48 protein-coding genes and 1 pseudogene (1 of these 49 running past the window's edge) are annotated in these 57,671 nt (G+C 61.8%); 28 read left to right on the top strand and 21 right to left on the bottom strand.

The features are described from left to right. Positions 1–305: the 5' portion of an MFS transporter gene (locus NCR40_RS27305; RefSeq protein ID WP_502801035.1), read on the bottom strand. Its footprint begins 1,021 nt before the window's first position; 305 of the gene's 1,326 nt are visible here — the first part of the coding sequence; its start codon is at positions 303–305; its stop codon lies beyond the left edge, outside the window. A 277-nt stretch (positions 306–582) separates the two neighbouring features. Between NCR40_RS27305 and NCR40_RS27300 the strand changes: the two genes are divergently transcribed. From NCR40_RS27300 to NCR40_RS27285, 4 genes are all read left to right on the top strand, one after another. After that, positions 583–1,503: a LysR family transcriptional regulator gene (locus NCR40_RS27300; protein WP_250511286.1), complete on the top strand. Its 921-nt coding sequence runs from the start codon at positions 583–585 to the stop codon at positions 1,501–1,503. Between the two features lie 230 nt (positions 1,504–1,733). Next, entirely contained in the window at positions 1,734–2,837 is a 1,104-nt protein-coding gene (locus NCR40_RS27295) for a tartrate dehydrogenase (RefSeq protein ID WP_250511285.1), read from the top strand. Positions 2,838–2,840: 3 nt separating this feature from the next. Beyond that, positions 2,841–4,289 carry an aldehyde dehydrogenase family protein gene (locus NCR40_RS27290; protein WP_250469564.1) on the top strand — a complete coding sequence of 483 codons (1,449 nt, stop codon included), beginning with the start codon at positions 2,841–2,843 and terminating at the stop codon, positions 4,287–4,289. Positions 4,290–4,309: 20 nt separating this feature from the next. Continuing rightward, entirely contained in the window at positions 4,310–5,143 is an 834-nt protein-coding gene (locus NCR40_RS27285) for a Rossmann-like and DUF2520 domain-containing protein (protein WP_250511284.1), read from the top strand. Positions 5,144–5,160: 17 nt separating this feature from the next. Here NCR40_RS27285 and NCR40_RS27280 read toward each other — a convergent pair whose 3' ends face one another. After that, positions 5,161–5,553: a RidA family protein gene (locus NCR40_RS27280; RefSeq protein WP_244831489.1), complete on the bottom strand. Its 393-nt coding sequence runs from the start codon at positions 5,551–5,553 to the stop codon at positions 5,161–5,163. Positions 5,554–6,000: 447 nt separating this feature from the next. Between NCR40_RS27280 and NCR40_RS27275 the strand changes: the two genes are divergently transcribed. Beyond that, on the top strand, positions 6,001–7,488 hold the full coding sequence (locus NCR40_RS27275) for a SulP family inorganic anion transporter (protein ID WP_250511283.1): 1,488 nt from the start codon (positions 6,001–6,003) through the stop codon (positions 7,486–7,488). A gap of 78 nt (positions 7,489–7,566) precedes the next feature. Here NCR40_RS27275 and NCR40_RS27270 read toward each other — a convergent pair whose 3' ends face one another. After that, the gene (locus NCR40_RS27270) at positions 7,567–8,919 is read right to left on the bottom strand and encodes a glycosyl hydrolase (protein WP_250494804.1); all 1,353 of its coding nucleotides are present in this window, start codon (positions 8,917–8,919) and stop codon (positions 7,567–7,569) included. A gap of 913 nt (positions 8,920–9,832) precedes the next feature. Between NCR40_RS27270 and NCR40_RS27265 the strand changes: the two genes are divergently transcribed. From NCR40_RS27265 to NCR40_RS27250, 4 genes are all read left to right on the top strand, one after another. After that, positions 9,833–11,194, top strand: a complete 1,362-nt coding sequence (locus NCR40_RS27265; protein ID WP_250511282.1) for a hypothetical protein — start codon at positions 9,833–9,835, stop codon at positions 11,192–11,194. After that, entirely contained in the window at positions 11,191–12,525 is a 1,335-nt protein-coding gene (locus NCR40_RS27260; protein WP_250469559.1) for a glycosyl hydrolase family 5, read from the top strand. The genes NCR40_RS27265 and NCR40_RS27260 overlap by 4 nt, the downstream gene beginning before the upstream one ends. Positions 12,526–12,653: 128 nt before the next feature. Further along, positions 12,654–15,047, top strand: a complete 2,394-nt coding sequence (locus NCR40_RS27255) for a polysaccharide biosynthesis tyrosine autokinase (protein WP_244831469.1) — start codon at positions 12,654–12,656, stop codon at positions 15,045–15,047. 213 nt (positions 15,048–15,260) lie between these two features. Beyond that, a complete protein-coding gene (locus NCR40_RS27250) occupies positions 15,261–16,439 on the top strand; it encodes a YbfB/YjiJ family MFS transporter (RefSeq protein WP_250494883.1) in 1,179 nt (392 codons plus the stop codon). 2 nt (positions 16,440–16,441) lie between these two features. Here NCR40_RS27250 and NCR40_RS27245 read toward each other — a convergent pair whose 3' ends face one another. Then, positions 16,442–17,386, bottom strand: coding sequence for an oxidoreductase (locus NCR40_RS27245; RefSeq protein ID WP_250511281.1), 945 nt, complete (start codon positions 17,384–17,386; stop codon positions 16,442–16,444). A gap of 242 nt (positions 17,387–17,628) precedes the next feature. Here NCR40_RS27245 and argG point away from each other — a divergent pair, with 242 nt between their 5' ends. After that, the gene (gene argG / locus NCR40_RS27240; protein ID WP_250511280.1) at positions 17,629–18,978 is read left to right on the top strand and encodes an argininosuccinate synthase; all 1,350 of its coding nucleotides are present in this window, start codon (positions 17,629–17,631) and stop codon (positions 18,976–18,978) included. Positions 18,979–19,406: 428 nt separating this feature from the next. After that, positions 19,407–19,841: a response regulator gene (locus NCR40_RS27235; RefSeq protein WP_250511279.1), complete on the top strand. Its 435-nt coding sequence runs from the start codon at positions 19,407–19,409 to the stop codon at positions 19,839–19,841. Between the two features lie 12 nt (positions 19,842–19,853). On the opposite strand, the gene NCR40_RS27230 is transcribed toward NCR40_RS27235, so the two are convergent. Together NCR40_RS27230 and NCR40_RS27225 are read right to left on the bottom strand one after the other, a co-directional pair. Continuing rightward, the gene (locus tag NCR40_RS27230) at positions 19,854–20,387 is read right to left on the bottom strand and encodes an ureidoglycolate lyase (protein ID WP_250511278.1); all 534 of its coding nucleotides are present in this window, start codon (positions 20,385–20,387) and stop codon (positions 19,854–19,856) included. 14 nt (positions 20,388–20,401) lie between these two features. Continuing rightward, a complete protein-coding gene (locus tag NCR40_RS27225) occupies positions 20,402–21,364 on the bottom strand; it encodes a LysR family transcriptional regulator (protein ID WP_244831457.1) in 963 nt (320 codons plus the stop codon). Positions 21,365–21,525: 161 nt separating this feature from the next. On the opposite strand from NCR40_RS27225, the gene NCR40_RS27220 reads away from it, so the two are divergent. From NCR40_RS27220 to NCR40_RS27210, 3 genes are all read left to right on the top strand, one after another. After that, the gene (locus NCR40_RS27220; protein WP_250469554.1) at positions 21,526–22,209 is read left to right on the top strand and encodes a DUF2848 domain-containing protein; all 684 of its coding nucleotides are present in this window, start codon (positions 21,526–21,528) and stop codon (positions 22,207–22,209) included. Between the two features lie 5 nt (positions 22,210–22,214). Further along, positions 22,215–23,564, top strand: a complete 1,350-nt coding sequence (locus tag NCR40_RS27215) for an amidase (RefSeq protein WP_250511277.1) — start codon at positions 22,215–22,217, stop codon at positions 23,562–23,564. Between the two features lie 141 nt (positions 23,565–23,705). Next, positions 23,706–24,836: a branched-chain amino acid ABC transporter substrate-binding protein gene (locus NCR40_RS27210; protein WP_250469689.1), complete on the top strand. Its 1,131-nt coding sequence runs from the start codon at positions 23,706–23,708 to the stop codon at positions 24,834–24,836. Between the two features lie 27 nt (positions 24,837–24,863). On the opposite strand, the gene NCR40_RS27205 is transcribed toward NCR40_RS27210, so the two are convergent. The 3 genes from NCR40_RS27205 to NCR40_RS27195 all read right to left on the bottom strand — a co-directional run bounded on the left by NCR40_RS27205 (position 24,864) and on the right by NCR40_RS27195 (position 27,590). Further along, positions 24,864–25,001, bottom strand: coding sequence for a hypothetical protein (locus NCR40_RS27205; RefSeq protein WP_250469552.1), 138 nt, complete (start codon positions 24,999–25,001; stop codon positions 24,864–24,866). A 121-nt stretch (positions 25,002–25,122) separates the two neighbouring features. Continuing rightward, entirely contained in the window at positions 25,123–26,580 is a 1,458-nt protein-coding gene (locus tag NCR40_RS27200) for an amino acid permease (RefSeq protein ID WP_244831453.1), read from the bottom strand. Between the two features lie 215 nt (positions 26,581–26,795). Next, positions 26,796–27,590, bottom strand: a complete 795-nt coding sequence (locus NCR40_RS27195) for an ABC transporter substrate-binding protein (RefSeq protein WP_244831452.1) — start codon at positions 27,588–27,590, stop codon at positions 26,796–26,798. Between the two features lie 324 nt (positions 27,591–27,914). Between NCR40_RS27195 and NCR40_RS27190 the strand changes: the two genes are divergently transcribed. Further along, a complete protein-coding gene (locus NCR40_RS27190; RefSeq protein ID WP_250511276.1) occupies positions 27,915–28,538 on the top strand; it encodes an FMN-dependent NADH-azoreductase in 624 nt (207 codons plus the stop codon). A 162-nt stretch (positions 28,539–28,700) separates the two neighbouring features. Here NCR40_RS27190 and NCR40_RS27185 read toward each other — a convergent pair whose 3' ends face one another. Then, entirely contained in the window at positions 28,701–30,206 is a 1,506-nt protein-coding gene (locus NCR40_RS27185; RefSeq protein ID WP_250511275.1) for an esterase-like activity of phytase family protein, read from the bottom strand. Positions 30,207–30,481: 275 nt separating this feature from the next. Here NCR40_RS27185 and NCR40_RS27180 point away from each other — a divergent pair, with 275 nt between their 5' ends. After that, positions 30,482–31,774 (top strand): sugar efflux transporter, encoded by a 1,293-nt coding sequence (locus tag NCR40_RS27180; protein ID WP_250511274.1) that lies wholly within the window; start codon positions 30,482–30,484, stop codon positions 31,772–31,774. A gap of 11 nt (positions 31,775–31,785) precedes the next feature. Here the strand turns inward: NCR40_RS27180 and NCR40_RS27175 are convergent, their stop codons facing one another. Next, positions 31,786–32,412: a dihydrofolate reductase family protein gene (locus tag NCR40_RS27175; protein WP_250469548.1), complete on the bottom strand. Its 627-nt coding sequence runs from the start codon at positions 32,410–32,412 to the stop codon at positions 31,786–31,788. Between the two features lie 172 nt (positions 32,413–32,584). On the opposite strand from NCR40_RS27175, the pseudogene NCR40_RS27170 reads away from it, so the two are divergent. Both NCR40_RS27170 and NCR40_RS27165 read left to right on the top strand, forming a co-directional pair. Beyond that, positions 32,585–33,032, top strand: a pseudogene (locus NCR40_RS27170) (SRPBCC family protein). Between the two features lie 61 nt (positions 33,033–33,093). Further along, positions 33,094–34,923 (top strand): ABC transporter transmembrane domain-containing protein, encoded by a 1,830-nt coding sequence (locus tag NCR40_RS27165; protein WP_250511273.1) that lies wholly within the window; start codon positions 33,094–33,096, stop codon positions 34,921–34,923. Between the two features lie 231 nt (positions 34,924–35,154). Here NCR40_RS27165 and dld read toward each other — a convergent pair whose 3' ends face one another. Next, the gene (gene dld, locus NCR40_RS27160) at positions 35,155–36,894 is read right to left on the bottom strand and encodes a D-lactate dehydrogenase (protein ID WP_250511272.1); all 1,740 of its coding nucleotides are present in this window, start codon (positions 36,892–36,894) and stop codon (positions 35,155–35,157) included. Between the two features lie 878 nt (positions 36,895–37,772). On the opposite strand from dld, the gene NCR40_RS27155 reads away from it, so the two are divergent. Further along, a complete protein-coding gene (locus tag NCR40_RS27155; RefSeq protein WP_250494793.1) occupies positions 37,773–39,449 on the top strand; it encodes an ABC-F family ATP-binding cassette domain-containing protein in 1,677 nt (558 codons plus the stop codon). Positions 39,450–39,451: 2 nt separating this feature from the next. Here NCR40_RS27155 and argC read toward each other — a convergent pair whose 3' ends face one another. Then, positions 39,452–40,390, bottom strand: a complete 939-nt coding sequence (gene argC, locus NCR40_RS27150; protein WP_250494792.1) for an N-acetyl-gamma-glutamyl-phosphate reductase — start codon at positions 40,388–40,390, stop codon at positions 39,452–39,454. A gap of 123 nt (positions 40,391–40,513) precedes the next feature. Here argC and NCR40_RS27145 point away from each other — a divergent pair, with 123 nt between their 5' ends. Then, positions 40,514–41,398: a LysR family transcriptional regulator gene (locus tag NCR40_RS27145; RefSeq protein ID WP_250511271.1), complete on the top strand. Its 885-nt coding sequence runs from the start codon at positions 40,514–40,516 to the stop codon at positions 41,396–41,398. Positions 41,399–41,448: 50 nt separating this feature from the next. On the opposite strand, the gene NCR40_RS27140 is transcribed toward NCR40_RS27145, so the two are convergent. Next, positions 41,449–41,622: a Flp family type IVb pilin gene (locus tag NCR40_RS27140; protein WP_244831949.1), complete on the bottom strand. Its 174-nt coding sequence runs from the start codon at positions 41,620–41,622 to the stop codon at positions 41,449–41,451. Positions 41,623–42,285: 663 nt separating this feature from the next. Here NCR40_RS27140 and NCR40_RS27135 point away from each other — a divergent pair. Both NCR40_RS27135 and NCR40_RS27130 read left to right on the top strand, forming a co-directional pair. After that, positions 42,286–43,071: an SDR family oxidoreductase gene (locus NCR40_RS27135; RefSeq protein WP_250511270.1), complete on the top strand. Its 786-nt coding sequence runs from the start codon at positions 42,286–42,288 to the stop codon at positions 43,069–43,071. Between the two features lie 84 nt (positions 43,072–43,155). Beyond that, positions 43,156–44,490, top strand: coding sequence for an MFS transporter (locus tag NCR40_RS27130; RefSeq protein ID WP_250511269.1), 1,335 nt, complete (start codon positions 43,156–43,158; stop codon positions 44,488–44,490). Positions 44,491–44,657: 167 nt separating this feature from the next. On the opposite strand, the gene NCR40_RS27125 is transcribed toward NCR40_RS27130, so the two are convergent. Then, positions 44,658–45,041 carry a LysR family transcriptional regulator gene (locus tag NCR40_RS27125; RefSeq protein ID WP_350029330.1) on the bottom strand — a complete coding sequence of 128 codons (384 nt, stop codon included), beginning with the start codon at positions 45,039–45,041 and terminating at the stop codon, positions 44,658–44,660. Positions 45,042–45,303: 262 nt separating this feature from the next. Here NCR40_RS27125 and NCR40_RS27120 point away from each other — a divergent pair, with 262 nt between their 5' ends. The 6 genes from NCR40_RS27120 (at position 45,304) to NCR40_RS27095 (ending at position 52,560) form a co-directional block, all read left to right on the top strand. Next, on the top strand, positions 45,304–46,065 hold the full coding sequence (locus tag NCR40_RS27120; protein ID WP_250469541.1) for an enoyl-CoA hydratase/isomerase family protein: 762 nt from the start codon (positions 45,304–45,306) through the stop codon (positions 46,063–46,065). A 54-nt stretch (positions 46,066–46,119) separates the two neighbouring features. Continuing rightward, positions 46,120–47,181, top strand: coding sequence for an ABC transporter substrate-binding protein (locus NCR40_RS27115; protein ID WP_250469540.1), 1,062 nt, complete (start codon positions 46,120–46,122; stop codon positions 47,179–47,181). A 10-nt stretch (positions 47,182–47,191) separates the two neighbouring features. Continuing rightward, positions 47,192–48,253 carry an ABC transporter ATP-binding protein gene (locus NCR40_RS27110; protein ID WP_250511268.1) on the top strand — a complete coding sequence of 354 codons (1,062 nt, stop codon included), beginning with the start codon at positions 47,192–47,194 and terminating at the stop codon, positions 48,251–48,253. Positions 48,254–48,263: 10 nt separating this feature from the next. Further along, positions 48,264–50,045, top strand: a complete 1,782-nt coding sequence (locus NCR40_RS27105) for an ABC transporter permease subunit (protein ID WP_250469538.1) — start codon at positions 48,264–48,266, stop codon at positions 50,043–50,045. Between the two features lie 57 nt (positions 50,046–50,102). Then, positions 50,103–51,644: an AMP-binding protein gene (locus NCR40_RS27100; RefSeq protein ID WP_250469537.1), complete on the top strand. Its 1,542-nt coding sequence runs from the start codon at positions 50,103–50,105 to the stop codon at positions 51,642–51,644. A gap of 73 nt (positions 51,645–51,717) precedes the next feature. Next, a complete protein-coding gene (locus NCR40_RS27095; protein WP_250511267.1) occupies positions 51,718–52,560 on the top strand; it encodes an IclR family transcriptional regulator in 843 nt (280 codons plus the stop codon). Between the two features lie 86 nt (positions 52,561–52,646). Here NCR40_RS27095 and NCR40_RS27090 read toward each other — a convergent pair whose 3' ends face one another. The 6 genes from NCR40_RS27090 to NCR40_RS27065 all read right to left on the bottom strand — a co-directional run. Further along, the gene (locus NCR40_RS27090; protein WP_250511266.1) at positions 52,647–54,047 is read right to left on the bottom strand and encodes a formimidoylglutamate deiminase; all 1,401 of its coding nucleotides are present in this window, start codon (positions 54,045–54,047) and stop codon (positions 52,647–52,649) included. A 36-nt stretch (positions 54,048–54,083) separates the two neighbouring features. After that, positions 54,084–54,848: an amino acid ABC transporter ATP-binding protein gene (locus NCR40_RS27085; protein ID WP_244831437.1), complete on the bottom strand. Its 765-nt coding sequence runs from the start codon at positions 54,846–54,848 to the stop codon at positions 54,084–54,086. Beyond that, positions 54,845–55,513: an amino acid ABC transporter permease gene (locus tag NCR40_RS27080; protein WP_250469534.1), complete on the bottom strand. Its 669-nt coding sequence runs from the start codon at positions 55,511–55,513 to the stop codon at positions 54,845–54,847. Before NCR40_RS27080 ends, NCR40_RS27085 begins: the two co-directional genes overlap by 4 nt. 17 nt (positions 55,514–55,530) lie before the next feature. After that, a complete protein-coding gene (locus NCR40_RS27075; protein WP_244831435.1) occupies positions 55,531–56,304 on the bottom strand; it encodes a transporter substrate-binding domain-containing protein in 774 nt (257 codons plus the stop codon). A gap of 40 nt (positions 56,305–56,344) precedes the next feature. Continuing rightward, complete coding sequence (locus NCR40_RS27070; RefSeq protein WP_250511265.1) at positions 56,345–57,094, bottom strand: IclR family transcriptional regulator; 750 nt, start codon at positions 57,092–57,094, stop codon at positions 56,345–56,347. A 169-nt stretch (positions 57,095–57,263) separates the two neighbouring features. After that, positions 57,264–57,671, bottom strand: a 408-nt coding sequence (locus NCR40_RS27065) for an electron transfer flavoprotein subunit alpha/FixB family protein (protein WP_250511264.1), incomplete at its 5' end; no start/stop codon positions are given.

Raw genomic sequence — 57,671 nt, 5'->3', positions numbered from 1 at the left:
ATCCAGCGGCGTGCGCCGACGCGCTGCAAAATCATGTTGCTCGGCACTTCGAAGACCACATAGCCGAGAAAGAAGATGCCCGCGCCGAAACCGAAGACGGCATCTGAGAAGCCGAGTTGCTGGGCCATCTGCAGCTTGGCGAAGCTCACGTTCACCCGGTCGATATACGAGGTGATGTACGCGAACATCAGAATGGGCAGGATCTGTAGCGCGAGGCGCCGGAAAATCCGGTCCTCGGCGGCCGCGTCACGCGCGGGTGCGGACGGCAGAGCGCCGCCCGGCATGCTGGTCGCATCGATTTCCACGTCTGTCTCCGTCATATATGTACTGATTTTTTTAAAGCCCTGTCAGTGTCGCCGGATTCGTGGCAAACGGCGGACGCAGCAGGACATGAGAAATTTAGCCTGTGCCGCGCGCCGTCGATATGCGAATTCCTTGAAGCGGGCTTTCGAATTGTTCGAACGCCCGATGCGAGCGGCCACGCGCGTGCATCGCTCAGGGTAATCCTGTAGGGCGCGGAGACTGAGGGCCGCCGCGAGGGTGCCATACTGCGCGGCATGATCCATTCACGGAGCGTCTGGTTTGTTCGATCTCACCTCACTGGCTCTCTTTCTGCGCGCAGTCGAGACGGGGAGTCTGTCGAAGGCGGCGCAGCATTCGCATATGTCCTTGTCGACGGCCAGCCGGCGCATTGCGCTGCTCGAGCATCATTTCCGGGTGGCGCTGCTCAACCGAACTTCGGCGGGCGTCGAGCCCACGCCCGCCGGAGAAGCGCTCGCGCGCCACGGCACCGAGCTGCTGCTCAAGACCGACGCCATCTATAGCGAGCTGTCCGACTACACGAAAGGCTCGGTGGGCCGGGTGCGCGTCTTCGCCAACATCTCCGCGATCAGCCAGGAGTTGCCCGAGCATCTGCGAGCGTTCTCGCAGAAGTATCGCGACATCAAGCTGCATATCAGCGAATTGCGCAGCGCCGATATCTTGCAGGCATTGCGCGATGGCCGGGCGGATATCGGCGTCGTGACGTCGCAAACGGGCATGGAGGGCATTCGCCTCGCGCCTTATTGCAGCGACCGGATCAGCGTGGTCGTGCCGGAAGATCATGTATTGCAGGGAGACGAGATCGAGTTCGCCGCGCTGCTCGAACACGATATTGTCGCGCTCGACGACAAAGCCGAAGTCACGCGCATGCTGGTCAAGGAAGCGGCGCTGGCGGGCAAGACCATCCGCTTTCGCGTGCAGGTACAGAGCTTCGAGGCCATGTGCCGGTTGATCGCCGTGGGGCAGGGTATCGGCGTGTTGCCCGAGGGCGCCGTGAAGCTGTTTCTTCAGCCGATGCGCTTGCGCTTCATTCGCCTGACCAATTCCTGGGCCGAACGGATGATGTCGGTTGGCATGCGCGAAGGCGCGGCGGCCTTGCCCACGCGCAGGCTGTTCGACTTTCTGAGTGAGATCGGACCCGCGAGCACGGCGCAACTCGATACCGAGCGCCCCGCGAGCTGAGCCCTTGCGGATTTTCGAAGCCACCGTTCCTCGATTCGCACTTCCGTCGTTCGAATGCGTCCGCTAGATTGGCATTCGACATAGTCCGATGCCCGGGCGCGGCCGCGCTCGCGAGCAAAAGAGACGCAGGAGACAACGCAATTTCCATAGAGGCGCGCCTTGGGTGCGCCCGCCTCCTGTGCCGTCTCGCCGGGCATTCCCGCGTCGCACTCTCGGAGGCTTTGCAGATCATGGCAACAACTCATAACATCGCCGTCATTCCCGGCGACGGCATCGGCAAGGAAGTGATGGTCGAAGGCCTGCGCGTGCTGAAGGCCGTGGCCGCGCGTTACGACATTGCGCTCAATTTCGACGAATTCGGCTCGTGGTGCACGGAGCATTACCTGCAACACGGCACGATGATGCCCGCGAATTGGGACCAGCAGATCGGCAAGCACGACGCCATTTTCTTCGGCGCGGTCGGCACGCCCGACGTCGTGCCGGATCACACCGCCGTGTGGGAATCGATCATCAAGATTCGCCGTGAATTCGACCAGTATGTGAACCTGCGCCCCGTGCGATTGATGCCCGGCGTGCCGTCGCCGCTCGCGAACCGCAAGCCCGGCGAGATCGACTTTCTGGTGGTGCGCGAGAACACCGAAGGCGAGTATTCGTCGGTGGGCGGGCGCATGTTCGAAGGCACCGAGCGCGAATTCGCCACGCAGCAGGCCGTGTTCACGCGCACGGGCGTGGACCGCATTCTCAAGTTCGCGTTCGAACTGGCGCAAAGCCGGCCACGCAAGCAACTCACGGCCGCGACCAAGTCCAACGGCATCTCCATCACCATGCCTTACTGGGACGAGCGTCTGGCCGAAGCCGCGAAGCGCTATCCGGACATCGAAACGCGCAAGTACCATATCGACATTCTGTGCGCGCACTTCGTGCAGAACCCGGACCGTTTCGATGTGGTCGTCGCATCCAATCTGTTCGGCGACATCCTGTCCGACCTCGGGCCGGCTTGCACGGGCACCATCGGCATCGCGCCTTCCGCGAACCTGAATCCGGAGCGGCGCTTTCCGTCGCTGTTCGAGCCGGTGCATGGTTCCGCGCCTGACATTGCCGGGCGCGGCATCGCCAATCCGATCGGGCAGATCTGGTCGGCGGCGCTGATGCTTCAGCATCTCGGACGCGGCGAGGCGCGCTACGAAGCGGCCGCCAAAACCATCGTCGCGGCGATCGAAACCGTCCTCGACAAAGGTCCGCGCACGCCGGACATGGGTGGCGGCGCCAACACCGTCGAAGTCGGCACGGCGATCGCCGATGCCGTCACGGAACACGCACTGATCACGGAGTAAGACATGGAATATCGACACTTCATCGGCAACGCATGGAAGGCGCCGGATAGCGGCGCGACGCTCGATGTCATCGATCCGAGCACGGGCGAGCCGTTCGCTCACATCTCGCGCGGCAACGCCGCCGATATCGATGCAGCGGTCGCTGCCGCGCGCGGCGCGATGGGCGAAGCGCTCGATGGAGCGTGGGCCAAACTCTCGCCGGCCGAGCGCTCGAATCTGTTGTTCGCGTATGCCGCCGCCGTGCTCGAACACGGCGACGAACTCGCGCAACTCGAAGCGCGCGACACCGGCAAGGCGCTCAAGACCGCGCGCACCGACGCGGCCGTGCTCGCGCGTTATCTTCAGTACTACGCGGGCTGCGTCGACAAGCTGCACGGCGAGACCTTGCCCTATACGACGGGCTTCACCGTGCTGACCGTGCGCGAGCCGATTGGCGTGACCGGGCACATCATCCCGTGGAATTACCCGATGCAGATTTACGGGCGCAGCGTCGGCGCATCGCTCGCGGCGGGCAACGCGTGCGTGGTCAAGCCTGCCGAGGACGCGAGCCTGTCGATTCTGCGACTCGCCGAAATCGCCGCGGACATCGGCTTTCCGGCGGGCGCGATCAACGTCGTCACGGGTCTTGGCAGCGAAGCGGGCGCGGCGTTGTCGGCGAACGCGGGCATCGGCCACATCTCGTTCACGGGCTCGACGGTCACGGGCGCGCTGGTCGGACGCACGGCGGCGGAACGTCATTGCCCGAGCGTGCTCGAACTCGGCGGCAAGTCGCCGCAACTCGTTTTCGACGATGCCGATCTCGACGAAGCGCTGCCCGTCATTCTCAACGCGATCATCCAGAACGCGGGGCAGACCTGCTCGGCAGGCAGCCGTTTGCTGGTCCAGCGCGGCATTTACGAAAGCGTCGTCGAGCGGCTCGCCGCGCGCTTCGAGACGCTGCGTTCCGGTCCGCCGTCGATGGACCTCGACATGGGGCCGCTCGTCAACGCGAAGCAGCAGGCGCGTGTGCGCGGCATCGTCGAGCGAGCGGAAGGCGAAGGTATCCGTGTCGCGGCGCGCGGCAAGATCGCGGCGGAGGCATCGCGTAATGGCTTCTTCCAGGAAGCCGTGCTGTTTCGCGACGTGCCGCCGGACAGCCGCCTCGCGCAGGAAGAAGTCTTCGGGCCGGTGCTTGCCGTCATGCCTTTCGACGACGAAGCCGAAGCGGTCCGACTCGCCAACGGCACGCAATACGGCCTCGTCGCGGGCGTCTGGACGCGCGATGGCTCGCGTGGTCTGCGCCTCGCGCGCAAGCTGCAGGCGGGGCAGGTTTTCATCAACAACTATGGCGCGGGCGGCGGCGTCGAACTGCCGTTCGGCGGCGTGAAGGCGAGCGGCCACGGGCGCGAGAAAGGCTTCGAAGCGCTCTATGGCTTCACGAGCCTCAAGACCATCGCCATTCGGCACGGTTGAGGCGCACGCGCTTTCGCATCATGGCGACACTCAACATCATCGGCGCGGGGCGCGTGGGCGCGACGCTTGGCAATCTGATCGTCGCGAACCGCGTGCTCGATATCGGCGATGTCTTCGATACCGACGCCAAACGCGCCGCCGAAGCGGTCGATTTCATCGGCGCGGGCCGCGTAGCCGAAGACTTGGCCACGATGCGCCCCGCCGATATCTGGCTCTTGTCGGTGCCCGACATGCGCATCGCCGAAGTGGCCGAGCAGCTCGCTCGCGCGCACGAAGGCCGGGGCGCATCGGTGGCGGTGCATTGCAGCGGCGCGCTCGATGCCGACACGCTCGCGCCTTTGCGCGGCATCGGCTGGAGCGTTGCGAGCGCGCATCCCATGTTGAGCTTCGCCAACCCCGGCACCTCCGTGTTCCAGTTCGAAGGCACGCCATGCGGTCTGGAAGGCGACGCCGCCGCGCGTGGCGCATGGAGCGAGGTGCTGGGCGCGATCGGTGCGCGGTGTTTCGACATCGAGCCGGGCAGCAAGGCGCTGTATCACTCGGCGGCCGTCATGGCGTCGAACTTTTTGCCGGTGCTCGCGGCGATGTCCGTCGAGATGTGGCAAGCGGCGGGCATTCCGGACACGCTGATTCAGGACATGATGCATACGCTTGCGCGCAATTCCGTCGATAACGTGCTTGCCCTCGGCCCGCGCGATGCGCTGACAGGCCCCGCCGCGCGAGGCGACCGCGCGGTGGTGGAAGCGCAGTCGCGGGCTATCGCAGCGTGGGACGAGGTATCGCGCGAAGCCTACGATGCGTTGTCCGTGCTGGCCGCGCGGCTTGGGCGGACGGGAACGGTGCGGGGAAGTTAAGGGCACACGTCAGCACGCTATATCGCCGCGATGCAGTCAATCTCGATATCGAAATGTCCCGGCCACGCAGGCACATTGACGAAGATTCTCGCGGGCGGATTGGGGCCGAAGAATCGTCCGTAGATGTCGTTCACGACCGGGAAAGCGGCGACTGAGGTGCAATAGACGTTGCACTTGAGAACCTGATCCAGCGATGAACCCGCCGTCTCGACGCACAGCTTCAGTTGCTCCAACACGCGTTGGGTCTGCACTTCGATCGATGCTTGCATGATCTCGCCGGTCTGCGGATCGAACGGAGGAAAGCCTGACACGTACACCGTGTCGCGATGACGCGTGACGGCGGAGGTCGGCGCATTCCAGCGCTCGAGCCAGCTTGAAAGCGGTTCGACACGAATGATTTCCCGGCTCATGATGTGTACGCTCACAGAGTTATTCATCGAGTCCGCGAAGTTGCTAGCGGCGCGTGACTGCAGTATCGCCGATGCCTGAGTGGAAACGTTTTGAGTTGGAGTGAAGTGTGGAATGTCGACGATTGCATTCAAGCGCATGCTGCATGACATGGCCGGGGCAAGCGCATCACTCGAATTTACGGATTAGGGTAAACTACGAGCCTTCCCGGGCGATCTCCCGCCCACACCGAATTTCTCACGCACCCATGTAGCTTTCCGAGAACCTCCTACCGTTCAGACGGCTTTGCACCTTGGGGGTTCGCGTGTACGGGTGCGTTCGCCTGGCTTGCTTCAGGCGGCGTGCTGCCATCTCGTCGATTCGACACCGGCGACTCCGTTCGACACCATCGGCGTTTCGCGCCGGCTTTCAAACGCAGTGCGCCATGTGCGGACTGCGGAACTCATTCGATGCAGATTCAATCTCTCAAGCAGCAATGGCTCACGCATGTTCCCGCTAATGTGCTCGCGGGCCTCACGTCATCGTTTGCGCTCGTTCCCGAGTGCATTGCATTCGCGCTCGTCGCGCAAGTGAATCCCTTGATGGGCCTTTACGGCGCTTTCATCATCTGCGCGCTGACCGCTATTTTCGGCGGCAGACCGGGCATGATTTCCGGCGCGGCGGGATCGATGGCGGTCGTCATCGTCGCTCTCGTGGTCGAGCACGGTGCTCAGTATCTTCTCGCTACCGTTATTCTCGGCGGCGTGCTGATGACCGTCTTCGGACTTTTGCGTCTCGGCAAGCTGATCCGCATGGTGCCGCATCCCGTGATGATCGGCTTCGTGAATGGCCTCGCGATCATCATTGCCATGGCGCAGCTCGAGCATTTCAAACGCGCCACACCGCAAGGCGAAGTCTGGTTGCAGGGAACGCCGTTGATGGTCATGTCGGGTCTCGTCGCGTTGACGATGCTGATCGTGTATCTGCTGCCGCGCATCACCAAGGCGGTGCCGCCGGCGCTCGTCGCCATTCTGAGTATCGGCCTGATAAGCCAGTTGCTCGATTTGCCGACGCGGACACTGGGCGACATGGCGCACATCGCGGGCGCGTTCCCGAGCTTTCATCTGCCGGCGATACCGCTCGATCTCGATACGCTCAGGATCGTCTTCCCTTACGCGCTTCTCATGGCGATTGTCGGCTTGCTGGAAACGCTCCTGACCTTCAATCTGACCGATGAGATCACCGAAACGCGCGGACAGCCCAATCGCGAATGCGTGGCGCTTGGCGTGTCGAATATCGTATCCGGCTTGTTCGGCGGCATGGGCGGTTGCGCCATGATCGGTCAGACCTTGATCAACCTGAGTTCGGGCGGACGCAGCCGCTTATCGGGTGCGACGAGCGGCATCATGATCTTGCTGTTCATCCTTTTCCTGTCGCCGCTTATCGAACGAATTCCTCTCGCCGCGTTGGTCGGCGTGATGTTCGTCGTGGCGCAGCAGACCTTCGCGTGGGGATCGCTCCGTGTGCTCGGTAAAGTGCCGCGTAATGACGCAATCGTGATCGTTGCGGTCACGGTTATCACCGTGTTCACCGATCTGGCGATTGCGGTGCTATGCGGCATCGTGATCGCCGCGTTGAACTTCGCCTGGCAACATGCCCGCGAGATTCGCGCGGACTCGAAATCCGATGAAAAGGGCACACGTACTTACGTATTGCACGGCACCCTGTTTTTCGCATCGACGGCGAATTTTCAGGACCTTTTCGATCCGCAGAACGATGCGGACGATGTCATCGTCGATTGCCAGCATCTGCATGTCGCGGATCACTCTGCAATCGTGGCGTTCGAAACGTTGCAAGACCGCTATCGAAAGGCAGGGAAGCGTTTGCAGTTCGCGAACTTGTCACTGCGTAATCAGCACATTCTCCAGCGCGCGGGCGTTTCGATCGCGAATGCGTGAGACCTTGAAATGCGAAACACCCGGCGGAAGGCATGTTGAACCTTGCGCCGGGTGTTTTGGTACTACAGCAAAACTCGATTACTTCGAAGCCGCCACTGCTGCCTTCATCGTCGAATAGATCGCCTTCTTCGCGCCGCTATTCGTGAGAATGCCGTAGTCGCCGGTAGGATCGTCGTAGAGCTCGTACCACTGGAAGCCGATCACGTTATACGTGCTGCGTGCCGCGTAAAGTTCCGGGACCGTCTTCGTGATATAGGCCTGCGCCTGAGCCGTCGAAAAGTCCATATTCACGCCAATTTCCGTGAACATGATCGGCAGGTTGTACGTGTCGTGCATGATCTTGAGCACGTTGTAGTTGGTGCCGTCCTTGCCCCACGTGTTCTCAGGATCGAGACCGTCCGAGTACCAGTGCAACTGGATGATGTCGGTCTTCACCTTCGGATGTCCCGTCGAGCCATCCGGCTGCACGCCTGTCAACATGCCCTTGTACCAGCCGAGGTACAGGAAGCCCGCCGAAGCCGTGGCAATGACCTTCGTCTGTCCGGCCGTATCCACCGAGCGCCAGCCGTCGTAATAGCCGCGCAGCGCGCCGCGCCAGATTGGCCACGTCGTGTTGTCGTAGTCGGAAACGTTCACGCCATCGTTTGCAATCTTGCGGTTATGCGTGTCGAGGTCGTACTCGTTGCCGAACTCGACGACCGGCACGCCCTTGAGTTTGGTCGCGGCATAAGCGGCCATGGAATACGCATACGCGTAGGCGCTGTCTTCGGTCGGCGTCTTGCCGTTCAGCGAAGGATCGTCCCACGGATAGGCATCGATCAGCGGCATCACCGTGACACTGGAACCTAGGCCGGGAATGACCTTGTTCGCGAGCGTGTCGATCTGATCGTAACCGTGCACGTCTTGCCGAATGCCCGTCAGGCCGAGGTCGACCATGGTCGAAGCCTGCGTGCTGAGCGGCGTCGACGAATAGACGCCGCCGTAGGCATAGTGCTCGTTGACGCCGAAGAACGGCATGGCTGTCGTAGTCGAACCGGAAGCAGAGCCCGAAGTCGAACCCGCATTCGTCGATGCCGGCGTGCTGGCGGGCGTCGAAGCAGCAGGGCGCGGATCGGCCGAAACTGCCCACGTGTTGTTCTGCCAGACCCACCAGAGCTTGTTCACGTTCTGCTGATAGATCTTGCCTGCGTACCAAAGCAGCGCGATCACGTCCTGCGAGAAGCCGGCTTTCTGATTGGCGCGATACACCACGCCGCTCTTGACCGTCCACACCGCGCCCGACGAGTCGCTGATCGACGTGGCCGGGGGAATGACGGTGCCGCTCACCGAAGCAGGATGCTTGGCGATATCCACCACCGCAACGGGATCGGTTGCGCTGTTGACGACGCTCGACGGCGTTCCGTCACTGCCACCGCCACCGCATGCGGACAAGATTAGGGTGCCTAAATAGCACGAAATTACGACCAGACGATTATTCTTCATTTTGGATAATGGCTCAGTGTGCATTGATTCTGACCGCGCAAAGGGTCTCCCCCGAGTGCCTTAAAGGACCTCGGTAAGCAGTGCTTTGGGAGAGAGAGGCGAATCAGCCTATGCGCCTGGACAATTAAGGCGCGACCGTCATCCGTTTATTGCCGGAGGGGTCATGAGGAATGTTACACAGTTGAAACGTCGTTAAGTACGATAAAAGACGTAACAGCATGTAACCAGTTGGACCAAACGGAAAAACGTACTTTTATAGTACAAAACCGTGAATAAATAATCTGTTTTCCACCCTAAAGTTTGACGCGAATGATGTTGGCTTTTGAATCGTTTTCAAACCTTTCAATAACAGGAAATTCTGTAATCTTCATACGCGATAGCGTCGGCGCGCCATTGTGGCTAAGGCTGTGGCGGAATGCGACAGCGTGCCTTTTCGGTCCGGATATGCGCCGGTTTCATTGCGTATTAATCGCCTGCGATCAACCGCGGTTTCAGTCGCGAAACGCACGAAGATAATCGCCCGCATAGACCGCGCACGAGTCCTGTGATTCCTCCCTTCAAACCGCTCGCTTAAAAGCTTTAGCCGGGCTTCAACTGGCACCTTGCGATAAGTGGCTTACCGCACGCTCGATGTGCGTGAGAGGCGGTTTGGACCGTGGCGCAAACGTTTAGCTGTCGCCCGCAAATTCATGCGTGCGTGCGCGCACAGAGTCACTTGTCGTACAAAGGTAATTTTCGGTCCTGAGACGAGTCCGGCCAGACTTGAATCGACTCTGCGCCAAGCGTGCAAAGAACACGAAGCGGCTGCCGATTTGATCGTGCAACCGACTTTTCCTTCCGACGGACATGCGACGGTCACTCGATGAACAAAGCATCACTAAAAGACAAGCTATGGGTTGCGACGTTCATCGTCGCAGTGGCGAGCGACGTGCTCTCCGGCGTGATCCGCTACTACACGTCGACGATGGGCATGGCGCCCGCCGCGTATCTTCCCAAGGTGCTGATGTTGGGCTGGGTGCTCTTCGTCCTTCTCACTCGGCCCAAGGCGACGCACGCGCTTATCGCGCTATATCTGCTTACGCAGACCTTCCTTTCGCTGTCGCACGGCGTCGAGCCTGCCGCAGTCGGATTCTGGCTGTGGAGCGTGACGCCTCTGCTTTTCGCACTCACGGCGTCCCGCGAGACGCTCGCGCTCATGAACGGACGCTCGGCGTTCCTGGGACTGCTCACACTCGCCGCGCTTTGCGGCATCGGTATTCTCGCCAATAGCATGCTGAAGCTGCCTTGGGTGGGCGCAAGCGTATCGGTCGGTGGACACAACGTGACGATGGCCACGTCCTCGTACGTCGGCGTTGCATCGCGGTTGTCGGGATTCGGTCGCGACAGCGCATCGGTGGCGCTCATGGCCGGCCTTCTGACCACGTGGCTTTTGATGCACATCCGCTCGAAGGCGCTGCAGTTCGTGCTGCTCGCGCTCGCCGGCGCCACCATCTACGCCACGACCAACAAGACCGCGCCGGTGTCGCTCGCAATCGTCGTCATCGTGCACATGCTGTTTTCCACGCGCGGCATCAAGCGAGCGTGTCTGTGGGCGAGCGGCTTCCCGATCGTCTTGCCGATCGTCGCATTCTTCGCCGCCTCCGCATTCAATCTGGCGAGCCGCGGATACGTCACGCTGTCGTCGTTCCAGGATCGAATGATCAACACATGGCCGCTTCTGATCGAAGGTCTCATGAAGCACGAACGCATCTGGTTCGGTCTCGGGCCGGGCGCGTTCGGCTCGGCCGCGAGCTATTACGAAAGCCCGTTCGGCTTCAACGTTGCGTATGCCGATAACACCGTGCTCTATGCAATTGCGTGCTTCGGTTTCGTCGGCGCGCTGGTGCTCGTCGTGTATCTCGTGCGGCTCATGCTGAATTCGGCGTCGAACGATCGCGCTGCGTGGTCGGTGCTGCTGTATCTCGTCTTCAGCGCGGCGAGCACGGACATCTGCGAATCGATCGGCTGCCTGCTGTTCCTGGGTCTTGCCATCAGCTACCTGCGACAGCCGGCGCTCATGGCTCGACCGGTTGCCCCGTGGTATCCGCAAGCGCCTTCGCGTGGCTATGGCTTTAACGGGTTCGCGCCACAGTCGAACGAACATTGGCTGCAAGCGAGCCGCGCGAACCAGCAGGTCGCGGCACTCGAAGCAAGCCGTCATACGTTCGGAAGGCATTCGTCGTGATCCGGACCAACGTAAGCTTGGCGCGGCGCATCGTGCTTGCCGCGCTCATCTCCCTTTGCGGTTCGCTGCACGCGGCGTCCGCCGCACCGACGCTCGTGCTCGACGGCGCGTCGCAATCGACGGAGCATCCGTACATCGAGTTGCCGGGCTTTGCCGCGTCCCGCGCGAATACGGGCGTCGCCATTCATCAAATCGCCGATCTGCATCTGCTCGATGCCGTGAAGGACGTCGGCTTCTCCTTCGTTCGCACGGACCTCTTCTGGGAAGCGGTGCAGGCGCCGGATGGCTGGCATTTCGGCGGCTTCGACGGTCTCGTCTCCAATCTTTCGGCACGCGGCCTGGGCGCGTTGTTCATCCTCGGCTACAAGCATTACGCCTTCAGCCCGGACCAGCCACCGACCTCCGCCGTGCAATTGAGCGCGTTCAGTACCTACGTGCACATGGCGGCGTATCGCTACCGGAACGCGCCGGTGCGTTTCGAAGTATGGAACGAAGAGGACGACGAGAAGTACTGGCTCGCGCCGCCTTCGCCGCGTGCCTATCGCACGTTGCTTGAAACAGCGGTGACGACGGCGAAGTCGGCCAATCCGCGTGCGATCGTCGCGACGGGCGGCGTGCAACAGATCGATCGCGCATTCATCCGTGCCGTGGGCGACATGAGCGCAACCGCGCGACAAGCCGGCAAGCCGCTCGGTCCCGATGCGGTGAGCGTGCATCCGTATCGACAGCAGAACCCGGAAACCGTGCTCGACGACTATCGAGTGTTGCGCGAAGACCTCAACGGTTATACAAAACGCCCCCAAGTGTGGGCAACCGAATGGTCGTACCCAAGCGTTGGATACGAATATGTGTCTGAGATCAACGACGGCCACGCACCCGAAGCAAGAGCGCGGCAAGCTCGCTACGCGGTGCGGCTGCTGTTGATGAACTGGATCGCGCAAGTCGGACTGACGTCCTACTACGACATGCGCGACGATGGGACGGACCCGAAGGAAATGGAGCACAACTTCGGCTTGCTCGATGCCAACAATGCGAAGCTGCCCGCGTACGACGCAGTCAAGCATTTGTTCGGTTTCACCGCGGGCGAAGTGCACGCTCGTTATTTCATCGATGAGAAAGCGCGCTACGTCGTGCTGAAACTCGATGGCGCGCACGCAACGAAGTACGTCGTGTGGTGTTACGGGAATGGGAACGTGATGGACCTCGATGTATCGCATCTGCCGGCTGATGCGATCGTCACCGATGTGTACGGCGTGCCGCACGGGGAACGTGGCACGCTGTCGTTGACCGAAGCGCGGGGACCGGTGTTCATCACCATCGCTTCGAAGTAAGGCAGCAAGGCGCGAATGGACCAGCGCGCCACTTGAAGTTCGATTTCGATCGAATCACACAACGTTAGGTTTGACGGCGGACCTTGCCACTGACGTCACGACTTTTGTTTTCTTGGTTGGGATATAAAATGCTTACATATAATATGCAGCCCGAAATGACGGCGGCTTCGCAACGGGGCGATGGCGTCGTGGACCTCTGGCGCAGTGTCGTGCGTCACAAGACTCTGCTGGGTACGGTAACTGGCGTATGTTGCGCCGCTGGCGTGCTCTACGTCCTGCTCGCCACGCCGCAATATCGCGCCGAAGCGCTCTTGCGCGTGCAGAGCACCAAGGCGGGCACGTCGATCAGCTCGCTGAACGACGTCTCCGGCTCGATGGCGGCAGACGCCTCCGCGAGCGATGAAAGCGATGTCCTGACCTCGCGCTCGGTCGTCACCAGCGCCATCACGCAGACCGGCGCGGATGTCGTCGTCGAAACCGAAAGTCACTTTCCGCTGATCGGCCGCTGGTACGCCTCGCGTCATGCAGGCGACCGCGAACTCGCGCCTGCACCGTTCGGTCTCGATTCCTACGCATGGGGCGGCGAGCGCATGAAGGCCGGCGTCTTCAACATTCCGAGCGCGGCTTATCGCAACAAATTCCACGTGGTCGCCGACAAGGATGGTCAGTGGACACTCTTCGACAAGGACGACAAGCAGCTCGCCAAGGGCCGCGTCGGCGAACTCGTGCCGTTCCAGGTCTCGACCGTCGACGGCCAGGCGCCTGCAGAAGTGCGTATCGACACCTTGCGTGCACGTCCCGGCGTGAGCTTCGAGATCACGCGTTACTCGCAGCAAATGACGCTCGAAAACGTGTTGCTGCGCATGCGTACGTCGATTCCGCCGCGCGATTCGTCGCTGCATGATCCGTCGCTGATCCATCTGAGCTATCAGGCCGAGTCGCCGTTCGACGCGCAAGCGATGGTCAACGCCATCGTCAAGACGTATCAGGAACGCGATGTCGAACGCCGCGCCGCGCAAGCCCAGACGAGCCTCGACTTCCTGAAGAAGCGCCTGCCTGGCCTCAAGCAGGATCTCGAAACCGCCGAAAGCCGCCTGAACGCATTTCGCACGCAGACGGGCACCGTGGACATGGCGCAGCAGAATACCGCGCTCATTACCCGCATGAGCCGTCTCGAAGAGCAGCAGACCACGTTGTCGCTCGCGCTGGATGCCGCGCAGCACAAGTTCCGTCCGGAAAACGAGAACTATCAGAGCGCGCTCACGCAATTGAATCAGGTGAAGCACGAGATCGCCGAGACGGCCAAGACGGCGGCGAACCTGCCGACCGTGCAACGTCAGTACGTCGAACTCGCACGCGATGTCGCCGTCACCACGCAGCTTTACACGAGCGTGCTGACCAACGCGCAGCAGCTCGAAGTCGCTGCCGCCAGCACGCCGCCGGGCGTGGCCGTGGTGGACTGGGCGCTCGCGCCCGAGAAGCAATCGTGGCCGCGCGCGTGGATCGTGTTGCTCGGTTCCATCTTCGGTGGCTTGTTCGTGAGCACGGTGGCGATCTATCTGATCGCGTTGAATCGCCGCGAATTGCGCAGCCCCGAGGAGATCGACAGCTTCTCGGAAATCCCGCGCCTCGCCGTGGTTGCCCGCTCCGCCGCGCAATTGCGCCAGGACGTTCGCGCACTGACACACAACGCCGCACCGGCCAAGCTGCTTGCCATGACGAGCCCGACCGACCCGAGCATCGAGGCATTGCGCTCCTTGCGCAGCAGCGTTCGTGCAATGCTGAACGGCGTGCCGATGACGGCTCATCCCGCGCTCAATAGCTGGAACCCGATGAACCCGACCGCGCCGATGAACCCCATGTCCACGTTGAGCGCCATGCCTTCGATGAACATGAGCGTGATGAACTCGGGCTATGTGGTCGATGCAGACAACCACGAAGGCAAGATCATCCTGTTCACGGGACCGACGCAGGGTGTGGGCAAGAGCTTCGTGTCGTCGAACTTCGCTTATCTGCTCGCCGAGACGCAGGCTTCGGTGCTCTTGATCGATGCGGACATGCGTCAGGGCCGGCTGCGTCATCTCGTCGACGGACGCACGGGTCCGGGCCTCGCCGAAGTGCTCGAAGGTTCGGCACGCGTCGAAGATGCCATCGTGCGGATTGGCACGAGCGGCCTTTCGATGATGGACGCAGGCGCGCTTTATCCGGAGAACCCGGCAGAGCTGCTTGGACGCCCGGCCTTCCAGGAAATGCTGGCGATGGTGCGTGGTATCTACGACTACATCGTGATCGATTCGCCGCCGGTGCTGCCTGTTGGCGACGCGCAATCCATCGCGATGCAGAACTGCGATCTCGTGCTGCTCGTGTCGCGTGCCGATCTCACTGGCGCACGCCAACTGGAAGAGACGCTGCGCCGCCTGCGCAACGTCGGCGCGAAGATCGGCGGTCACGTGTTCAACGGCTTTGCGCCGGGACGTTACGGCGCGCGCGAAGAGTACGGCTTCACGACGGCCACGCGTTAAAGAAGGGCGGGGCGAACGCCCTGCTCATCGCTGGCCTTGCGAACGGGCGCCGCATATGCGGCGCCTTTCGCATTGGCGGGAACGCTGTGATAACGTCACGCAAAACGCGCCAAGGAAACGAGAGTGACGTCGCAGATAAAACGAGCGGTAGACCGGCAATCGAGGCACAAGTCTTCGTCCACGGAAGAACACTTTGAACACGGGCGCGCGCTCATGCTGGCCGTTGCGTTGTCCCTGGGAAGCGCGATCGCGCTGGGGCTGGCCCGCTTTTCCTACGCGCTGTTGTTGCCCGCGATGAAGCTCGACCTCGGCTGGAGCTTTGCGCAAGCAGGCGCGATGAACACCGCCAATGCATTCGGCTACTTGCTCGGCGCGCTGGCTTTTCCACGCATGTCCCGCCGATGGCCGCCTTCCGCATTGCTTCTCGCAGGCTGCGCTTCAACGACGTTGTTAATGGCCGCAAGCGGCCTCGCGTTCTCGACCTGGCTGCTGCTGTTCCTGCGCGTTGCCACCGGCTGCGGCAGCGCGCTCATCTTCATCAGCGGCGGCGTGTTGGCGGCGCGGCTTGCATCGCTTTCCACGCGCGGGGCCGGGCTCTTGCTCGGCTTGTATTACGGAGGCACGGGCTGGGGCATCCTTGCGTCGGCGGTGCTCGTGCCTTTCACGGTGGCGCCGCGTGTGCATGGATGGCAATACGCGTGGTTCGCGCTCGCCGCAGTGTGCGCGCTCTGTTCAGCCGGGGCGATCGTGGCGGCGCGCAAGATCGAATCGAATCATGCGAGAGTTGCGCGCGGTGCCGAAGCGAATGCGGCGCCTCCGAGCGCAACGGTGGCAGTGTCGCGCATGTGGCTCGTGCTTGCGGGATACACGCTCTTCGGCGTTGGATACATCGGCTACATGACGTTCATCGTCGCGCTGCTTCGCAACGCCTCGATGAGCGCGACTGTCATCACGAGCTTCTATGTCTTGCTCGGCGTTGCCACCGTGGTTTCGGCGCGTCTGTGGTCCGGGCTGCTCGACCGCATGCGCGGCGGCCAGGCGCTCGCGGTGCTCAACGCGCTATTGGGTATCGCCACGCTCGTGCCCGCGCTCTTCATGCATCCCGTGGCGGCTTTCGCTTCGGGTCTGTTATTCGGCGCAACTTTCTTGTCCGCGGTCGCTGCAACGACAGCGTTCGTGCGGCACAACTTGCCGGCCGATCAGTGGGCGAGGGGAATCAGCGCGTTCACCATCGTGTTCGCGCTCGGGCAGATCGTCGGCCCTATTGTGATCGGATGGGTATCGGACGGCGCGGGGCTCGAACGAGGCATGCTCTACTCGGCGATGCTGCTCGTCCTCGGTGCAATTCTCGCTGCAAGTCAGAAGCCGTTGCAAAGCGCGATGGCGCGATAACCTCACTCGAACGCCTTCGCCGTCAACGCCTCGCATACTTCCCACAGGCGTTTGGCCGCGTCTTTATCGAGTGCCTGCGATGCAACCTTCGCCGGTCCCACGGTGTCGCCGCGTGCTTCGAATAACCCGAGCGGGCCGTAGTAACCGCCATCGACGACATCGGGCGCGGTCGCTGCATACAGCGTTGGCAGCGCGCCGCTCAGATCGCTGTTCAATAACGCGCCGATAAACCCGCTCAACACGGTGCGCGCCGCCCGGCTCACAGCCGACCGATCGTCGCGAAACAGGTTCGTGTTGGCTACGCCCGGATGCGCGGCCACCGACATCACGCGCGATCCCGCCGCACGCAAATGACGGTCGAGTTCGAACGCGAACATGAGGTTGGCGAGCTTGGACTGGCGGTACGACGACATCGGCGAATAGTGACGCGTTGCCTGGAGATCGTCGAAATCGAGCCGTCCCGTCTTGTGCGCGATGGATGCAATCGTGACGATGCGCGGGCGCTCGGACGCGCTTTCCGCCGCCATTTCGATTGCGGGCAGGAGCAGGCCGGTCAGCGCGAAGTGCCCGAGCACGTTGGTGCCGAACTGAAGCTCGAAGCCATCGGCGGTTTCGGCGCGGCGCGGCGGCGCCATGACGCCCGCATTGTTGACGAGGATGTCGAGCGGCTTGCGTAAAGCGAGCTGACGGTCGGCGAAAGCGCGCACCGAGGAAAGATCCGCGAGTTCGAGTCGTTCGAGTTGCACGCGCGCGTCGGGCACTTCCCGTTGCAGCCGCGCGAGCGCTTGTGCGCCGCGCTGCGGATTGCGGCATGCGAGTACCACTTCGGCGCCGTGCCGGGCCAGCACGGCGGCGGTGTGATAGCCGATGCCGCTATTCGCGCCGGTGACGATGACCCGGCGGCCCGTCTGCGACGCGATGTCATCGATACTCCAGGGTTTGCTCATGTGCGTGCGGGTTTCAGTGCGAACAGAGGTCACTATGCCATGTGCGGTGCACGGCGCGCGGCAAAGAGGCCCGAGCGATCGCCGCATCGGACGCCAATTTTCGGCGATTCGACAACGGCGGGCGAATCGCCGACAATCGCTACTTCGCTTTTTCGCTGTCCAGATCGGGCCCCGCTGCGGGCGTGGGCCCCCGCGTCAGGTAATATGTCGGCGCTTGTCCAGGTAATCCAGGTAACCTTCAAATGACCACGATTCTCGAAAGCCTCCCCGTTCAGCAACGCGTCGGAATTGCATTTTCCGGCGGTTTGGATACCAGCGCCGCGTTGCACTGGATGCGTCTCAAAGGCGCAGTTCCGTTTGCATACACGGCCAATCTGGGCCAGCCCGACGAGGACGACTACGAGGAAATCCCGCGCCGCGCCATGCAATACGGCGCGGAAAACGCCCGCCTGATCGACTGCCGCGCGCAGCTCGTCGCCGAGGGCATCGCGGCGCTGCAATCCGGTGCGTTCCATATTTCCACCGCGGGCGTGACCTACTTCAATACGACGCCGCTCGGCCGCGCCGTGACGGGCACCATGCTCGTCGCCGCGATGAAGCAGGACGGCGTGAATATCTGGGGCGACGGCAGCACGTATAAAGGCAACGACATCGAGCGCTTTTATCGTTATGGGCTGCTGGTGAACCCGGATCTCAAGATCTACAAGCCGTGGCTCGACCAGACCTTCATCGACGAACTGGGCGGCCGCGCGGAGATGTCCGAATTCATGCGCAAGGCAGGGTTCGACTACAAGATGTCGGCGGAAAAGGCTTATTCGACCGATTCGAACCTGCTCGGCGCAACGCACGAAGCCAAGGATCTGGAAAGCCTCGAAAGCGGCATGCAGATCGTCAAGCCGATCATGGGCGTGGCGTTCTGGCGTGACGACGTGCAGATCGCGCGCGAGACCGTTACCGTGCGTTTCCACGAAGGCGTGCCCACCGCGCTTAACGGCGTCGAATTCGGCGATCAAGTCGCGCTGCTGCTGGAGGCAAACCGAATCGGCGGGCGTCACGGGCTCGGCATGAGCGATCAGATCGAAAACCGCATCATCGAGGCTAAGAGCCGTGGCATTTACGAGGCGCCCGGACTTGCGCTGTTGCAGATCGCGTATGAGCGGCTCGTGACGGGTATCCATAACGAAGACACGATCGAGCAGTATCGCGAAAGCGGCCGCCGGCTCGGACGCCTGCTTTATCAAGGCCGCTGGTTCGATTCGCAGGCCATCATGCTGCGTGAAGCCGCGCAGCGCTGGGTGGCGCGCGCCGTGACGGGCGAAGTGACCATCGAGCTTCGCCGTGGCAACGACTACTCGATCATGAGCACGAAGTCGCCGAATCTGACGTATCAACCGGAACGCCTGTCCATGGAAAAGGTGCAGTCGACGTTCTCGCCGCGCGACCGGATCGGCCAGTTGACCATGCGTAACCTGGATATCGACGACACGCGCGAGAAGCTTCGCGTGTATGCGCAAGTCGGCCTTCTGACGCCGGGCGATACCTCGGCTCTTCCGCAACTGGATGAGCCATCGAAGGCGGGTTCCAAGGAGTAACGCGTAAGAACGCGCGGGAGCCAGGTAAGAATCTGGCTCCCGCTTTTTTTTTGGTTTGGTGTTCGACACCGCGCGTATCTGCGATCAGCCGCGCGAATTAAAGCATCCGCATGCATTCGAGCGCCAGTAAAAACCTCCAGCCGTAAAATCCCGTTTCGAAAAAATCGATTTTACGGGTCAGCGTGCCATGCGGTTTTCTTATGAAGACGTGCTTTCTCGCCAAGTCTTTAGATAAATCAAAACATGCACTATTCGCGTGATTTTCGGTTCCGGCGCGCGCAATCGGAAAGTGGGCTTCGAATAACGGGAAGAGTTACCCGCGAAATGAAACTTCCGAATCATTCCGCTTAAATCCATAATCGCAAACAAATAGACAATGAGCGAGGCGTTCGTCATTATCGGAGAGACTCTCACGCCGGAGCGCATGCATGATCCGATCGCAGGAAAACGCCATCGCCGGGCGGCTCTCGACCAGGAAGGTGCATACCAGTGCGCAAAAGGCGCGAGTATTGGTTGTCGATGACAATCAACACGGCGCGTGCGCCACAAGTGCGCTTCTCGACGCCGACGGTTTCCACGTAAGAACCGCTTTCAGCGGCGTGGAGGCAATCGAGATATTGCAAGACTGGTTGCCGCACGTCATTTTGCTCGATATCAATATGCCCGAATTCGACGGATTCGCGGTTGCGTCCGTGATTCGGAGTATCGGCGCGACTAGCGATCTGGGCATCATCGCAATGACCGGTTACGACGAAGCGGAATTACGCCTGCGCGGATCGCTCGATGCATTCGACGGCTACTTCAGACGCGGAGACAGTGAGCTCAACCTTGTTGCGCTTCTTGAAGACATCGTCGAAGAGTGAGTGCAGCGACTGCTAATCGGCGCGATCAGACAGTTCGTACAGCGGTATATGCGCAATGCTCGATTCAACCAGACTTTTGCCCTGAATCAGATGGGCCGTTAAATCGCGCGTGGTGGACGGGCGCGTCAACATGAGGCACGTCACTTCCGGCTGTTCCACTCTCGTCGCGTGCCACGTGCGCGGATGCATGCACAGTCCGGTGCCCGGCGCAATCTCGAACGCGCGCAGCGTTGCCGGATCGGGCAACCCTTCGGCATTCGATGCAGCAACGATCTGAACAATCGGCCCGGTCAGCGGCACGATAGCCTGCTGCGTCAGAAGATGCGCTTCGAGTCGCGCCACCGTCGCAGGCTGCTTGCGATAAATCACCCAGAGAATCTCCGCGGGCTGATCGTCACCGGGCGCGAAGAGATGCGTGCGCCAGTAGTCGGACGCGGGGCTCAGGTAGGTGGCGGGATCGTCGGAGAGCGCGGGCGTGCCGAGCATCACGCCGTAGGGCGCGCAGGCGAGTGGATCGAGCGGTTCGATATCAAGGACGTTCGGCATAAGTCTCTAAGTGTTCAGGGCGAGGTACGGGCAAAGCCGGCGGCAATATCGTCAGCGGTTTCCGGCACGAGCGCGAAGCGCGGTCCGTGCTTCAGGCTGTAATCGAGCATGATCGCGCGTGCAAGCCGGGCGATGGACTCGGGCAACAGGCTGTCCGCGCTGCGCCGATACGACACGACGAGCGGCAGGCCAGGCACGTGGTGCGCGACACGCAGCGTCTGCAATTGCCCGCTTTCGATTTCGCGCATCACGAAGGCGGCAGGCACGGCTGCAATGCCAAAGCCATCGACGACGAGCCGGCTGATCGCCGCAGCGGACGAAAGACAATTGATCTGCACCTGGTTCTCGCCGGCCGCCGCGAACAGATCGACGAGAAAGGCGTGCGGCTGCGAGTGCCGCGCGAAGCTCACGATCTGAAACGCGGCAAGCTCGCTCTCCGAGAGCGTCTCGTCGGACAAGCCCAGCGCCGGGCTTGCGACCCAGCACATGGGCAAGCTGCCAAGCAATGCGTTGCCGACATCGGCACCGTTGATCGGCGTGCTTAGCAACGCGGCATCCAAATGACCGTGCGCAACCTGAGCCGACAAATTCGCGGATGTGTCGCTCGTCAATTCGAGCGTGAGGCGCGGGTACTCTTCGCGCACCCGCTTGAGCAATTCGGGCAGCCATGTATGCACGACCGATTCGATTGCGCCGAGCCGCAACATGCCCGCGATGTTGCGCCGGTCGCCCACGCTCTCGACCATCGCGCGGTTGATCTGCACGATCTGTTCGGCGAAGGCGAGCGCCTTGGTGCCGTCCTGAGTCAGCGTGACCTCACGCGGACCGCGCTCGAAGAGCTTCACGCCGAGTTCGAGTTCAAGCGCTGAAATGCGGCTCGAAATCGCGGCTTGCGTGGCGTGCATGCGCTCGGCGGTCAGCCGGAAGCTACGCAAGCGCGCGAGCCAGACGAAGGTCTCGAGAAAGCGGACGTTCATGGTGGATGCCAGGGCGAGTCGTATCGGACGGCCCAGTGTAGCGCCGCAATAAGCGTCGAACGACAAGAAATTCTCCGCACTTGCCTCAAGTTTTATTTGTTGGACAGGCACGCGCTCGACGCGAACACTGTGGGCGTCGTCATCCTTATCTCGAAGCTCACATGTCAGCCATTTCATTCGTCATCGAAGATGGACCGCGATTCGCGTTCAGTCCCGCACGGCTCATCATCGCCGGCTGGGCGGGGCGCGACAGCGCGGAAGTCGAGCACCATATCGCCGAACTTGCCGCGCTGGGCGTAAAGCGCCCGGCCACGACGCCATGCTTCTACGAAGTCGCGGCGTCGCTGCTGACCGTGGACGAACGGATCGATGTCGTCGGCGGCAATTCTTCGGGCGAGGTGGAGGCCGTGCTCGTGTCGGACGCGAGCCATGGTCTGCTGGTCGGCGTCGGCTCGGACCACACGGACCGCAAGGCCGAAAGCTACGACGTGGCCGTTTCCAAGCAGATGTGCGCAAAGCCGCTCGGCGCGACGCTCTGGCGCTACGACGATGTCGCTGCCCATTGGGACCAGCTGATTGCGCGAAGCTGGCGTATCGATCCGCATGGCGAGCGCGTGCTCTATCAGGAAGGCTCGCTTGCACGATTGCTGCCGCCGGCCATTCTGTTGACCGGGCTCGGGCATACGCGTTCGTTACCTTCCGGCACGGTGCTTTATTGCGGCACGCAAGCACTGCTCGGCGCACTGCTGCCCGCGTGGAGCTTCGAGATCGAACTGCACGATCCGGTCTTGCGGCGCACGCTGGTTCATCGTTATGGCGTGAATGCGCTCGCGCACGTGGAGTGACGGCCATGCCGACCATCAGCACCATTCAGCACGCGCTCGCAACGGGGCAAGCCACGGCGTCGAGTCTCGTCGACGCCTCGTTCGAAGCGATCCAGCGCGATACCCACGTAGACCCGAGCACCTATGTGAGCGTGGATCGCGAGTCGTCGCACGCGGCCGCCATGACGAGCGATGCCTTGCGTCTGCGCGACTACGTACCGTCGTCGCTCGCGGGCGTTCCCGTCTCCATCAAGGACCTGTTCGATGTGAAGGGCGAAGTCACCGCCGCCGGCTCGCGCGTGCTGCAAGGCGCTGAACCGGCCACGCGCGATAGCGTCGCGGTCTCGCGTCTGCGCGATGCGGGCGCGGTCTTCGTCGGCCGGACCAACATGAGCGAGTTCGCGTATTCGGGGCTCGGGCTGAATCCGCATCACGGCACGCCGCGCAATCCGCATGATGCGCGTCGGGTAGCGGGCGGATCGAGTTCGGGCGCGGCGGTCTCCGTTGCACGCTCACACGTGGCGTGGGCGCTCGGCACGGATACGGGCGGCTCCTTGCGCATTCCGGCGGCATTCTGCGGCCTCACGGCGTTCAAGCCGACCGCGCGTCGCGTGCCGCTCGACGGCGTATTGCCGCTCGCAAGCGCGTTCGATTCGGTCGGCGCGATTGCGAACAGCGTCGATTGCTGCGCGGCGGCCGACGCCATTCTGTCCGCCGAGACGCCCGATACCACGGCGCGCCCGCTCGATACGCTGCGCTTGTGCGTGACCTATGCCGATGTCGTCGATGACGCAGAGGATGCCGTGCGCGCGGCGTTCGAACGCGCCCTCGATGCATTGCGGACGGCGGGCGCGACTATCGAGTCAATCGACTTTCCGGAGCTGCGCGACGTGCTCGAACATGCGCCTCAACCGGGCATCACGGCATCGCAGGCGTGGGCGTGGCATCGGCATCTCGTGGCTCGGGAAGGGCATCGGTACGACCCGCGCGTGCTCGCGCGCCTGCGTCGGGGAGAGCGTTTTCTGGCGGCGGATTACATCGATCTGATGGCCGCGCGCGAGCGTTTCATTCGCGGCGCACGACGACGGCTCGCGCCCTTCGATGCATGGCTCATGCCGACCGTCGCCATCGTTGCACCGTTTCTGGAAGCGCTCGAACATGACGACGAACACTTCTTCGCGGTCAATGCGAAGACGCTGCGCAATCCAGGCATCGTCAATTTGCTCGATGGCTGCGCGCTCACATTGCCGTGTCATCGCGAGGGCGAATTGCCGGTGGGAATGTCGATTGTCGGTCCCGCATTCGCCGATGCCGCCATTCTCGCAATCGGTCGCGGCGTCGAGGCGCGCTTCAGGCAAATGCGCTCGAACGCTTAACGAATTCTTATCGCGGGCGACAGGAATTACTCGTTGGACAACGTATATCGGCCACCGAATACTGCGTTCACCTTGTTGCTAACCCCTTGTTGCCAACCCGATATCCACGATCAAAGAGGTCCAACCATGAAACCACGCGCTATGTATCCGTTGTCCGCGACGCTTGCTGTCTGTGCATCGTTCGCTCCGCTTGCCGCGCATGCCGCCGATGCGGTCGTGCTGATCGGTCATGCCGCGCCGTTGACCGGCCAGCTCGCCAACATCGGCAAGGACAGCGAGAATGCGGCGCGCTTGGCTGTCGATGAAATCAACGCGCGGCATCTCGTCATCGGCGGCAAGAACGTAACGCTGCAACTCGATTCGCAAGACGACGCGGCCGACCCGCGCACCGGGACGCAGATCGCGCAGAAGCTGGTCGATGATGGCGTGGTCGCGGTAGTCGGCGACATCAACTCGGGCGTGTCGATTCCGGCATCGCGTATCTATAGCGAAGCGGGCGTCGTGCAGGTCACGCCCGCATCCACCAATCCAGCTTATACGCAGCAGGGCTACAAGACGGCGTTTCGTCTCGTGGCGACGGATGCCATGCAAGGTCCAGCGCTCGCACGCTTTGCCACCAACACGCTGAAAGCACGGCGCGTGGCCGTGATCGACGACTCGACCGCTTACGGGCAAGGGCTTGCCGAACAATTCTCGAAGGCGGTGTCATCGGGCGGCGGCGCTATCGTGACGCACGAAGCGACCAGCGACAAAGCCACCGATTTTCGCGCGATCCTGACCAAGGTTAAAGGTCTGAAGCCGGACGTCATCATGTACGGCGGGTCGGATGCAACGGCTGGTCCGCTCGTCAAGCAGGCGGCCAATCTGGGCATCAACGCGCGCGTATTGGCAGGCGATGGCGCATGCACGGACAAGATGAGTTCGCTTGCGGGCGATGCCATCGTCAATCTGGTTTGCTCCGAAGCGGGCTTGCCGCTTGCACGCATGCCGCGTGGCGCGGAATTCGAAAAGCGCTATGTGGAACGCTTCAAGACGCCGATCAACGCGTATGCGCCGTTCGCGTATGACTCGGTATATGTGATTGTCGATGCAATGAAACGCGCGAACTCCACCGACCGCGCGAAGATTCTGGCCGCGATGCCCGCAACTCGCTATGACGGCGTGACGGGCAATATCGCCTTCGATCCGCGTGGCGATCTGACCACTGCGGCGATCACCGTGTATCAGTTCAAGGACGCCAAGAAGATCGTCGCGGACGTCATTCACAACTGACCGTCTGCATCACGCGGCCTTGGAAAACTAACGTTTCTCCGCGTCCGTCTTCCTGAAAACATCGACGCTATCCGTATGCGAAGCCGCGAACGCCCTGACCAGCATCAAGCCGACGACACCGAGTATGACCGCGACCGAGGACAACTCATATAAAGACACGCTCATGAGAAATGCTCCTGGGATGATTGACATCCCAGTCTAAGCCGGCCCGGTGTCGTCGCAAAACGAGCATATTTCACGTGCATGTGAGAAATATTGAGATACCGCGCGACGCGCCCTCAAGCGTTCATTGCCGTTCCGGGAAACGCAGTTTCGAATGTTTCCGGCCATACGACACATAGATCACCATGCCGATGACGAGCCAAACCACGAGCCGAACCCACGTGACGAGCGGCAAGCCGGACATTAGCAGGAGGCAAAAGAGGATGCCCAGAATCGGGACGATGGGCACGCCCGGAACCCTGAACGGGCGATTGGCGCCGGAATCGCTGCGCCGCAGATAGATCACCGCGCCGCACACGAGAATGAACGCGAACAAGGTGCCGATACTGACCATCTCGCCAAGCACGCTGATGGGCGTGAGCGCCGCGACGATCGCCACGATCGAACCAATGAGAATCTGGCTCAAATGCGGCGTCTTGAGCCGCGGATGCACCCGCGCAAAAAGCCCCGGAAGCAGGCCGTCGGTCGACATCGTGAAGAAGATGCGGCTTTGTCCGTAGAGCAGCACGAGAATCACCGTGGTCAAACCCGTCAGCGCGCCGATCTTGATGAGAATGGAGAACCAGTTCATGCCGATGGCATCCACGCCCTTCGCGATGGGATCGGGCACGTTGAGTTCGCCGTAAGGCACGAGCCCGGTGAGCACGCCCGCAACGAGGATGTAAAGCACCGTGCAGATGACGAGCGATCCGAGAATGCCGATAGGCATGTCGCGCTGCGGTTTCTTCGCTTCTTGCGCGGCAGTGGAGACGGCATCGAAACCGATGAACGCGAAGAACACCACGGCGGAGCCGCGCAAGATGCCGCTCATGCCGAAGTTGCCGAATTCGCCCGTGTTCGGCGGAATGAACGGATGCCAGTTCGCCGGCTTCACGAAGAAGATGCCGAGCGCGATGAAGGCCACCACGACGACCAGCTTGACCGCCACCATGATGTTGTTGAGCCGTGCGGATTCCTTCGTACCGAGCACGAGCAGCGTGGTCAGCACGCCGATGATGAACACCGCCGGCAAATTGATGACGCCCGTCACGGTGCTTCCGTCGGCGAGCTTGATGACGGTGCCGGGTGCGGCCGCGAGCGCAGGCGGAATCGTGACGCCCACGTTATGCAAGAGGCTCACGATATAGCCCGACCAGCCGACCGCCACCGTCGCCGCACCCATCGCATATTCGAGGATCAGATCCCAGCCGATGATCCACGCGAAAATCTCGCCGAGCGTGGCATACGTGTAGGTATAACTACTGCCGCATACAGGCAGCATGGCCGCCAGTTCCGAGTAGCACAGACCCACGAACGCGCACGCAATGCCGCCCAAAACGAACGACAGCATGATGCTCGGCCCTGCGAATTGCGCGGCGGCGGTGCCCGTCAGCACGAAGATGCCAGCGCCTATGATCGCGCCGATACCCATTGCCGTAATGCTCGTGGCGCCAAGGGTTTTCGATAGGTGACTGCCTTCCGCGTCCGCGCTTCCCACGATATCGGCGACGGATTTGCGCGCCATGTAACTCGTATCGGCCATGATGAGTCGTCCCGTTCAAATGATGTTGGGCACGGACCGACTCGGCATGCTTCGGCTCGCGGAGGACTACAAACGCGCCTGCTGAGGAGTTGATGGGTTAATCGGTGGATAGGCGATGATTTCAGTGTAGACCGAAAATAATAAAGTCGACCAATGGATTTCCCGCGCCCGCCGCACGCAAGGCCCGGCGTTCGCGGATTGCCACGAGCGATGGATTACTTCGGAGAGACGTCGATATCGCCGAGATATTTCCTTGCCAGCGTCTTGACCGTGCCGTTCGCCTGCAGTTTGGCGATAGCCTTGTTCAGGCGCTCCTTCAACGCGCCGTCGTCCTTGCGCACACCGAACGCAATGCCGCTGCCGAGGATCGCGTCGTCGTTCACCGGGCCGCCCGCGAAGGCGTAGCCCGCGCCATCCGGTTTCGACAGGAAGCCGGATTGCCCGGCGGCGGAAAGCACCAGCGTGCCGTCGATCCGGCCGGACTTGAGGTCCGTATAGATCTGGTTCTGGTCCTGATAGGTCGTGACGGTCACGCCGTTATTGGCCCACTTCGCCTTTGCGTAAGTCTCTTGAGTGGATCCCTGCAACACGCCGATGTTCTTGCCTTTGAGCGATTCAGGTGTCGGCATGAGGCCGATGCCCGCTTTCGCCACGAGTTGCGTCGGCACCTTGTAGATGATGTTGGTGAAGTCGATGATCTGTCGACGCTTCTCCGTGACGTTCATCGCCGAATTGATGACGTCGAATTTGCGCGCCTGCAACGCGGGGATGATTCCGTCGAACGAACTCTCGGTCCATTCGCATTTCATCTTGAGTTCGGCGCAGACCGCATTGCCGATATCGACGTCGAGACCCTGCAGTTCGCCCGATGCCGACTTGAACTCGAACGGCGCATACTGCGCTTCCAGCCCGTAGTGAACCGTTCCGGCCGCCGATGCGGCGCCGGCACCGAGCGTCGCGGCGAGCAGGACAGCAGCCTTGAAAGAGGCGATCGACGTTACATTCCTCATTGCTTGATCTCTTAAAGGGGTTGAGGTTCGCTTCGCCGGATTTAAGCATAGGAAACGCATGGACAAACCGGCGCGGCAGCACTCGATTTAAGCAGGAAAACAATCTGGAAAAGTATTAATGCGGGTCGGGTTGCGGCTTGCCGGTAGGACGGCCTTCACGCTTACGTTCTGCATTTGCGCTACCCGATCCGGTCGATCGGACGGAAAACGCCCGTCTGAAACGGCATCGTTTTTGCTGCGCCGTTGGCTTTTAATCGTTGCCCGTGCGTCCCGACGCGCAAGCCCAGCCGCGCGGCTCGTTCCAACTTACCTTCGCGAGGACTTATGCATCTTCTTCATGTGATTGGTTCGCCCCGTGCCGGGCGTTCCGCTTCGCAGCGAGTGGCCCGGGCGTTCACCGATGCATGGAAGGAGCGCCATCCCGATGGAAGCGTCGATGAACTGAACGTATGGGAAACCGATCTGCCCACGTTCGATGGCCCGATACTCGAAGCAAAATACGCGGGCATCCAGGGCCGTGAGCTCGATACCGCGCAGGCGTCCGCGTGGCGGACCGTGCACGCGCTCGCCGAACGGTTCACGAAGGCCGACGTGATCGTCTTCAGCGTGCCGATGTGGAATTTCGGCATTCCGTATCGCCTGAAGCATCTGATCGATGTCATCTCGCAGAAGGACGTGCTCTTTACTTTCGACGAGAACGGCTTGAACGGCCTGCTCGGCGGAAAGACGGTCGTGACCATCGCCGCGCGCGGTGTTCAGCTTGGAGGGGACTTCCCGCCGGAGGAATACGATTTCCAGTCGGACTATCTGAAGATGTGGTCGCGCATGGTCGGCATTACCGATGTGCGCGTCGTCACTGTCGAGAAGACCCTGGCGGGTCCCGAGCAGGACCATGCATCGCGCAATGAAGCGAGCGAGAAGGCACGGGAGCTTGCCTTGAGCCTGTGAGCGCTAAGACGCAGCGCTCGAATACGCGGCAGAAATGAGCCGAACGGCACGTTTGCGCGACACGAGCGAAAAAGCGTTTCACTTCAACGCGATACGTCTTTCGCGAGCGAGTTATCCACGATCTTGTCCACTGAAACTGTGGACAAGATCGTGCGACTTCGATCAGTCGCCGTGACCGCGGCCATGACCGTCGTGATCGTGATCGTCGTGCTCGTGATCGTGACCGTCGTGATCGTCCCGGCATGCGCGATCGTCGCGGCCACCCGCTCCGGGCAAGCGCTGCGCCACATATCCCGGCAGATCCGCCGTATCCATGGCAAATACGAAGAACCGGTTCGGATTGTCGATCCCGTTCGGGTGATTGGTATCCGTGACCGTTCCCACAAAGTCGTTGTCGTTAGCGATGAAGAGCGTGTGCCTGACCGCGCCCTTCACGCGGATATCCGGCCCGAACGCGAGGCTTTCGAGCTTGGCGGGAATGTCCGTCGGCGCGAAGCCATAGGCCGTCAAGGCCGCGACGACATCGAGGAAGAGCGTCTTGTTCAACGCGTAGGGCGCGAGGCCGCTCGCGCCGCTTGCCTGGCTCACGTCCTGCGCGCCGTTCAAATCGACGTTGTACACACGTTTGAACGCGGCCTTCGAATCGTCGCCGAGACCTTTGCCGTCGCGTTCGTCGAGCAGCAATTCATGCTCGTTCACGGCGACGATGTCGCTGATGGTGGGATAGTTCGGCTTCGCGTCCGTGCCGATGTTGGTCAACGGATATGCAAACTGCGTGGTCTTGCCGGTACGCACGTCGATGCGCAGGATTCGCGTGTACGGGCCGTTCGTGCCGCCGTCCTGAATCAGCGGGCTTTGCATCACGCCGAAGAGCGTATCGCCATCGGGTGAAATGGCGAGACCTTCCATGCCCTTGTTCGCCACGCGGCCCGAGGTGTTCTCGCTGATCTCATCGTTGCCGATGGACGATAGCGTCGTCACGGCGAACGAGGCCGGCACGCGATACACGGCGATCCGCTCGCCCGTGCGACGATCGAAACGATAGATATACGGACCGTACTCATCGGAGATGAAGACGCTCGCGCCATCGCGCGCCACGCGAATGCTTTCCGGGTCCAGACGCGCATCGCGCGGATACGTGGACGGCTGCGTCGGCGTGAAGTTGTCCGAGCGCCCGGTGAAATAGTGCGTGTGATTGGTGGCGTTCAGCGCAGGCGCGCCATTGCCGACGCCGGCTGCCGCGCCATCGCCATAGACGAGCGGCTCATGGCTGTGCAGCAAGGTCGTGTCGAGCAGCTTCGGGCTCAGCGAATACGGCAGCTTGCTGCCCTTGCCGCCGGCTTCGAGACGCAGCGAGAAGGTCTGGAAGCGATTGATGTAGGACGCCGTATCGTCGATAGCCTTGTTATAGGAGATCGCGTTCGGGCCGCGGTCGGGCACGGCGAGGAAGGTATCGCATCCCGCATACGCGAGTCCCGAGCCGACGCCGCCGAGAAGGTTGCCCGGCGCGCCGTTTTCGAGCGGCGCGGCCGTCGCTTTCGAACGGTCGCCGATGTTGCCGCTCAACTGGCCGATCGCGACGAGATCGACGCTCGCCCACGCGGACGTGCAGGCGATGGACATCGCGGATACGGCAAGCGACAAGGCAAAGACACGGGCTCGAACCATGAACGTCTCCTTCGATGGAATGATCTGAATGGCGCGCGTCGTAAATGGAAACTCGTAACGCGCGCGAAAAGAGTGCGGATAGCTGGCGACCGGCGCGCAGCTTGCAACGACATAAAAACCCGCCGCGCATTATTACGATCGAAAGATGACGTTCGTGTGACTGTCGAGCAGGCGAGGCGAATGTTCGCGAAGGGTTCGGGATACGCTTGTCGCGCGAGCGGCGCATAATTCGCGGTGGCCTTTGTTTGTCGCGACACCGTTCGATCAGAGACGAAATGAATACTCGCTTTATCAGTCTTGCACGTATCCCGTTTTTCTTGCCGCTAGCCGGCGCCATTTTGATGCTCGGCGTCGCGCTCTCTTTCACCGCGCCGTACTTGTCGCTGTTCAGCGTCGAGCAGGCCGACATGACGCCGCTGCAACTCGGCGTCTTCATGACGGTCATCGCGGCAAGCGGCGTGGTCGCCAGCGCGTTGGCAGGCAAGTGGTCGGACAAGCATGGGCATCATCGAGAGTTGCTGCTTGGTGCGCTGATCGCATCGGCAATCGGCTTCTTGCTGATGTGCTTCCTGCGCAACTTCGTCTCGCTCGTCGTGGTCGGCATCGCGTTTCTCGGGGCCGGTGGCTCGGCCATGTCGCTGGTGTTCTCGTTCGCGCGCTCGGCATTGCCCGTCGATGACGCAGCGGAGCGCTCGTTCGCGCTCGCCACGCTGCGCACCGTGCTTTCCATGGCCTGGGTATTCGGGCCGTCCGTTGGCGCGCTCGTATTGGCAGGCGCGGGCTTTTACGGACTCTTTTTGTTTGCGGCGGCGTGCTTCGCGGCGTGCGGGGCCATCGTCTGGCGGATGCATGACTCCCCCAAGGGCGACCCGCAAAGCGCCCCCGCGCATTACGCGGGCGATCCATCGTCATTGCTCGAAGTCACGACGCCTGAGACCGAGGAAGTGATCGCGCCGCATGAAGGCGCGCCGCACACGCGCGCCGAGATCTGGCGCGCGACCATTGCGCTCACGCTTATCGGACTCGCCGCGAGTGCCACGATGATCGTTCTGCCGCTCTACGTCGTGCATGGCATGCATGGCTCGCGTATCGACGTGTCCGTCATGCTCGGCCTCGGCGCGTTGCTCGAAATCCCGATGATGCTCGTACTCGGCGCGCGTGGCTCGCGCCTTAACAAGCAGCGCTGGCTCGCCTCGTGCGCGGCCGTGCATGTGGTGTACTTCATCGCGGTCGCCGCTTCGCAAAGCGTTCAGTTCCTGATTCCGATGCAGGCGTTCAATGCGTTCGTGGTCTCGGTGACGTCGTGTCTCGGCATGACCTATATTCAGGACCTGATGCCGCGCACGCCAGGCGCCGCGACGGCGCTCTTCTTCAATGCGTCGCGCGTGGGTTCCATTCTCTCGGGCGTGCTGTCCGGCGTGCTCGTGGCCGCGCTTGGTTATCGCGGCACGTTCCTTATTTGCGGATGCCTGACACTCGGCGCGCTCGTGCTTTTCTCCAATCCACCGTTCAAGCTGATCGCATTGCGGATGATTGCGTGGGTGAGAGCGCGGCGGCAAGCGGCCTAGCGTCTGTCGTGTCATTCCGCTTTGTCGAACGATCCCGTGCGGACCTCGCCATCGCGCACATAGCGCGTGACCAGCACGCCGCCTGGCGTGCTCACCGATCGCGTTAGCGTGAACGCAGACGGCAGCGCGTCGTCGGCGAACAAACGCTTGCCGCGTCCCAGCAAGACGGGATAAGTCAGTAGACGAAGCTCGTCCACGAGGCCCGCCGCGAGCAACTGGCGCACCATGTCGCCGCTACCGAACGTCAACAGATCGGCGCCCTCCTGATGCAAGAGCGCGCGGGTTGCATCGGCTAGATCGCCTTCGAGCGCTTGGCTGTTGTGCCAGCCGAGCGATTCCGCGCGATGCGTCGTTACGTGCTTGGGCACTTTGTCGAACAGGTCGGCCATCGCGCGATTGGGCGAATGGGCCGGAACGTGTGGCCAGTACGACGCGAAAATGTCGTAAGTGCAGCGGCCTAGCAGCAAGTCGAACGGCCGCGAGAGCAGATCCTGCAAGTTGTCGCCGATGGCTTTATCGGCAAAAGGCACGATCCAGCCGCCGAAGCGAAACCCGCCGCTGCGATCTTCTTCTGGGCCGCCAGGCGCCTGAATGACGCCATCCATGCTGATGAACGTGGAAACGATGAGCTTGCGCATGATGTCCTCTTGGTAGGCAGACGCGATCGGTCCGTATAGAGACGACGAACGATTCGCGGATGAATCGACACGGCGCTCGTTCAGGGGTTATCCCTGATCCCGAAGCTGTCGAATTCAGCGACGATGCATCGTCGTAGCAGTGTGTCCAACTTCTCGAAGCGAGGCGAATGTCATGGCTACCGGAACCGTCAATCTTCACCGCGTCTTGCGCGCGCCGCCCGAACGCATCTACCGCGCATTTTTTGGAACCCCATGCCATCGCAAGGTGGCTTCCGCCGTACGGATTAATTTGTCAGGTCCATCACATGGATGCGCGGGAGGGCGGCACTCACAAGATGTCGTTTCACAACTTCCGCACGGGCCAGAGCCAGTCTTTCGGCGGCGAGTACCTCGAACTGAAACCGTTCGAAAGGATCCGATACTCGGACCGTTTCGACGATGCCAACCTTCCCGGCGAAATGCGCGTCACCGTTTCGTTGCGGCAGGTGTCGTGCGGGACCGAAGTTACCATCGTGCAAGAAGGCATACCCGAGGTCATTCCGGCGGAGTTGTGCTATCTCGGCTGGCAAGAGTCGCTGCTGCAACTGGCGCACTTGGTCGAGCCCGAGATCTCCGGCTGAACTCGCGAAACTAGCGGGGCTGGCACAATCGAGTGGATATCAGCTCCGCTCGGGAATTTACATGTCCGACCCTGTCAGGTCTTCGTCGTCTTCATCGTCTGCGCGTTCTTCCTCCGGTGTCGCACAGCTCTTCGGCTTGTCTCCGTTCCTGCGTCCGTATGCCGGACGCTGGGCGCTCGCTTTCCTTGCGCTGGTGACATCGGCGGGCGCGACGCTGGTGTTGCCGGTCGCGTTCAAATACCTCATCGATCGTGGCTTCGCCGAGGGCGACCGGACGCATATCGATCGATATTTTCTGGCGCTCCTGGTCGTCTCGCTGGTGCTGGCGGCCGCGACGGCGCTGCGCTTCTATCTCGTCTCCTCGCTGGGGGAGCGCGTGACGGCCGATTTGCGTCGAGCCGTGTACGACCACATGCTGCGGATGAGCCCGCAGTTCTTCGAAACCACACAGACTGGCGAAGTGCTGTCGCGACTCACCGCCGACACCACGCTGATTCAAACGGTGGTAGGTACGAGCCTGTCGCTCGGGCTGCGCAATTTCTTCCTTCTGACCGGCGGCGTGGCGATGCTCGCGGTCACGAGCCCGATGCTATCCGCGTACATCATCGCGACGCTCGTCATCGTGGTCGCGCCTGTCGTGATCTTTGGGCGGCGCGTGCGGAAACTCTCGCGCGCGAGCCAGGACAAGATCGCGAACACGAGCGCGCTGGCAGGCGAGGTGCTCAACGCGATGCCGACCGTGCAGTCGTACACGCAAGAGCCTTTCGAGACGAAACGATATGCCGGCGCGGTGGAAGCCGCTTTCGAGACCGCGCTCACGCGCATTCGCGCTCGCGCCTGGTTGACGGCCGTGGTGATCGTGCTGGTGTTCAGCGCAATCGTCTTCGTGCTGTGGCTAGGCGCGCAGGCAGTGCTCGCCGGTCGCATGACGGCGGGCCAGTTGTCCCAGTTCATTCTCTACGCAGTGTTCACGGCGGGCGCCGTGGGCGCGGTCGCCGAGGTATGGGGCGATCTGCAACGCGCCGCGGGCGCCACCGAACGCTTGCTGCAATTGCTCGCCGCACGCTCGCCGGTCGTGGAGGCCGAGAGCACGGTCACGCTGCCCGCGCGAGGCGAGGGCATCCGCTTCGAGAATATCGGGTTCTCGTATCCGTCGCGGCCGGGTATTGCCGCGCTTTCAGGGCTTTCGCTGCAGGTTCGTCCGGGCGAGCATGTCGCGTTGGTCGGGCCATCTGGCGCGGGAAAATCCACGCTGTTTCAACTGCTGCTGCGTTTCTACGATCCTCAGTCAGGCCGCATTCTGATCAACGGCGTGCCGACGCGCGATGTGCCGCTCGTCGAATTGCGCAAGGAGATTGGCGTGGTGCTGCAGGAATCGGTGATCTTTTCTGGCAGCGTGATCGACAACATCCGCTACGGCTCGTCGGACGCCACGCTCGCGCAAGTGCAGCGCGCCGCCGACATGGCCGCCGCGGCCGGGTTTATCGAGGAACTGCCGGAAGGCTACGACACGTTTCTCGGCGAACGCGGCGTGCGATTGTCAGGCGGTCAGCGCCAGCGTATTGCGATTGCCCGCGCGATTCTGAAGAACCCGCCCATCCTGCTGCTCGATGAAGCCACCAGTGCCCTCGATGCCGCCAGCGAACGGCTCGTGCAAAAGGCGCTGGACAACGCGGCGCACAACCGCACGACGCTCGTCATTGCGCATCGGCTTGCGACGGTTCAGCAGGCCGATCGCATCGTCGTGCTGGAACAGGGGTGTATTGTCGCGCAGGGTCGTCATGCGGAGCTGCTCTTGAGTTCGCCGCTTTATGCGCAGTTGGCTGCGTTGCAGTTCGGGGATCAGATGGGGGTTGCCGGGCTTGCTCGTGGGCATGAGGCTTCGGCTTGAGCTCGCATGGCAGCCGTCGCTTGCTAAGCACACGCGTTGAGAAGACTCCCGCTACAGCGCTGCATCTTGGCGCATGACGGCATCGGCCGGTCGATGTGGCAACCCGGTCGCTCCATCGGCCAAAGCATCGTGGCCAACGAAGCGTCCCGACGGCCGACAAACAAGCAGTCGTCGTTTGGCCGAGCGACGACATCGAAAAGATCATGCCGAACACGCCGGGTGCAATGACGCTTACTGCTCTCTTTGTAGCACCTCGTGATCCGACTCGCATGCGCACTCGTAGGCCGATGATCGTCCCCAATTGAAGAGCCGCGAGGTCTTGCCGATGCCTGGATTGAAAGCATTGGTCGGGTCCAGTTCTTCGTAGAACCGTGCAAGAGACGCTTTCGCTTCGTACAGGTGACCGACGTTGTGTTCGGCGGGATACTCGGCACCCCGCGCGGCGAGCAGAGCGAGGATGTCGTCCTTGATCCGGTCGCAATCGACACCTTTCTTCACCAGGTATTCCTGGTGCAGAACGTGGCAGAAGAAGTGGCCGCAATACATCGTGAATTCGATGTCTTTCGAAATATGCGCTGGCAACCGTTCGAACCAGTCGGTCGTGTTCCGTGGAAGTGCAACGTCGAGCGCGACGATGTCCTCCACGGTTCGCGAATGGACTGCCCGATAGCGCACCATGGCGCCTCCAATCGCGAAGCGGTTGAGGAAAGCCGCCTTGCCTTCCTCGGGCGTGCATTCGAAATAGCCACCCTGTTGCGACGGAAAACGCGATTCGAGGTAGGTTCGCGCTTCGTGCACACCGTCGTTGCCCATCTTCAGCAACAGATGATGCTCGAACCGGTCGCGATACTCGATGAGCCGGCGCGGCAGATGCTCGGGCAAAAGCCGGCTCGCCGCCTGCAACAGCCGATCGCTGATGCCGTTACCAAGACGCGCTTTCTCGGTGAACCCGTCGAACCTGCTCTTCGCCGCGAATGCATGCGGCACCTTATCCGTGCCGAACGCACGAATGTACATGTACATGTCCTTGCCGTAACGACGGGCGATATCGAACGCTCCGCGGTGCATGTACTCACCGGCGATCGGTAGACTACGGAAGCCACTTAGTATGTCGCGGCGTATGGTTTCCAGCTCGGCGGCGTCGTTGCTGCCGATATAGAACACCTGAGTTTGTTCGTCCGCCGCAAAGGTGTCGAGCCGCAGAGCGAAAACCGCAAGGTGTCCGGCCGAGCCCGATGCTTCATAGAGCCGGCGCGGGTCGGCATTGAAGCGCGCGGGCGTGGACGCATCGATGTCGCGCACATGGGTGCTGTACCCGTTATCCGAAGCGAGCAGCCCTGCGGCTGCCGGAATATCGTCCGGCAATTCGCCCGCGTCCAGATGGCCGAGTATGACTTCGGCGGAGTCGCCCAGATCGATTCCCAGATGATTGACGAGCTTCAGTTCGCCGTCCGCCGTGACGCGCGCGTGGATCGACAATTGGGTGAATGCGGGTCCTCGGCGAATCAGCGAGCCGCCCGAATTGTTGCAGATGCCGCCCGTTACCGAAGCGCCGATGCAGCTTGAGCCGATCACTGAATGCGGTTCGCGGCCGAGCGGCTGCAGTCGCTTTTCAAGCTGATCGAGCGTCACGCCCGGCTGGCAGATGACCTGCTCGCCGTTTCGAATCACGTCCAGCCGCCGCAATCGCATGGTGTTGAGCACGACGACCGGGCGGTCGTAGCCGCCGTCCGCAGGCGTCGATCCGCCCGTCAACCCGGTGTTCGCCGCCTGACAGATGACGATAGTCCCTGCACGATGACAGGCCTGAAGCGCCCGCCACATTTCGACCAGCGTGCCGGGCTGAATGGCCGCCAACACCTGGCCGCTGCCATAGCGATAACCCTGCCGGAAGCGGCGCGTTTCAGTGGCGCCCGTGAAGACGAACTGGCTGCCGACGATGTCGCCAAGCGACTGAATGAGTTCATGCATGGTTGAGGACTTTGGCCCCTGGGGCGGTCATGACGAGTTTAAGAATCGAACGGTGAAACTTTACGCGATTCATCCGGAAATGACATGTCCGGACACGTCGAGATCGAAACCGGACGGCTCGCTTTACGTCGTTCCAGGGTTTTAACGAGTAGGTCGGACTATGCGATGTACTTTGGCATCGACGGTGGGCAGTTTTCGCATCTGAAAAATGCGGGCCGCTTGTCGCCGGTACACGACGAATCGAGGCAGCCATGCGGCGCACCATTTAATTGCGCCTCTCGAAACTTCAAGGCAAAAAAAACCCGCGAAAATCGCGGGTAATAGCACTGATGGGCCTTCTCGGCTCTCTACCAGTGAACCGCACCGAACGACGAGCCAGCATTTCCTGCTCTTCTCGATCAGTCGTTATCGGCCCTCGGGTTCAAACGAAGATTATCCAGATCAACTTGCGAGAAGGTCGCATTTACACCACACGGTTTGGATATTTTAACTATATAGGTAGTATATTCCGACTAAGCCACTTTTCTTGGAGCGATTAGCCAGAGATCGCGAGTGATTTGCTTGAGCGTCAGTGTAGAAGTGGGTAATTCATGGCGCTCAACCGTAAAAAAAGCCCATACGTGTTATTAATGAGCGCCCGCAATGCGAATTTCTTTTAAGGCATGATGCGAACGGACGTGTTGAATTACCCGTACATCAGGCCATATTTTCAATGGCTTGCACCTTTGGCGTGAATGACGAGCGCTAACGGGGACATTTCGCGAAAATCGTGACATCGATTGAATATCGCGCGCGATCCGAGACTCGCATGTTCATAAAAAAGCAGGCTTGGCGCGCTCGGTCGGCTATCATGCCTATCCTCTTCGAAGTAGCTCTCTATGATTTCCGTCCGTAATGTCACGCTACGCCGTGGCGTCAATGTCGTACTCGACTCCGCGTCCGTCACCTTCACCCCCGGCGAAAAGATCGGCCTCGTAGGGCGCAATGGCGCCGGCAAGTCGTCCTTCTTCGGCCTTCTCAATGGCACGCTGCACGAGGACAGTGGCGAGTTTTCGATTCCTGCTGCCTGGAAGATGGGCCAGGTCGCGCAGGAGATGCCGGAGACCGAGCAGAGCGCGACCGACTTCGTAATTGAAGGCGACACCGTGTTGCTGGCCGCGCAGATCGAAGTCGCCGCCGCGGAGACCGACGACGATGGCATGCGCATGGCGCACGCCTACATGGCCCTTCACGACGCCGGTGCGCACGATGCCCCCGCGCGTGCCCAAGCGCTGATCCTTGGGCTCGGTTTCAGTGCTGCGCAACTTAGCCAGCCGGTCAATAGTTTTTCCGGCGGCTGGCGCATGCGGCTGCAACTGGCGCGCGCGCTCATGTGTCCGTCCGACTTGCTGTTGCTCGACGAACCGACCAATCACCTGGACCTCGACGCGCTGGTCTGGCTGGAGGCGTGGCTCAAGCGTTATCAGGGAACCTTGGTCGTGATCAGCCACGATCGCGAATTCCTCGATGCGGTCACGCAGGTAACGGTCCATGTCGATAACGCCAAGCTCGTGCGTTACGGCGGCAACTACAGCAAGTTCGAAGACATGCGCGCCGAGCAGATGGCGTTGCAGCAGGCCTCGATGGCCAAGCAGGCGGACAAGATCGCCCACCTGCAGAAGTTCATCGACCGATTCAAGGCAACGGCTTCGAAGGCGAAGCAGGCGCAGAGCCGGGTCAAGGCGCTCGAACGCATGGAGAAGATCGCGCCCGTGCTCGCCGACGCAGAGTTCAACTTCGAGTTCAAGGAGCCACTCAACGTCCCGAACCCGTTGTTGTCGATGCTGGACGCGACCTTCGGCTACCCGGCGCCGAGCGATGCCGAGCCCGGCACGCCGCCGACGGTCATCGTGCGAGGCATCAACCGGTCGGTGCTGGCCGGACAGCGCATTGGTATTCTCGGTGCCAACGGCCAGGGTAAGTCCACGCTGGTGAAGACGGTGGCGCACGAACTTGCGCCGATTGCGGGCGAAATCAGCGAAGGCAAGGGCCTGAACATCGGCTACTTTGCGCAGCAAGAACTCGACGTGCTGCGTCCTCTCGACACGCCGCTGGAACACATGATCCGCCTTGCCAAGGACACGCCCGCGAACATGCGTGCGCCCGGCCAAAGTGGCACCGAACAATCGCTTCGCACGTTCCTAGGTACTTTCAACTTCAGTGGCGACATGGTGCATCAGGCAGTCGGCACGATGAGCGGCGGCGAAAAGGCGCGGCTCGTGCTGTGCATGATCGTATGGCAGCGTCCTAACCTGCTGCTGCTCGACGAGCCTACGAACCACCTCGACCTGGCCACACGCGAAGCGCTAGGCATGGCACTCAACGAATTCGAAGGCACGGTGATGTTGGTCAGTCACGACCGGTCCCTGCTGCGCGCGGTATGCGACGAGTTCTGGCTCGTAACCAAGGGCGGCGTCGAACCCTTCGACGGCGATCTGGACGATTACCAGCAGTTCCTGCGCGACGAAGCACGTCGCATGCGCGAGGCCGCTGGAGAGCAAAAGGCCATCGCCTGAGTTCACCCTTGGCATTGCCGCGTAAGCATCAGGTTCAGGTTCTGGACCGCAGCGCCGGATGCCCCTTTGCCAAGGTTGTCGAACACCGCGGACAGCAGAACCTGCCCGTGTTCCACGTTGGAAAATACGCTCAGGTGCATGTCGTTCGTACCGTTCAGCGCCTGAGGATCGAGATGCCGCAAAACGCTCGATTCATGCGGCGGCAAGACATGCACGTGGGCCGCGTCCGCATAGTGGCGCGCGAGGCAAGCGTGTAACGTGGCGCCATCCACGTCGGATGCGAGCAGCCGCAACTCCAACGGCACCGTCAGCACAATGCCCTGGCGAAACGCACCATACGCAGGCACGAAAATCGGGCGCTGCGCGAGTCCGGCATGCGCCTGGATCTCCGGCGTGTGCTTGTGCGCGAGCTCCAGACCATATACCTGGAATGAAGGCGCGTTGACGGCATCTTTACCTTCGTGTTTCTCCACGCCGGCACGACCGCGTCCCGAGTAGCCGGATACCGCATGAATGCTGACAGGATAGCCGCCTGGTATCAGTCCGGCCTGCAACAGCGGACGCAGCAAGCCAATTGCCCCTGTCGGATAGCAGCCGGGATTGGTGACGCGACGGGCGCTTGCAATGCGATCGGCTTGTCCTGCCGTCATCTCCGGAAAGCCGTATGTCCAGCCCGGCTGTATGCGGTGGGCCGAACTCGCGTCGATGACTCTGACGGCAGGATTGACGATAGCGTCCACTGCCTCGCGTGCGGCGGCATCGGGCAAACAAAGAATTGCAATGTCGCAGGCGTTGATGGCTTCCGCGCGACGGCGTGAGTCTTTACGTTCTTCGGCGGCAAGCGTGAACAGCGTGATGTCGGTCCGATCACGCAGCCGTTCGTGGATTTGCAATCCGGTGGTGCCTTGGTCGCCATCGATGAAAACAATGGGGGCGCTCATACGCGAGATACTCCGAGTGGTGGTAACGAGCAGAACGAGCGCCTATGTTCATCCAATCGTTAGAATAAGAAAATTCGAATTTCATGACTTGAACATTCAACTTTTCTGAATTTGGACGCCAACATGCGAGAGATCAGCCTTGACCGTTTGCGCACTCTCATCGCGGTTGCCGAGCGGGGCTCATTTGCCGATGCAGCGCGCGCTCTGCATCTGGCGCCTCCGACGGTCAGTTTGCATGTCGCTGAACTCGAAGACCGCATTGGGGCGCCGCTCTTGTCACGCAAGCGCGGGCAGGTCAGGCCATCGGCAATAGGAGAGTTGCTGGTGGAACGCGCGCGTCGGCTGCTGGCCGATGCGGAGCAGGCGTTGGACGATATCGAACGCCAGGTGCAGGGACTGGAAGGGCGGGTGCGGCTCGGTGCATCGACTGGTGTGATCGCGCACTTGTTGCCGCAAGCGCTCGACGTGTTGCGCCAGCACAATCCCGCAATCGATATTCAGCTTGCGGTGCTCACGTCGCATGAAACGCTGTCCCAATTGGCGGATGGGAGACTGGATGTCGGGCTGGTCGCGCTGCCTCAACTCTCCGTGGCCGGACTCGTGATAAAGCCTTGGCGCCGCGACCCGGTGATGGCGTTCGTGCCCGCGCATTGGCGTTGTCCCGCCCGTGTCACGCCTGATTGGCTGGCCGCTCGGCCTCTCATATTGAATGATGCGACTACGCGTCTCTCGCGTCTGACAGCGGAGTGGTTTGCGACGGCGGGTCATCATCCGACGCCGCGCATTCAGCTGAACTACAACGACGCGATCAAGAGTCTCGTGGCGGCAGGTTACGGCGCGGCGCTTCTGCCGCATGAGGCGACGACGCCATCGGCCGACGGACGCGTCGTCATGCGTCCGCTGCGCCCGGCGTTGTGGCGTCGGCTAGGCATTGCACACCGTGTGGGGCACGTTGAGCGCACCACTCGACAGGTACTCGATGTCTTGTGGGATCTGCGACTAGCCTAGCGTTGCCGGGTCGAGGCTCACGAAACTCCCGAAGAGAACGCCGACCACGCTTAGTGGATCGTAGAGAGCTTGGTCGTGATGGCGGAAAAGGTGGTCGACAGTTGAGTGGCGACGCCGCTGACGGACGTCATGATGCCCAGCGCAAGTACGCCGGCGATCAGGCCATATTCAATCGCGGTAATGCCGCGCGTATCCTTGAGATAGCGCTTGAAGAAGTGCGTCATGATTTGATCCTCGGGTTCAACGTTGTGGTGTCTTTGCCTGGTGTACCGATTGGTCGTCTGCATCGGTAGTCGTCTCTCTCAGTTGACGAATCCGAAGGTTTTGAATGCGCAGAAGCTTCATCGTGTACCCGGGCCTACGGTTCAGGCTCTGGGTATGAAGCGTCGCTTGAGCGCACAGTGCCTGATGCGATGCTCCATGTATCCAATAACGGCTCCCGGCGATAGAACATGAATGAGCGAGAGGGGATTTGTTCCGCCGTGGCGTCGGGGGCGCACCTTTTTACCGAAACTGCGGTTGCGCAAGCCGGCTCGTAATCGATATGCGAGCCGTCGAACCATTCTTTTCGAACCGATACGGTCGTACTACGCACATTCCCTTATGCGCAAGGGCGATTGTGACGAAGCAGGGAAGTTCTCGATTCGGATTACGGGGTGGTTGCCGCCTCGGGAACGCAGACGGGGACTGGCTCTCGCGCCGAATGGGCCGTCATCTGCAGTGTGAATCGACAGCGCCCGGTATAACGCAAAGTCATACCGCTATCAAAAAGTCTCAGTACCCGGCCTGTAAAGTTTTCGCTAGATTCACTGCAAAGTCATAAGTGCCTATCCATGCCGGATAAACCGCTCCGGGCCAACCGCAGACGAGAACAAACAGAAGCCGTCATGACTCGACACGACACAGAGAAGACATTGCGCGTAGCCATCGTCACGGGAGCAGGCAGCGGTATTGGTCGGGCAACGGTGCACGCGCTCGCGAACGATGGCTGGTGTGTCGCGCTCGCCGGACGTCGGCAAGAGGCGCTCGACGCGGTCATTCGAGACTACGAGCAACACGATCCCGAATCCGCCAGCAAGTTGATGGCCATCGCCACCGATGTCACCAACGCGGCATCGGTACAACGTCTCTTCGACACGGTGCAGGAACGCTACGGTCGCCTCGATCTGCTTTTCAACAACGCGGGAGTTGGCGTGGAAGGCGTGTCGGTCGAGGATCTTTCGATAGAGCGCTTTCGCACGATGCTCGATATCAATGTGATCGGCACGCTTTTGTGCACGCAAGCCGCCTTTCGCCGGATGCGTGCAAATAACCCGCCGGGCGGCCGGATCATCAACAACGGCTCCTTGTCGGCACATACGCCGCGTCTTCATTCCGCGGATTACACGGCAAGCAAGCACGCAGTCAGTGGCTTGACGAAGGCCTGCGCGCTGGACGGGCGCAAGTACGACATCGCGGTCTGTCAGATCGATTTCGGCAACGTTCTGACAGAGATGGCCGCGGGAATGGCCGGTGGCGTTCTTCAGGCAAACGGCGAGCGAGCGCCGGAGCCGACGATGGACTTGGCGCATGCGGCGCAATCCGTCGCTTACATGGCAAGCATGCCGCCCGGCGCGAACGTGCAGTTCATGACGGTGATGGCAACCAAGATGCCGTTCATAGGACGCGGCTAGACAATCGAGCGAGCGCAGCGTGTACTGGTTGATTGGAAACCGGTGCCCGCAATTAGAAGACAAAACAAATCGATGGAGACAGGTATGCTCGAAACGCTGACCGAAATACCGGAGATGGATACCGCTGCCGAGGCGCACCTCTTCAATAAAGTAACCCGACGTATCGTTCCCTTGATCCTCGCCTGCTTCGTGGTTGCTTACCTCGATCGCGTGAACATCAGTTTCGCCAAGCTGCAAATGCAGGCTCAACTCGGCTTCAGCGACGCCGCGTACGGCTTTGGCGCAAGCGTATTCTTCGTCGGTTATTTGCTGTTCGAGATTCCAAGTAACGCGATCATGGTGCGCACCGGTGCTCGACGCTGGATCGCGCGCATCATGATTTCGTGGGGCATCGCGTCGGCGGCAATGATGTTCGTGCGCGACGAAACCTGGTTCTATATCCTGCGGTTTCTCCTCGGCGCACTCGAAGCCGGGTTCGTGCCAGGCGTGCTCTACTTCTACACGCAGTGGTTTCCCGCCGAACGGCGCGGTCGCGTGAACTCGTATTTTTTCGGGGCGATTGCACTGTGCGGAATCATCGGTGGCCCGATTTCCGGCGGCATCCTGAAGTTCTTCGATGGCTTGAATGGCATGCCCGGCTGGCAGTGGCTGTTTTTGCTCGAAGGTTTGCCGTCGGTTCTGCTCGGCATCGTGGTGCTGATCGTGCTCGATGACCGGATGGAAGACGCCAAGTGGCTGACGCCTTCGGAGAAGACGCTTCTTGCCTCGATCCTCTCGCGCGACCGCAAGGTCGACAGCACGCATTCGTTCCTCGTTGCGCTGCGCTGGCCGGTGATCTATCTGTTCTCACTGATCTATTTCGGGCTGTGCATGGGGATCTACGGCTTCCTCTTCTGGATGCCGCAACTGGTGAAGAGCGCGGGCACGAGCGACCCGCTCATCATCGGTCTGATCACGATGATTCCCTATCTCGCGGCAATGGCGGGCACGGTGCTCATCAGTCATAGTTCGGACCGTACTGGAGAGCGTCGCTGGCATCTGGCCGGCTGCGCGATCGCGGCGGCACTCGGCTATCTGATCAGCGCCACATGGCCCGGTCATACGGTGTTGCTCGTGCTCGGCCTCAGCATCTCCGCTACGGGTGTCATCGCTTCGTTCGGCATTTTCTGGATGTTCCCGGCCAGAATGCTGACGGGTGCCGCGGCGGCAGCCGGGCTTGCGCTGATCAACTCGCTTGGACAGTTCGGCGGCATCGTTGCGCCTTATATGGTCGGCAAGGTCAAGGACCTGCTGGGGAGCCCGTCGATGGGACTCTATGCAATCGCCGTGGTGTGCGCGATTACGGCTGTGCTCATTGCGTGGGGATTGCCCCGGAAGATTCGGTTCCGCGATGTCGTGGTGGCGCGAGGACAAAACTAAAAATACGGCGCGAGGCGTGGGAACCTGGAAAGTGGTCCACGCCTCGTTCCCACGCGAGCCGCTCACTGCGTCAAGCGATCCATCCATCATCTAGTCGCCAGCATCCCGAGTCGTATTGGCGACTGCTCCGGTGCGTTCCGCACGCGCAACGCAACATTGACGCCTTCTTAGAGCAGATCAGCGGAGCGATCGTCGAGAACGATGTTGATGCTGAGGTCAAGGCGTCGATCGAGGAACGACTTTAGCGCCGGCAAGACACGCAACCGCGCCCATGCGCGACCTTCCGGAAAAACCGTCCGACAAATCGCGCACCGCCTGCTCGGCTTGCTCCGCCTCTGCGATGGTCCGGCGCGCGTGCAAATAAAGCGCTGACCGGCTTTCGCCGGCGCGAGCCCTCGTGTCGAACGCAGCGGCAGACGCGCGCCTAGACGTTCCGCCATTTGCGCAACCGTCTTCGCTACGGCCGGCTGCTCCAACTTCTTCTGGCGCGCGGCGCCGGAGAAGGACCGCGTCGAAAAGCCTCTAAGACCATCTAAGTCGCTGCGGGCCATGTCGGTCGCGGATATCGCCCGCGACACCGTGCGCGGTCAGTACGCGGCGGGCGCGGTTTATCGCCGCCATGCGGGCCATGCGCATTCTTCGTGCAGAGCGGTTAGCGAAAACGCCGTGTTGCGATGCGTTGACCAACGGCTCAACGTCTAAGTGCAAGCGTCTCTCGGCAACCGGCCGCAGTCTATCTCGTAAACCCGCTTGCATCGTAATTTTGATCGGCCTATATTGCCATTCACCATCAACTATTGCGATGCGATAATTATGAGTGAAGACGTCCTGTTTTCCAGTCATGGCCGCGTAGCGGTCATTACGCTGAATCGTCCCGAGCGCCTCAACGCGTGGACCACGCCGATGCGTAACAAGATCATCGACGCGCTCGATCGCTACAACGACGACGATCAGGTCGCCGCGATCATCATGACCGGCGCCGGCAACCGCGCATTTTCGGCGGGGCAGGATCTGTCGGAAGCGCACGACTTCGACGGCGAGCGCGCCGTGGAATGGGTCAAGGAATGGCAGCGCTATTACGCCGCGCTGCGCGGCCTTCAGAAGCCGCTCGTCATGGCGCTCAACGGCACGGCCGCCGGCTCGGCATTTCAGGTCGCGCTGCTCGGCGACATTCGCGTCGGTCATCCGGGCGTGCGCATGGGTCAGCCGGAAATCAACGCGGGTATCGCCAGCACGACGGGTCCGTGGATCATGAACTCGATGCTCGGCATGTCGCGAACCATCGAACTCACGCTCACCGGTCGCCTGATGGACGCGGAGGAGTGTCACCGCATCGGTCTCATGCATCACCTCGTGCCGGAAGAAAAGGTGTTCGAGAAGGCGCTCGAAATCGCCACCGAACTCGCGGACAAGCCACCGGTTGCCATGCGTCTGGACAAGCAGCGTTTTCGCGAGATGACGGAGCCGGGTTTCGTCGATTGCATCGAAGCGGGCATGCGCATTCAGCGCGAAGCGTACGACTCCGGGGAGCCGGCTCGCATGATGGAAGCGTTCTTCAAAAAGCGCGCCAAATAAATCGGGCTGAAGCCGAGCCGTTCCTTTTCAATCCCTGTGCGGGAGACCTGAAACATGACGCAAGACTTCAATCCGACGCGACGCCGCGCCCTGCAAGGCGCGCTTGCGCTAGCCGTAACTGGCGCAATGCCGCTTGCAGCACGCGCGCAGAGTAAGCAGATCGTGGTGTCGGACCCGGGCGGCCCGTACACGACGGCGTATCGCGAGGCCTTCTACGATCCGTTCGAGAAAGCCACCGGCATCAAGGTGGTGAGCGTCGCGCGCGAATCTCAACCGGTGGCGCAGTTCGCCGCGATGGTGCAAACCAAGAACTACGTGTGGGACGTAACCACGCTCACGTTGTCCGCCGACATTCCGTATCTCGAGTCGAAAGGGCTGCTCGAACCGATCGGGCTGAAGGCGAGCGACTTCCCGGACATCATGCCCGAGGCGATCACGCCGAACTGGCTTGGTGTGGACGTGTATTCGACGGTGCTTGCCTATCGCGCCGACAAGTTCAAGGACAACGGCCCGAAGTCGTGGGCGGATTTCTGGGACGTGAAGAAATTTCCCGGCCGCCGCTGCCTGCGGCGCAGTCCGCTCGACACGCTGGAGCAGGCGCTGCTGGCCGACGGCGTGCCGCTCGACAAGCTCTATCCGCTTGACGTTGATCGCGCCTTCAAGAGTCTCGACAAGATCAAGCCGCATATCGCCATCTGGTGGACCTCGGGCGCGCAGGCCATGCAGGCGATCCAGAGCGGCGACGTCGACATGATCTCGACCTGGAATGGCCGCGCGCAAGCCGCGAAGGATTCGGGCGCGCCGGTCAACATCGTGTGGAATCAGGGCCTGTATTCCATCGAGGGCTGGGGCATTCCGAAGGGCACGCCGCGCGCCGATGCAGCCAGGCAGTTCGTGCGCTTTTGCGCCGATGCGAAGCGCCAGGCCGCGCTCACCCGCACGCTGGCTTACGGACCGACCAACAAGAAGTCGTTCGAGACCATCGACAAGGAGCGTGCCGCGCTGTTGCCGACGGCGCCGGAAAACATCAAGGACATGAAGCTGCCGAGTCCGCAATGGTGGGAAGAGAATCGCCAGAAAGTCACCGAGCGGTTCAATTCGTGGATCATTTCGTAAGGAGCGGAAGATGAGCTCGAAACTCGAGGCAATCGGCATCGCGAAGCGTTATGGCGACGCCATCGCGCTGGAAGCGACGGACCTCGCCGTGCGGGCGGGCGAGTTCCTGACGCTGCTCGGTCCCTCGGGTTCGGGCAAGACCACGTTGTTGCAGATGATCTCCGGGCTCGTTGCGCCGAGCGCGGGGCGTATCGAGATAGATGGCCGCGACGTGACGCATGTCGAGCCGGGCAAGCGCGGCATCGGCATGGTGTTTCAGAGCTATGCGCTCTTTCCGCACATGAGCGTGTGGGACAACGTCGCATACGGTCTGCGCATGCGGCGCAAGTCGCGCGAGGACGTGCGCGCCGCCGTGGACGACGCGCTCGCCATGGTGCGCATGACCGAATACGCCAAGCGCTTTCCGAAGGAACTGTCGGGCGGCCAGCAGCAGCGTATCGCGCTGGCGCGATGCTTTGCGTATCGTCCGTCGGTGATCTTGCTGGACGAGCCGCTCGGCGCGCTGGACAAGAAGCTGCGCGAGCATATGCAGTCGGAAATCCGCCGTCTGCACAAAGAGCTTGGCGCGACCTTCGTCTACGTCACGCACGATCAGGACGAAGCGCTCACGCTTTCGGACCGCATCTGCCTCATGAATCAGGCGCGCATCGAACAGGTAGGCACGCCCGCCGATCTCTACGACCGCCCGGCGACGCGATTCGCGGCGGGCTTCATCGGTCACTCGAATCTGCTGGAAGGCGCGCTCGACGACACGCGCGGCAAGGGCGGCGAGCCCATTCTGCTTGCCGCCGGCGGACGCATTCCCTTGCCGATGAACGCGCAAGTCGCACCGTCGACGCGCCACACGCTGTTGCTGCGTCCCGAGGCGCCGCGCCTCGTGGAACCGAAGAGCGGCTTCATCGACGGCACCATCGCCGATGTCGTTTTCTTCGGCAGCGATACGCGCGTGCAACTCGCCATGAACGACGGCAGCGAGATCACGGTGCGCTGCGAGCGCAGCCTGTCGCCACGCATCGGTGAAAGGGTGGGCCTCGTGTGGGACCCGTATCGCACCACGTTGCTGCACGCCTGAGGACGCGCATATGACCATCGCACTTCACGCGCAACGCGAGAACGAAGGCTCGCGGCGCGGCCGGTCCGTGTGGACCGCGCGCACGTTGCGCATCTTGCCTATCGTGCCGACCTTGTTGTTCCTGCTGGTGTTCTTCATCGTGCCGGTCGGCGAGATTCTGCAAGGCGGACTCGTCGGCGCAGACGGGCAATACGGTTTCTCGCAGTTCGAACGCATCGCGCGCACGCCGGTTTATGCCAAGGTTTTGTGGATTACGTTCGGCATCTCGTTCATGACGGCGGCGTTGTCCATTCTGCTCGGCTATCCGGTTGCGTACATGTTGAGCCGTCTGTCGGAACGCGTGCGCGAACGCTGGCTGTTGTGGATCATGCTGCCGTTCTGGACCAGCTACCTTGTCAAAACCTATGCGTGGATGCTGCTGCTCTCCAAGACCGGCGTGCTGTCGACCATCGCGCTGTCGCTCGGTCTCGTGCGGGAAACGAGCGGTACGATTCCATCGCTGACCGGCGTCCTGATCGGCATGGTGCATTCCATGATGCCGCTCGCCGTGATGACCATGCTGCCTGTGATGCGCGGTATCGACGACCGTCTGACACAAGCCGCCGAAACGCTCGGCGCGCAACGCAGCATGAGCTTTTTCACGGTGTTTCTGCCCTTGTCGTCGCCGGGTGTCGCGGCGGCGGGACTGCTCGTGTTCATCTCGAGTCTCGGCTTCTTCATCGTGCCGGCGCTGCTTGGCTCGCCGAAGGAAACGATGATCGCGCAACTCGTGATCTCGTCCGTGCTCGAACTCTTCGACATGCGGTTCGCCGGCGCGCTCTCGACCGTGCTGCTCGTCTGCTCGATCGTGATCTTCTTCGTCTATGACCGCATGGTCGGCCTGACTTCGCTCACGGGCGAAGTCACCGAGCGTTCGCGCGGCTCGCGGGCGCAAGGCATCAAGCTCGCCGTTCTGATGCTGGCCGGCCGCCTCTTCGCGCCGTTTCTCATGCGCCGCAATCCGCATGCGGATACCGCCGCGCGCGCAGCCAGTCCGCTCGGCGTCTACACCTGCGCGATCATGGTGGTGCTGGTCGCGCCGGTGCTGTCGGTGATTCCGTACGCGTTCACGAAGAGCGACTACATCGCGTTCCCGCCGAAGCTTTTCAGCGGCAAGTGGTTCGGCACCTTCATGGATTCGCCCGTGTGGCACAGCGCGATCATCCGATCGTTCGAAGTGGGATTCGGCACCGCGGTGCTGTCGCTGCTGCTCGGCTTCGGCGCGACGCTCGCGATGACGCGCATGCCGCGCCGCGCCAGCAAACCGGTGTTCGCGCTGCTGGTCGCGCCGTTGATCGTGCCGCGTATCGTGGTGGCGGTCGGGCTCCTGTATCTGTTCGGACGCTTCGGGCTGACGGGCACCAACCTCGGCCTCGTGATCGGGCATACGGTGCTCGCTATTCCCTACGTGGTGGTGACGCTTGCAGCCGGCTTCCAGCGCTTCGACTGGCGTCTGGACGATGCCGCGCGGGTCATGGGCGCATCGCCGCTGCGGCGTATCACGTCGATCGTGCTGCCGCTTCTGATGGCGAGCGTGACGGCGGCGTTCCTGTTCGCATTTCTGGTTTCCTTCGACGATCTCACCATTGCGATCTTCGTGAGCGGCGGCATCAACTCGACGCTACCCAAACAGATGTGGGACGACATCCAATTGGCCGTGACGCCCACGCTCGCGGCGGTATCGACCACGCTGATCGTGCTGATCGCGCTGGTGGTGGCGGTGTCGTCGTGGATCAAGCGCCGCGCGCGCTGATTTCGACACCATTCAGCGACACCCAGCCATAAAAGCAGTCCATAACCCGATTCGAACATGCATCGTTATTCAGAATACTTTGGCCACCGGCACGCGAACGACGAACTCGATTGCGCGCCGCTCCTCGCGGCCGGATTGCGCGCCACGCCCGCGCGCACCGTCGTGCATTTCGACGATCATGCAATCTCGTGCGCGGACGCCTCGCGTCATATCGTGCAATTGCAACGCTGGTTCGCGGGTCAGGGGCTCGTGCCGGGCGATCGCGTCGCGGTGATGCTCGGCAACAGTCCCGAACACATTCATCTGATTTACGCACTCGTGTTGAGCGGCCTCGTCTGGGTGCCGGTGAACATCAAGTTGCGCGCGTCGGGCCTCGACTATCTGCTGCAACATGCAGAACCGAAACTCTTCGTCATCGACGGCGAGTTCGACGCGATCACGGCATCGATCGACTGCGGCATGTCCAAACGCACGCGCCTGCCCGCGTTCGATGCGGCGGATACGAACGCCGCGTTCGCCACGCCGGCGATCCCCGTCGACGCGCCGTTGTGCATCATCTATACATCCGGCACGACGGGCGCGCCGAAGGGCGTCGTATTCACGCATCGCATGATGCGCATTGCGAGTGAAGCGGCGTTGCGTGTCGCCGACGTGCGCGAGGGCGACCGCCTGTTCCTGTGGGAGCCGCTGTGCCACATCGGCGGCGCGCAGATGCTGTTGCTGCCGTTCCTCGAACCGGTGACACTGCATGCGGTGCCGCGCTTCTCGGCTTCGCAGTTTTGGCCGCAAGTGGAGCGCGCGGGCGCGACGCAACTGCATTACCTTGGCGGCGTGCTCGATATCCTGATGCAGTTGCCCGAAGCCGCGCAGCCTTCAGCGCATTCGTTGCGCGTGGCGTGGGGCGCGGGTGTGAGCGCGTCTGCGTGGGAGCCGATACAAACGCGCCTCAAGGTGCGTCTGCGCGAGTGCTACGGCATGACGGAGTGTTCTAGCTTCGCTACCGCGAACGTTACCGGCAAGCCGGGGTCCATCGGCCGCGCGCTGCCGTGGCTCGATATCGAATTGCTCGATGAACACGGCCAGCCGGTGCCGCCAGGCGAGGCGGGTGAGATCGTGTTGTCGAGCAAAGTGGAAGGGACCTTTTTGCCAGCGTATCTGAAGAATCCCGAGGCGACGAAATCTGCGCTTCGCAACGGCAAATTGCACACGGGCGATCGCGCGCGCCGCGACGCCGATGGCGATCTGTATTTCGTCGGCCGGCAGACGGACAGCATGCGTGTGCGCGGCGAGAACGTGTCGGCATGGGAGATCGAACGCGTTTTCGCGACGCATCCGGCGGTGCGGTTGAGCGCTGCGATGGGCGTGGCGTCGGCGGTCGGCGAGCAGGACATTCTGCTCAACGTGCAGTTCAAGGACGAGCCGGTGGACTGGGAAACGCTGCACATATGGGCGCGAGAGCGCCTCGCGAGTTTTCAGTTGCCGCGTTATTACCGCGCGGCGCCGGGCTTCGAACTGACGGCGAGCGAACGCATCAAGAAGCATCTGCTGTCGCGCAGCGTGGAAGACGCGTGGGATCGGCTGGCCAGCGTGAAAGCCTAAGGAGTTATCGCATTCAGATAGGGTAATAGGGCTATGCGATAATTTTGCCATCGACGACAAAAGCATACGAGAGATGAGCGACGAGTCCAAAGCCCCGCGAAAACGCAAGAACGCCGCCGCGAAAGGGCTTGGCGAGGCGGTGGACGCAACTGCGTCGTCGCTGTACGTACAGTCCGTCGAAAAGGCCATGAAGGTGCTCACGGCTTTCGACGGTAGCAAGCGGCAGTTGTCGCTTTCGGAAATCTCGGCCATCACGGGCTTCGACATGAGCGCGACGCAGCGCTTCAGTTTTACGCTGGCGGCGCTCGGCTATCTGTTCAAGGACCCCGACAGCCGCAAGTACGAACTGTCGCCACGGCTGCTGGACTTCACCTATCACTACCTCACGTCGAACGATCTCGTGAGCCGCGCCACGCCGTATCTGCAGCAACTCGGATCGGAGACGGAAGAGGCCACCAATCTCACCGTGCTGGACGACACGGACATCGTTTTCGTGCTGCGCATCGTGAGCCGCAACGTGTTCAACGCGCACGTCATCACCGGCTCGCGCTTGCCGGCTTATTGCACGGCGCCCGGTCTCTCGATCCTCGCCACGCTCGCCGACGGCGAGATCGACGACATTCTCTCGCGTACCAACCTCGTGCCCTATACGGCCTCGACGGTGTATCAGCCGCGCAAGATCAAGGAGCGTATTGCACAGATTCGCAAGCAGGGCTATGCGCACACGGAGGACGAATATTTCGTCAGCGACATCTCCACCGCGGCCGCCATCACCAATGCGCACGGACGAGGCATCGGCGCGGTGAACATTGCGGTGGCGCGTTCGCGCTGGCAGGCCGATCGCGACGAAAAGCGCTTCGCGGATCTCGTCATTTCCACGGCGTCCGCCATTTCCACGCGCAGGCGCATCGAATAAGCCGCATCGAATAGGTTCGACGCCGCTTGGAGCGCGACGATCGGCACGCCCTCGAACGACGGGCACGACAGCGATACTGTGTAGATTCAAGCGCCGGCAAAAAGCCGCGCAAGCGCCGCACGATAGTCGCGATAATGCCGCGCTTCATCGCGATGCCGACGCTCACGGATCACGCACTCGCCGCCAACGAACACATCGCGCACGGGCGATTCGCCGTGTTCGCAGAATACGACGGAAGAGAGCCACGTCGCGCTCGTCTGTTCCGCAAGATTCGGATGATCGGCGTCGAGCACGATCCAATCCGCGCGCGCCCCCGGCATGAGCGCGCCGACTGCGCGGCCGGTCGCGCATGCGCCGCCTTCGAGGGCGTCGCGAAACAGGCGATCGGCAACGTGCGCCGTTTCGTCCGATGCCAGCACGTTACGCTGCCGCCGCGACAGACGCTGGCCATATTCGAGCAGTCGCAGTTCCGCGCGCCAGTCCACGCCGACATGACTATCCGAGCCGATACCGAAAGCGCCGCCTGCGTCGAGGTAGTCGTTCGCGGGGAAAATCCCGTCGCCGAGATTCGCTTCGGTGGTGAGGCACAGGCCCGCAATGGCGCCGCTTTTCGCGAGCGCAGCGGTTTCGCTGGCGTCGATATGCGTCGCATGCACGAGGCACCAGCGCGCGTTCACGTCGAAACGATCCAGCAGCCATTGCACGGGCCGCGCGCCCAGCGCGGCAAGCGAAGCATCCACTTCCGCTGTTTGCTCCGCGATGTGGATATGAACCGGCGCGTCAGGCGAAATGTCATTCAACGCTTCGATGACGACGCGCAGAGACGCCTCCGACACCGCGCGCAGCGAATGCGGCGCGACGCCGTATCGCAGTGCGCCATGTTCGGGCCGGGCATGACGCAACGCGGCTAGCAGATCGAGATAGCCTTCGGTGGTATTGACGAAGCGCCGCTGATCGTCGCGAGGTGGCTCTTCGCCGAAGCCGCTGAACTGATAGAGCACCGGCAGCATCGTCATGCCGATGCCGGTTTCGCTCGCCGCATCCACCACGCGTTGCGCAAGCTCGGCGGGGTTTGCATGGCGCGTTCCATCCTCCGCGTGATGCACGTAATGGAACTCGCAGACGGACGTGTAACCAGCCTTGAGCATCTCGACATACAGCCAGCGCGCAATGGCGCCGAGCGTCTCGGGCGTGATGCGCGCGGCGAAGCGATACATCAGTTCCCGCCAGCTCCAGAAACTGTCGGTCGGGTTCGCGCGATACTCGGTGAGTCCGGCCATCGCGCGCTGAAACGCGTGCGAATGAAGATTCGGCATGCCGGGAATGACCGGTCCGGCGGCACGCGCGACGCCCGCGGGCACATCGCGCTTATCGGGTGTGACCGCCACGAGCGTACCTGTGGCGTCCCATTCGAGCAGCACGTCGGTGCGCCAGCCTTCGGGCAAAAGCGCATGCGCCGCAAAGAGTGATTTCGTGCGTGTATTCATGAGCGGACTACTCGGTATCGGGCATCGGTGAAACATTCACGCACGCGACAAAACCGCTTGCAGGAACGAGCGTGTACGAGGCTGCGTGGGCGTCGAAAAGATTTGCGAGGGCGGGCCTGCCTCGACGATCTCGCCGCCATCCATCACGACGACGACATCCGCCACTTCTCTCGCAAAGCCCATCTCATGCGTGACGACGAGCATGGTCATGCCTTCGGCGGCGAGCAGCTTCATCACCTGAAGCACTTCGCCGACGAGTTCGGGATCGAGCGCGGACGTGGGTTCGTCGAAGAGCATGACGCGCGGTTGCATGGCCAGCGCCCGCGCAATGGCGACGCGCTGTTTCTGGCCGCCCGACAAACTCGCGGGCATGGCATGCGCCTTGTGTTCGAGGCCGACTTTTCTGAGCAGGCCTAGCGCGGCCGTTTCGGCATCTGCCTTCGATGCACCGCGCAACATCCGCGGTCCCACGGTAATGTTGTGCAGCACCGAAAGATGCGGGAACAGATTGAACGACTGAAACACCATGCCCACTTCCGTGCGCAATGCATTCAGCGCGCGCTCCTTGAGCATGGTTCCCTGATCGACGAGACGATGCCCGCAGATGTCGATGGTTCCGCGCTCGGGCTGCTCCAGACCGTTGCAGCAGCGCAGAAACGTGCTCTTGCCGGAGCCGCTTGGCCCGATCACCACGACAACTTGACTCGGCTCTATATCGAAGTCGATACCGTTCAATACGCGATGCGTCCCGAACGACTTAGTGAGATCGCGAATGCTGAGAATGGGTTGGGCGCTGTTCATTGCACCATGCCTCCTGCGCGCAGCCGTCGCTCCACGCGATGAAGAATGTAGTTCGTCGTCTGCGTCAGGACGAGATAGACGAGCGCGACGACGAGATACACCTCCAGCGACCGGTACGACACGCTGATGATCTTCTGTGCTTCGTGCATGAGATCGTCGATGGTCAGAAGCGACACCAGCGCCGAGTTCTTGATGAGCGCGATGAACTCGTTGCCGAGCGGCGGAATCATGCGCACGACGGCTTGCGGAAGAATGATCGCTCGCATGGCCTGACCCGCCGACATGCCGATGGAGCGCGCAGCTTCCATCTGTCCACGATCCACCGATTGAATCGCGCCACGCACGACCTCCGACACGTAGGCCGCCGAATACAGGCCGAGCCCGAGCATGCCGCACACGAAGGCAGGCAGCAGGATATTGAACTGCGGCAGGCCGAAGAACAGCAGAAACAGTTGCACGAGCAAGGGCGTGCCGCGAAAGAAGATCAGATATCCGGTGCAGAAGCCGTAGACGATGCGCCGCTGCGGCGAGAGCCGGCCGATGCCGATCAGAAGTCCGAGCAGGCACGAGAGCACGAGCGCGGCGGCGGTCACTTCCACCGTGACGAGCGCGCCATGCGCCAGATCGTCCCAACCGGCGAAGGCTGGCGTGAAGTCGAGTTGCATGGCTCAGGTCCGCCGGCTTACTTCGCGCTTGCCGTCGTGCCGGCGCTCGCGCTGAACCACTTCTTCACGATCGCGTCGTAGGTGCCGTCCGCCTTGATCTTGGCGAGCGCGGCGTTCATCTGATCGCGCAATTGCGGCTCGTCCTTGCGCACCGCGATGCCATATGCCTCGGTCGTCAGCTCCTTGTCCAGCACGCGAAAGCCGGGGCGCGTGCGCGCGAACTGGAATGCGGCGGGCTTGCCCGTCACGGCGGCATCCGCGCGGCCGATGCCGACCAGATCGAACATCTCCTGATTCTTTTCCACTTCCACGCGCTGCACTTGCGGATAGTTGTCGCGCAGGAAGTTGACCGATTTCGTGCCGACCTGCACCGTCACTTTCTTGCCGTTGAGATCGGCGAGCGTCTTGATCGGCGAATCCGCCTTGACCAGTGCGGACAGGCCGCCCGCGAAGTACGACTGGGTGAAATCGATCACCTGGGCGCGTTCCGGCGTGATGTAGATGCCGGAGATGGCTGCATCGAAACGATGGGCGACGAGGCCCGGAACCAGTCCCTTGAAGTCGATATCGGTCCACTGAATCTGCTTGCCCATGCTCTTGGCGAGCGCGTTCATGATGTCGATATCGAAGCCGGTGCGCTGACCCTTGTCGACGAACTCCATCGGCGGGAAGGTAGCGTCCGTGGCGACGTTCAAAACGTTCGAGTCTTGCGCGGCCGCGGCGCCAGGCAGCGCGGCAATCATCATGGCGATACCGAAACTCGCGGCGGAAAGCAGGTTTTTGATTTTCATGGCGTGGCTCCAGGGGTGTGGTCTGTCGTTGATTGGCGGTTCAGGCGGCCTGCAGCCGCGCGGATATGGCATTGGCGGCGCGCACGGTCCAGTCCGCGAGTTGCTGCTCCCGGCCTGCCGCGCGCGAGGAGGGCGCCATCAGCGTGATCGATGCGCTCGCGCCCGCGCTGCGCGACGCGCGCCGGAACACGGGCGCGCTTACGCCCCATACGCCGGGATCGACTTCGCTTTCGCTCACCGCGAAGCCGCGCGAGCGAATGCGCTCCAGTTCGGTTTCGAGGGCGGCGCGGGTGGCATCGTCGTTGGCGAACAGACGTTCCAGCGTCTCGGCGCGCAGTTTGTCGGCCATGAAGGCGAGCAGCGACTTGGCGGATGCGCCCGAGCGCAACGGCACCGAGCGTCCCTTTTCAAAAGAGCAGCGCAACGACTGCGTGCTCTCGATCATTTCGAGGCAGATCACCTGATCGTTCACGGCGACGATCAGGCCGACGCTTTCCTGCGTGGCGTTCGCGAGCTTCAGCATGCCTTCGCGGCTCGCTTCGACCAGCAGCGAATTGACGTCGAAGCCGAGCGCGAGTTGAAGACTGATCGGGCCGGGCGCGTAAAAACCGGCGTCCTCGGTGACGAAGCCCCAGCGTTTGAGCAACGCCACTTGCCGATAAAGCGTGCTCTGCGCGAGACCGGTGGCGGCGAGTATGTCCTTCGCGGACATGGCCTTGCCGTGGCTGGCGAGCGCGGTCAGCACGAGCAGCAGGCGCTCGGCGCCGGTGACGTTAGTTTCCCGTTTCACTGTGATGTCCAGCCGGAAAGGCGATGTCGATGAGCGCAGAATGCCACATCGCTCCCGGCGGACAAAAAAGGGATTCCCAGCGATTGGGAATAAAGGTGAGGTTTTTAGCCGAACGTGAGGGGGTCATGCACGCGAGGCGCGGCAAGGTTTGCCCGATACGCCTCCTGGGTCAGCGCATGTCGATCGTTTCAGTCAGTTCCGGCACGAGCGAAAACAGGTCGCCGACGACGCCGTAATCCGCGACGCTGAAAATAGGCGCTTCCGGATCTTTGTTGATGGCGACGATGACCTTACTGTCCTTCATCCCGGCCAGATGCTGAATGGCGCCCGAAATACCAACGGCCACGTACAACTGCGGCGCGACGATCTTGCCCGTCTGACCCACTTGATAGTCGTTCGGCACGTAACCGGCATCCACCGCCGCGCGTGATGCGCCCATTGCCGCGCCAAGCTTGTCGGCCAACGGTTCGAGCACCTTCGTGTAGTTCTCGCCGCTGCCGAGACCACGTCCACCCGACACGATGATCGAAGCCGAAGTCAGTTCCGGCCGATCCAGCTTCGTGACTTCGCGGCTGAC

The organism is Caballeronia sp. GACF4, assembly GCF_023631025.1.
GTDB lineage: Bacteria > Pseudomonadota > Gammaproteobacteria > Burkholderiales > Burkholderiaceae > Caballeronia.
The sequence above is the reverse complement of the archived record's forward strand: the minus strand, read 5'-3'. Positions and strand labels throughout refer to the sequence as shown.

Excerpts from the sequence above, each read along its gene's own strand:
- NCR40_RS27140 (WP_244831949.1), bottom strand. The coding sequence starts at position 41,622 with ATGACGCACTTCTTCAAGCGCTATCTCAAGGATACGCGCGGCATTACC.
- NCR40_RS27215 (WP_250511277.1), top strand. The coding sequence starts at position 22,215 with ATGCCGACCATCAGCACCATTCAGCACGCGCTCGCAACGGGGCAAGCC.
- NCR40_RS27255 (WP_244831469.1), top strand. The coding sequence starts at position 12,654 with ATGCTTACATATAATATGCAGCCCGAAATGACGGCGGCTTCGCAACGG.
- NCR40_RS27185 (WP_250511275.1), bottom strand. The coding sequence starts at position 30,206 with ATGGTTCGAGCCCGTGTCTTTGCCTTGTCGCTTGCCGTATCCGCGATG.
- NCR40_RS27090 (WP_250511266.1), bottom strand. The coding sequence starts at position 54,047 with ATGAATACACGCACGAAATCACTCTTTGCGGCGCATGCGCTTTTGCCC.
- NCR40_RS27225 (WP_244831457.1), bottom strand. The coding sequence starts at position 21,364 with ATGAACGTCCGCTTTCTCGAGACCTTCGTCTGGCTCGCGCGCTTGCGT.
- NCR40_RS27130 (WP_250511269.1), top strand. The coding sequence starts at position 43,156 with ATGCTCGAAACGCTGACCGAAATACCGGAGATGGATACCGCTGCCGAG.
- NCR40_RS27220 (WP_250469554.1), top strand. The coding sequence starts at position 21,526 with ATGTCAGCCATTTCATTCGTCATCGAAGATGGACCGCGATTCGCGTTC.
- NCR40_RS27080 (WP_250469534.1), bottom strand. The coding sequence starts at position 55,513 with ATGCAACTCGACTTCACGCCAGCCTTCGCCGGTTGGGACGATCTGGCG.
- NCR40_RS27155 (WP_250494793.1), top strand. The coding sequence starts at position 37,773 with ATGATTTCCGTCCGTAATGTCACGCTACGCCGTGGCGTCAATGTCGTA.
- NCR40_RS27110 (WP_250511268.1), top strand. The coding sequence starts at position 47,192 with ATGAGCTCGAAACTCGAGGCAATCGGCATCGCGAAGCGTTATGGCGAC.
- NCR40_RS27095 (WP_250511267.1), top strand. The coding sequence starts at position 51,718 with ATGAGCGACGAGTCCAAAGCCCCGCGAAAACGCAAGAACGCCGCCGCG.
- NCR40_RS27285 (WP_250511284.1), top strand. The coding sequence starts at position 4,310 with ATGGCGACACTCAACATCATCGGCGCGGGGCGCGTGGGCGCGACGCTT.
- argC (WP_250494792.1), bottom strand. The coding sequence starts at position 40,390 with ATGAGCGCCCCCATTGTTTTCATCGATGGCGACCAAGGCACCACCGGA.
- NCR40_RS27115 (WP_250469540.1), top strand. The coding sequence starts at position 46,120 with ATGACGCAAGACTTCAATCCGACGCGACGCCGCGCCCTGCAAGGCGCG.
- NCR40_RS27145 (WP_250511271.1), top strand. The coding sequence starts at position 40,514 with ATGCGAGAGATCAGCCTTGACCGTTTGCGCACTCTCATCGCGGTTGCC.
- argG (WP_250511280.1), top strand. The coding sequence starts at position 17,629 with ATGACCACGATTCTCGAAAGCCTCCCCGTTCAGCAACGCGTCGGAATT.
- NCR40_RS27250 (WP_250494883.1), top strand. The coding sequence starts at position 15,261 with ATGCTGGCCGTTGCGTTGTCCCTGGGAAGCGCGATCGCGCTGGGGCTG.
- NCR40_RS27075 (WP_244831435.1), bottom strand. The coding sequence starts at position 56,304 with ATGAAAATCAAAAACCTGCTTTCCGCCGCGAGTTTCGGTATCGCCATG.
- NCR40_RS27205 (WP_250469552.1), bottom strand. The coding sequence starts at position 25,001 with ATGAGCGTGTCTTTATATGAGTTGTCCTCGGTCGCGGTCATACTCGGT.
- NCR40_RS27200 (WP_244831453.1), bottom strand. The coding sequence starts at position 26,580 with ATGGCCGATACGAGTTACATGGCGCGCAAATCCGTCGCCGATATCGTG.
- NCR40_RS27165 (WP_250511273.1), top strand. The coding sequence starts at position 33,094 with ATGTCCGACCCTGTCAGGTCTTCGTCGTCTTCATCGTCTGCGCGTTCT.
- NCR40_RS27230 (WP_250511278.1), bottom strand. The coding sequence starts at position 20,387 with ATGCCGAACGTCCTTGATATCGAACCGCTCGATCCACTCGCCTGCGCG.
- dld (WP_250511272.1), bottom strand. The coding sequence starts at position 36,894 with ATGCATGAACTCATTCAGTCGCTTGGCGACATCGTCGGCAGCCAGTTC.
- NCR40_RS27180 (WP_250511274.1), top strand. The coding sequence starts at position 30,482 with ATGAATACTCGCTTTATCAGTCTTGCACGTATCCCGTTTTTCTTGCCG.
- NCR40_RS27280 (WP_244831489.1), bottom strand. The coding sequence starts at position 5,553 with ATGAGCCGGGAAATCATTCGTGTCGAACCGCTTTCAAGCTGGCTCGAG.
- NCR40_RS27190 (WP_250511276.1), top strand. The coding sequence starts at position 27,915 with ATGCATCTTCTTCATGTGATTGGTTCGCCCCGTGCCGGGCGTTCCGCT.
- NCR40_RS27175 (WP_250469548.1), bottom strand. The coding sequence starts at position 32,412 with ATGCGCAAGCTCATCGTTTCCACGTTCATCAGCATGGATGGCGTCATT.
- NCR40_RS27105 (WP_250469538.1), top strand. The coding sequence starts at position 48,264 with ATGACCATCGCACTTCACGCGCAACGCGAGAACGAAGGCTCGCGGCGC.
- NCR40_RS27210 (WP_250469689.1), top strand. The coding sequence starts at position 23,706 with ATGTATCCGTTGTCCGCGACGCTTGCTGTCTGTGCATCGTTCGCTCCG.
- NCR40_RS27120 (WP_250469541.1), top strand. The coding sequence starts at position 45,304 with ATGAGTGAAGACGTCCTGTTTTCCAGTCATGGCCGCGTAGCGGTCATT.
- NCR40_RS27275 (WP_250511283.1), top strand. The coding sequence starts at position 6,001 with ATGCAGATTCAATCTCTCAAGCAGCAATGGCTCACGCATGTTCCCGCT.
- NCR40_RS27100 (WP_250469537.1), top strand. The coding sequence starts at position 50,103 with ATGCATCGTTATTCAGAATACTTTGGCCACCGGCACGCGAACGACGAA.
- NCR40_RS27195 (WP_244831452.1), bottom strand. The coding sequence starts at position 27,590 with ATGAGGAATGTAACGTCGATCGCCTCTTTCAAGGCTGCTGTCCTGCTC.
- NCR40_RS27235 (WP_250511279.1), top strand. The coding sequence starts at position 19,407 with ATGATCCGATCGCAGGAAAACGCCATCGCCGGGCGGCTCTCGACCAGG.
- NCR40_RS27135 (WP_250511270.1), top strand. The coding sequence starts at position 42,286 with ATGACTCGACACGACACAGAGAAGACATTGCGCGTAGCCATCGTCACG.
- NCR40_RS27295 (WP_250511285.1), top strand. The coding sequence starts at position 1,734 with ATGGCAACAACTCATAACATCGCCGTCATTCCCGGCGACGGCATCGGC.
- NCR40_RS27085 (WP_244831437.1), bottom strand. The coding sequence starts at position 54,848 with ATGAACAGCGCCCAACCCATTCTCAGCATTCGCGATCTCACTAAGTCG.
- NCR40_RS27290 (WP_250469564.1), top strand. The coding sequence starts at position 2,841 with ATGGAATATCGACACTTCATCGGCAACGCATGGAAGGCGCCGGATAGC.
- NCR40_RS27265 (WP_250511282.1), top strand. The coding sequence starts at position 9,833 with ATGAACAAAGCATCACTAAAAGACAAGCTATGGGTTGCGACGTTCATC.
- NCR40_RS27245 (WP_250511281.1), bottom strand. The coding sequence starts at position 17,386 with ATGAGCAAACCCTGGAGTATCGATGACATCGCGTCGCAGACGGGCCGC.
- NCR40_RS27125 (WP_350029330.1), bottom strand. The coding sequence starts at position 45,041 with ATGGCCCGCAGCGACTTAGATGGTCTTAGAGGCTTTTCGACGCGGTCC.